The following is a 42,858-nucleotide window of genomic DNA, read 5'->3' on the forward strand; positions in this document are numbered from 1 at the left end:
ACGGACCCGTCCTCGGCGCGGTACCAGGACGAACAGCCGCTCCACACCCCGCTCGCCAGCCGCTCGCGCATCTCCGCGTCGAACTCGTCGGCGACCTCGGGCGCCACCTCCACGGCCTCACCGGTCTCGGCGAGGCGGCGCACCGCGGCCACGACGTAGCGGCACTGCGCCTCGATCATCGTGACGATCGAGCTGCCGCCGAGGTTCGTGTTGGGGCCGTAGACGAGGAAGAAGCCGGGGAAGCCGGGCACGGTCAGGCCCAGGTGGGCGCGCGGCCGGCCGCCCCACACCTCGGCGAGGTCGCGGCCGTGCCTGCCGGTGACGCGCATCGGCAGCCGGAAGTCGGCGACCTCGAACCCGGTGCCCCAGATCAGGACGTCCGCGGGGTGCTCGCGGCCGTCGGCCGTGCGCAGGCCGTGCGCGGTGACCTCGGTGATCCGCTCGGTGACCACGGCGGCGTTCGGCGCCGAGAGCGCCGGGTACCAGTCGTTGCTGAACAGGACGCGCTTGCACCCCACCTCGGTCCGCGGCGTGACGAGGTCGCGCAGCCGCCGGTCGCGCACCCGCACCCGCCGGTGCGCCGCGGCGAGACCCGCGACCAGCCCGCGGGAGAACCGCCCGGACGTGAGCAGCCAGGTGAACGCCTCGCAGGCCAGCCACACCCCGCGCCGCGCCGCCTTGGAGGTCCACGGGCGGGCGCGTCCGCGCAGTCGCGCGTCGGGTTTCGGCAGGACGTGCGGCGCCGACCGCTGGAACACGGTGAGGTGCTCGGCCAGCGGCTGGATCCTCGGCACGAACTGGGCCGCACTCGCCCCCGTGCCCACCACCGCGACCCGTTTGCCGCGCAGGTCGACGTCGTGCCGCCACCGCGCGCTGTGGAACACCGGACCGGCGAACGCGTCGAGTCCGGGCAGGACGGGAGCGGCGGGCCGGTTCAGCTGGCCGACCGCCGACACCAGCACGTCCGCCTCGACGACGCCGCCGTCGGCCAGCTCGACCCGCCACCGGCCGCCGGTGAACGCCGCCGCGACGACCTCGGCGCCGAACCGGATCCGGTCGCGCACCGCGTCGGCGTTGCGCCGCAGGTAGGCGAGGATGTCGGGCTGGGCGGCGTAGCGGCGCGGCCAGGAGAGGTTGGGGGAGAAGGAGTACGAGTAGAGCGACGACGGCACGTCGCACGCCGCGCCCGGATAGGTGTTGTCCCGCCACACCCCGCCGACGTCGTCCGCGCGTTCGAGCACGGTGAACCGCTCGAAACCGGCCCTGCGCAACGACAGGGCGACTCCGAGACCGCCGAAACCGGCGCCGACGACCACTACTTCGGGGTTCGCTCGCACGTCTTCGAAGCTAGGAACAACCCCCGGCCGGCACTAGGACAACAACGGCCGCGTGGTTGACAATCGCGGCCATGAGGACGCTGCCCGAACCCGTGGTCCGGCACTGGGACTTCCCGCGCGGCATCGCGAGCGCGGCGCTGCTGGTGCGCTTCGGCGCCGCGCACGGCCTGGGACGCGACGTCCTGCTCGACGGCAGCGACCTCACCGCGGACCACCTCGCCGACCCGGTCGCGGAGATCGGCGCCTGCCAGGAGCTCGCGGTGGTGCGCAACCTCGCCGCGCGGCTGCCGCACTCGGGCATCGCCGCGGGCCGGCACTACCACGCCACCACGTTCGGCGTCCTCGGCCACGCGTTCCTCAGCGCCGCCACGATGCAGGACGCCCTCGGCATGGCGCTGCGCTACCTCGACCTCAGCTTCTCCTTCACCGCGCCCACCGCCGAGCTGGCGGGCGACCGGCTCGTCATCACGCTGCACCCCGGCGCGCTGCCGGACGACGTGCGGCCGTTCCTCGTCGAACGCGACCTGGCCGCCATCCACACGGTGATCGGCGAGCTGGTGCCCGGCGAGGTGCCGGTCCTGTCCGTCGACCTGGCCCACGCCGCGCCCGCCGACACCCGCCCCCACGAGGAGGTCTTCGGCGTCCGCCCCCGGTTCGCGGCCGGTCTCGACCGGTCCGTCGTGGACGCGTCGGTGCTCGCCCGCGCGCTGCCGCTGGCCAGTCCGGAGGCCACGGCGCTGTGCGAACGGCAGTGCGAGGACCTGGCCGCCCGCCGCCGGAGGAGGCCGGGCGTGGCGGGCGAGGTCCGCCGGGTGCTGGAGCTCTCGGCGCGGTTCGAGGAGAGCATGCCGGTGGTCGCCCGCGCGCTGGGCCTGAGCCCGCGCACGTTGCGGCGTCGCCTGACCGAGGCCGGCACCAGCTACCAGGCGCTGCTCGACGAGGTCAGGGCCGAACGCGCCGCCGTCCTGCTGTCCGGCGCGTCGGTCGAGCAGGTCGCCGCGCAGCTCGGGTTCGCCGAGGCCGCGAGCTTCATCCACGCGTTCCGGCGCTGGTACGGCACCACGCCGAGCAACTACGCCCGCACGCGCGGGACCTCAGGCGGCTGACCTCCTGGGCGCCCAGGCGAGGAGGTTCACGCCGATCCCGCCGAGCAGCACGACGCCCAGCATGCCGCCGAGCACCCAGAACACCTGGTCGTTGTCGGCCAGCGCGGAGTCGACGACCGTGCCGCCCTCCAGGTCGTAGCGGACCGCCACCCGTTCGCCGGGCTCGCGCTCCGGGCCGTTCTCCGACAGCACCTCCACCCGCTTCGAGCCGTCCGGCAGCGCGTACTCCACCCTCACCGAGGCGCTCTTCCCGGACTTCAGCCGCTCCAGAACGGTCCCCTCGGCGCTCGCCCACGAGCGCTGCTCCGCCGCCGACCGGAGCAGGACCACCAGCCCCACGACCGTCGCCGCCAGCACGAGCCCCGCCAGCACGCGGCCCCTGCGCGACCTCAACGAACTCGCCACCACACCCTCCTCGCGGAGGACATCGCTCCACCGCCGCCCGATGTGACGGCGGACGGCCGATCTTGATGATCACGCGGTGTGTCCTTGCGGTTTCGCAGTGTTACCGCTAGGCTAAATGACCTGGGAGCGCTCCCATTCCGCCGCTGCTGCTCGTTCAACGGAGAATGGAGGCACATTCATGCGCACACGCAACACCTTCGGGTCGAGGACCAGACGGCGGGGCGTGATCGCGGCGATCATCACCGTGCTCGCCTGCACGTTCCTGTGGGTCCCCACGGCCTCGGCGCACGGCACGATCGTCGGCCCGGCCACCCGCGCCTACCAGTGCTGGCAGACGTGGGGCAGCCAGCACACGAATCCGGCCATGCAGCAGCAGGACCCCATGTGCTACCAGGCGTTCCAGGCCAACTCCGACACCATGTGGAACTGGATGAGCGCGCTGCGGGACGGCCTCGGCAGCAACTGGCAGGCCGCCACTCCGGACGGGCAGCTGTGCAGCAACGCCCTGTCGCGCAACAACTCGCTGAACACGCCCGGCAAGTGGAAGACCACGAACCTGGGCGCGAACTTCTCGATGCACCTGTACGACCAGGCGAGCCACGGCGCGGACTACCTCCGGGTGTACGTCAGCAAGAACGGGTTCGACCCCACCACGCAGAGGCTGGGCTGGGGCAACCTCGACTTCATCACCCAGACCGGCAGGTACGCCCCGGCGAAGGACATCAACTTCACCGTCTCGACGAACGGGTCCTACCGCGGCCACCACATCGTGTTCACCATGTGGAAGGCCTCGCACGCCGACCAGATCTACATGTGGTGCAGTGACGTGAACTTCGGCTGATCCACGGTCCTGTGCGGACGGTGCGCGGGGTGCGGCTCGGTCGCATCCCGTGCACCGCTGCGCCGTCTCGCGAGCACCTTGCCTACAGTCCATAGGCGATCGCCTATGTGCTGTAGGCTGGGTGCATGCGCCCCTCTCTCACCGCGGCCACCGTGGTCGCCGACGCCGCCGCCCTCGCGGACGAGGCGGGGTTCGGGATGGTCACCCTGTCCGCGGTCGCGCGCCGCCTCGGCGTGCAGGCGCCCAGCCTGTACTCGCACGTCCGCGACCTGGAGGCCTTGCGGGACGGCATCACGGCCCTCGCGCTCGGCGAGCTGGCGGAGAGGGTCGGCGGGGCCATCGCCGGTCGTTCCGGGCTGGAGGCGTTGCGGGCGTACGCCGCGGCCACCCGCGCGTACGCGCTCGGGTCGCCGGGGCGGTGGCAGTCGTTGCAGCGGCGGGCCGGCGAGGAGGTCGTGCGGTCCGAGGCCGCCAGGAACATGGCGGCGCAGGCCGGATCCGTCCTCCGGGGCTACGAGGTGCCGCCGGGCGAGCACGTGCACGCCGTGCGGCTCATCGGCAGCACCCTCAACGGGTTCCTCGCCCTCGAACGCTCCGGCAGCTTCGACCACAGCGCCCCCGCGCCCGAGGAGTCCTGGGACAGGACCGTCGTGGCGCTGGACTCGCTCCTGCGGGCCTGGCCCGCCTGACCGACCGACACGGAAGAACGATGATCACCACACCGCTGACCGGCGAGCTCGTGCGCGGCGTCGCCGAGCTGGAGAAGACCGACCGGGGAGTGCTGCCGCACCGCCTGCCCGAGTGGGTGCGCACCCGGTTCCCCGACCCGCAGCTGATGGGCGCGGAGAGCAGGCCCTCCGGCGTGCGGATCGTGCTGGACACGGCGGCGACCGCCGTCGAGCTGGTCCTGCACCCGACGTACGCCTCCTACCGCGGCACCACCCGTCCGCGCGGCGCCGTCGACCTCGTCGTCGACGGCGAGGACTTCGCGAGCGAGCAGCTCAGCGGGGGCGACCACGTCGAGACCGACCTGACCACCGGAACCGTCGAGGTCCACCAGGGCGAGGCGTGCACGCTGCGGTTCGCCGGCCTTCCCGGCCGGGACAAGCTCGTCGAGATCTGGTTGCCGCACAACGAGACCGTGCACCTGGTCGAGCTGCGCACGGACGCTCCCGTCCGTCCGGCCGGGTCCACCGGGCGGATCTGGCTGCACCACGGCAGCTCGATCAGCCACGGCTCCAACGCCACCAGGCCGACCGGGATCTGGCCCGCCGTCGCGGCCCGCCGGGGCGGCGTCGAGCTGCACAGCCTCGGGTTCGGCGGCAGCGCGATGGTCGACCCGTTCACGGCGCGCGTCATGCGGGACCGGCCGGCGGACCTGGTCAGCGTGAAGCTCGGCATCAACGTCGCCAACTTCGACCTGATGCGGCTGCGGGCGTTCGTGCCGGCGGTGCACGGGTTCCTCGACACGATCCGCGACGGCCACCCGCACGCGCCGCTGGTGCTGATGTCGCCGATCTTCTGCGGCATCTACGAGGACACGCCCGGTCCAGGCGGCATGGACATGGCCGCGTTGGCCGAGGGCAGGGTCGTGTTCACCGCGACCGGACCGCACGGGCCGTTGCCGCAGCTGACCCTGCGGATCATCCGCGACGCCCTGGAGTCCGTGGTGGCCCAGCGGGCCGACGACCCGAACCTGCACTACCTGGACGGCACGCGGTTGTACGGCGAGCAGGACGCGGCAGAGCACCCGCTGCCCGACGCGCTGCACCCGGACGCGGTCTCGCACGAGCTGATGGGCCGGCGTTTCGCCGAGTACGCGTTCGGGCCCGGCGGTCCGTTCAGCCTTCCCGCAACGCCTGCGTGAAGGCGTCGGCGGCGGGGGAGCGGTGCTCGTCGGTGACGACGAGGGTCCGCCGCCGTTCGACCAGGCCGGGGTCGCGCACGGGCACCCACGTGACGCCGCGGGGCACGATGTCGGCGGCGAGTCCCGGCAGGACGGACACGCCGAGCCCGGCGGCGACCATGCCGAGCCGCGTCTGCCAGGTGCGGGCCTCGTGGCCGATCGTGGGCTCGGTCAGGGTCGGCCACGCCCCGAACTGCGGGTCGCCCTCCCTGCCCGTGCCCACGATCCACACCTGATCGGCGAGGTCGCGCACGTCGACGGACTCCTGGCTCGCGAACGGGTGCCCGTTCGCGACGGCGATGCCGAACCCGCGGCCCGCCGGCACGGGCTCGGCGCGCAACCCGGCCAGGTCGTAGTCGGGCAGGCCGTCGCCGACCGCGATCACCGCGACCTCGATCCGTCCCGCCCGCAGCCGCCGCAGCAGCACCGGGCTGCCCGCCTCGTCGAGCCGGACGGCCAGTGCCGGGTGGGCGGCCTTGAGGCGGGCGACCGCCCGCGGGACGAAGCTCGCGGCCGCGGTCGGGTAGGCGCCCGCGGCGAGCCGTCCCGCGATCTTGTCGCGCAGCCCGGCGATCTCCAGCTCCGCGGCCTCCAGGTGCGCGACGACCTTCCGGGCGTGCCCGAGCAGCGCCTCGCCCGCGGGGGTGGGGCGGACGCCGCGGGCCCACCGCTCGAACAGCGGGCTGCCCACGGCGGTCTCCACGGAGTTCACCTGGCGGGAGACGGCGGACTGCGTGTAGCCGAGCGCGTCGGCGGCCGCGGTGAACGACCCGCGCCGCGCGACCTCCACGACGACGCGCAGCCCGACCAAGGTCATCCCCGACATGCGGGCCAGTATCCCGGTCAGGCCGGGTGCTCCGCGTCCGCGGCGCGCGCCGAGTCCCGCTGGGCCTCGAAGCCCGCGAGCCGTTCCCGCACCGCGCCCGTGACCAGCTCGTAGGCGTCGGAGTTGAGCAGCAGCCGCAGCGGGGGCGCGTCGGACAGCGCCGCCTCGACGATCGCGTGCGCCACGCCGGACTGGCTGCCGGGCATGTCCTCGACCGGCATCGGCGAGGTGTCGGCGGGGCCGCCCCGGTAGGGCTCGCTGACCGGCACGCGCTGCGCGGCGTCGTAGAAGCCGGTGCGGACCATGCCCGGCTCGACCAGCACCGTCCTGATCCCGAACGGGGCGACCTCGGCGGCGAGCGTCTCGAAGTAGCCCTCCACGCCCCACTTGGTGGCGTGGTAGATCGCGAAACCGGGAAACGTGATGTGCCCGCCCATGCTGGAGAGCTGCACGAACACCCCGCCGCCCTGGGCCCGCAGCAACGGCACGGCCCTGCGCGCGACCTGGATCGACGCGGTCAGGTTCGTGGCGATGGCGGACTCCACCTGCTCGTCGCTGAGGTCCTCCGCCGCGCCGAACACGCCGCTGCCCGCGTTGGACACGACGACGTCGATCCGGTCGTGCTCCGCGAACGCCTCGCCCAGCACGCGCCCGACCTGTGCCGTGTCGGTCACGTCGAGAGCGCGCCGCCACAGCCGGTCGCCGTACCGCTCGGCGAGGTCGTCCAGCCTGCGCGGGTCGCGCACGGTCGCGGCCACGCGGTCTCCGCGCGCCAGGACCTGCTCCACGAGCTCGCGTCCGATTCCCCTCGATGCTCCTGTGATGAACCACGTTGCCATGCGGTCCACGCTAGGCACGCCCTGGCATGAGCACCAGCGATGGTTTTTCAGTCCAGCCATGCGAAACGCGCATGGGAATATCGAGACCCGCCGCGACGTATAGTTGAAATGTGAAGAAGATTGGCTTCCTGTCGTTCGGGCACTGGTCGGACAGCCCGCACTCGCAGACGCGGACGGCGGCGGACGTGCTGCTCCAGTCGATCGACCTGGCCGTGGCGGCCGAGGAGCTGGGCGCGGACGGCGCCTACTTCCGGGTGCACCACTTCGCCCGGCAGCTCGCTTCGCCGTTCCCGCTGCTCGCCGCGGTCGGCGCGAAGACCGAGCGCATCGAGATCGGCACCGGTGTCATCGACATGCGGTACGAGAACCCGATGTACATGGTCGAGGACGCCGGGTCGGCGGACCTCATCTCGGGCGGCAGGCTCCAGCTCGGCATCTCCCGGGGATCGCCCGAGCAGGTCGTCGACGGGTGGCGCCACTTCGGCTACCAGCCCGCCGAGGGCGAGACCGACGCCGACATGGCGCGGATGCACACCGAGCTGTTCCTGAAGGTGCTGGAGGGCGGCGGTTTCGCACAGCCCGCCCCGCGCCCGATGTTCCCCAACCCGCCGGGGCTGCTGCGCGTCGAGCCGCACGCGCCCGGCCTGCGCGACCGCATCTGGTGGGGCGCGGCGTCCAACGCCACCGCCGTGTGGGCCGCGCGGCAGGGCATGAACCTGATGAGCTCCACCCTCAAGTACGACGAGGGCGGCGCGCCGTTCCACGTCCAGCAGGCCGACCAGATCCGCGAGTTCCGCAAGGCCTGGACCGAGGCCGGCTGGGAGCACGAGCCGCGGACGTCGGTGTCGCGCAGCATCTTCGCGATCACCACCGACCTCGACGACATGTACTTCGGCGGTGACGGCGAGAGCCGCGACCACGTCGGGTTCATCGACGGCCCGAACCAGGCGATCTTCGGCCGGTCCTACGCCGCCGAGCCCGACGTGCTGGTCAAGCAGCTCGCCGAGGACGAGGCGATCGCCGAGGCCGACACGCTGCTGCTGACCGTGCCGAACCAGCTCGGCGTCGAGTACAACGCGCACGTGCTGGAGAACATCCTCGTGCACGTCGCGCCGGCGCTCGGCTGGCGCTGACCTCAGGACCGGTGCCGGTCCGGGCTCGGACCGGCACCGTCAGCCCGTCAGCCTCGCCAGGCGCACGACCAGCTCCTCGATCGCGGTGTGCAAGGGCGGCAACGGGAACACGCCCTGCATCTCGCGCAACCCCGTGATCGCGGCCAGCGTCAGCGCCGTGTCCAGCCGGGTGTCGGTGCTGTGCGACAGGCCGGCGGCGACGCACCGGTCGAGCACCTCCACGAGCGTGTCGAGGGCGGCCGCCGCGTTCGGGTCCACCGCGTTCGCGGGCGTGAGCACGAGCTTGCGCCGCGCGGGGTGGGCCTGCCCCAGGTCCACGTACACCCGGTACCGGGTGATGAGCTCGGTGCGCGGGTCGGTGATGCCCGCGACGGCCGCGTCGGTCTGCTCGGCGATGTGCGCGAACGCGATCTCGCGCAGCCGGGCGTGCAGGTCGGGCAGGCCGGGGAAGTGCGGGTAGATCGCCGGGCCGGTGATGCCCGCCGCGCGTGCCACGCCGCGCAGCGTCAGCGCCTCGGGGGAGCCCACCTCGTCCAGCAGCTTCCACGCCGCCTGCTCGATCTCGATGCGCAGCAGGCCGCCCTGGCCCTTGCGGTTCTGCTGGCGGCGAGGGGGTTCTCCGCGCGTCATGCCGATGATCGTACCCAGCTCGAAGCACACCGAATTCGCTAGTGACCGGCATCACTATGCAAGTGTTTAGCGATTCGGGCATGCTGATCGCCATGACCACTGTTGACCGACCCGCCTACTTCGACGGGTTCATGGCGCCGGTGCCGGACGAGATCGACGCCGTCGAGCTCGAGGTGACCGGCACGCTGCCGCCCGAGCTGACCGGGCGCTACTTCCGCAACGGCGCGAACCCGTTGCCCGGCACCGATCCCGGCCACAACTTCGCCGGCGTCGGCATGCTGCACGGCGTCCGGCTCGAGAACGGCCGGGCCGGCTGGTACCGCAACCGGTGGGTGCGCACACCGATGCTGGACGGCGTGCCGCCGGACAGGGAGAACCCCACCGCGCCGGACGGCGTGCTGCGCAACAACACCTCCAACACGAGCGTGCTGCACCACAACGGGCGCATCTTCTCGTTGGTGGAGAACGGGTTCCCGATCGAGATGACCGACGGGCTCGACACCGTCGGGCCGTTCGACTTCGGCGGCCGGCTCAAGACCGCGATGACCGCGCACCCCAAGGTCGACCCGAAGACCGGCGAGCTGCACTTCTTCGGCTACGGCCTGAGGCCGCCGTTCGTGACCTACTACGTGGCCACGGCGGACAGCGAGATCGTGCACAGCGCCGAGATCGAGGTGCCCGCGCCGACGATGATGCACGACTTCGCGATCACCGAGCACCACGTCGTGTGGCTGGACCTGCCCGTCGTGTTCGACATGGAGCTCACCCGCGAGCCCGGCCTGCCGTACCGCTGGAGCGACCGGTACCGCCCCCGCATCGGCGTCATGCCGCGCCACGGGCGCAACGCCGACGTGCGGTGGTTCGACGTCGATCCCGGCTACGCCTTCCACGTCGGCAACGCCTTCGAGGACGAGCAGGGCCGCGTCGTGATCGACGCGGTGACCTACGACGAGGAGGGCTTCGGCCTGGTCTGGTCCGGGCTCGGCGGGTACGCGGACCTGTCGAACGCGCTCGCGCACACGCCCACCCTCGGCGGCAGCCTCTACCGCTGGACCCTCGACCTGCGCGACGGGTCCGTCCGCGAAGGTGCGCTCGACGACCTGCCCGTGGAGTTCCCGACCGTCAACGACGACCACGCCGGCCTCGGCCACCGGTACGTCTACGCGGTCAGCACGCCGTTGCTGGTCGACTCCATCGAGCCCTCGATCATCAAGTACGACACCACGACCGGCGAGCGGCAGCAGCACGTGCTGGCCGGCCACTGGAACCCCGGCGAGGCCGAGTTCGTGCCCGCCGCGGACGACGCCGGCGAGGACAGCGGCTGGCTGCTGTCCATCGTGAGCAGCGAGAACGCCGCCGAACTGCTCGTGCTCGACGCCTCCGACGTGACGGCCGGTCCCGTCGCCTCCGTGACGTTGCCGCGCCAGGTCCCGGCGGGCTTCCACGGCGCGTGGATCGCCGACTAGGTCAGGGCGAGCAGCCCCGGGCCTGCTTCGGGAGTGACGTCGTGGGCGGAGATCCGGGTCCCGCAGGAGTCGCACTCCAGTGACGCGTGCGCCTCGCCGTCGCAGCCGGTGTGCCGGTAGTGGACCGGCGGGCCGTCCGGGGCCATGTACGCGTCGCCCCACTCCCTGATCGCCATCAGCACCGGGTAGAGGTCGTGCCCCTTGCGGGTGAGGCGGTACTCCGGGTGCTCACCGCCGTCGGCCTGCTGCCGCGCGAGGACGCCGTGCTCGACCAGGCGCGTGAGGCGGTCCTGCAGGCGGCTGCGCGGGATGCCGAGGTTGGCGCGGAACGCGTTGAACCTGCGGACGCCCGCGAAGGACTCCTTGAGGATCAGCAACGTCCAGCGGTCGCCGAGCAGCACGAGCGGGCGCGTGATCGAGCACGGGATGTCGGCGAGCTCTTCGTACCGCATGGGCCCACTCTAACCGGACGGTCCCTTTTCGAGACCAGTGCTGCTAGCGTCTGGTCTCGAAAAGAGACCGGAGGTCCCGTGAGCACTCTCGCCGAAGGCACCACCTACGACGCGCTCCGCACGTTGCTGGCCGACCGCTGGACGTGCCGCCAGTTCCGGCCCGACCCGGTGCCCCGGGACGTCCTGCGCACGCTGCTGGACCTCGCCCAGCGCACGCCGTCCTGGTGCAACACCCAGCCGTGGCAGGTGGAGCTGACCGAGGGCGCGGGCACCGACCGGCTGCGGTCACGGCTGCTGGCGCACGTCCGCGAGAACGGCGGCACGCCCGACTTCGCGTTCCCCGCGCAGTACACGGGCGTCTACCGGGACCGGCGGCGCGAGTGCGGCGTGCAGCTGTACCGGAGCGTCGGCGTCGAGAAGGGGGACCACGAGGGCACGCTGCGCCAGGCGGTGCGCAACTTCGAGCTGTTCGACGCCCCGCACGTCGCGATCATCACGACCGAGGCCGACCTGGGCGTCTACGGCGCGATCGACTGCGGTCTCTACCTGAACAGCTTCCTGCTCGCGGCGCAGAGCCTCGGCCTCGGCGCCGCACCGCAGGCCGCGCTCGCCGCGTACCCGGACTTCTTCCGCGACCACTTCGGACTCCCGGCGAACCGGCTGGTCGTCGCGGGCGTGTCGCTCGGGTACGCCGACACCTCGCACCCGGTCAACTCGTTCCGCACCAGCCGGGGCGACGCGGCCGTCACCTGGCACACGGACTAGGAGTTCGCCCAGCGCACCACGTCGGCCACGGCCGCGTTCCCGCCGCACAGCACGAGTCCGAGCCGTGCGCCGGGTCCGACGCGGTCCAGGACCGTGCGCGCCGCCGGCACCAGGCAGCCGGCGGCGGGCTCGGCCCACACCTTCTGCGTCTCGGCCAGCGCGAGAGACCCTCGGGCGGCCTCGGCGTCAGACACCAGCAGGACGTCCTCCAGCAGTGCGACGGCGTGGTCGTAGGTCAGTTGCGACACGTGCGGCGCCGCGAGAGTGGAGACCACCGACGTCGGTGTGAAGTCCACGGGACCGCCCGCGGCCATCGCCCGACGCATCGCATCGGCACCCACGACTTCCACACCCCACACGCGAACGCCGGGCACCAACGCGTGGAACGCCGTCGCGACGCCCGCCGCGAACCCTCCGCCGCCGACGCTCACCAGCACGTCGGTGAGGTCCGGCGCGGCCTCGGCGAACTCCAGGCCGACGGTGCCCTGCCCGGCGACCACCACCGGGTCGTCGTAGGGGTGTACGAGGGTCGCACCCGCCTCGACCAGGTCGTTCATCAGCGCGAACGCCGCCGCGAGACCGTCGGTGAGCCGCACGTCCGCACCGGAGGCGCGGGCCAGCTCGACCGAGCGGGCGGGCGCGGTCGACGGCATCACGACGGTGGCGGCCACCCCGAGCTCGCTCGCGGCGTCGGCCAGCGCGATGCCGTGGTTGCCGCCGCTCACCCCGACCACGCCCGCCGCCCGCGCCTCGTCGGACAGCGAGAGGATCTTCGCGAACGCGCCCCGCGTCTTGAAGGAACCGCTGCGCTGCAGCAGTTCCAGCTTCACCGTCGTCGGGACGCCCAGCAGCGCGGACAGGCCGGGGGAGGGCAGGGCGGGCGTGTGCAGCACCCATCCGTCGATCACCCCGGCCGCGGCCCGCACGTCGTCGATGGTCAGCAGCTCCGCCATGCCGTCACCCTATGTGTCACCAGGGGACGACGCCGCCGTCGTCGAAGAAGCCGCCGCGTGGACCGTCGTCGGGCAGGGTGGCGAGCTTGAGCGCGATCGCGGCGCCCTCGTCCGGTGTGCGCGGCGAGGCGAAGCCGGTGAAGTCCGTGGCGACGTAGCCGGGGCAGGCGGCGTTGACGATGATGTCCGTCCCGGCCAGCTCGCGGGCGTACTGCGCGGTGATGCTGTTGAGCAACGACTTCGACGGGGCGTAGGCGGCGAGCTGCGGGCCGGTCTGCAGTGCGAGCGAGCCCATGTTGCTGGAGATGTTGACGATGCGAGGCGACTCGGCGCGGCGCAGCAGCGGGAGCACCGCGTTCGTCACCCGGATGACGCCGAACACGTTGGTGTCCAGCACGGTCCGCAGCACATCGAGGTCCACAGTGGACGGGATCTGCGCGCCGCCGTCCGTCCGGCCGGAGATGCCCGCGTTGTTCACGAGCACGTCGAGGCGGCCCGCGGTCTGCTCGATGGTCTTGGCCGCCATCGCGACACTGTCGTCGGAAGTCACGTCGAGGGCGACCCCGAACGCGTCGATGCCGTCGGCGCGCAGGCGTTCCACGGCCTCTTCGCGCCGCGTGGCGTCGCGGGCGCCCACGGCCACCGCGAAGCCGGCCGTGCCGAGGGCGTGGGCGATGGCGAAACCGATTCCCTTGTTCGCGCCGGTGACCAGCGCGGTCTTCTTGTCGTTCACGTCGTCCATGGTCAGCCGGGTGCGCGCCGGTCGTCCAAGATCGTCTCGGTACCCCGTGATACCCGAGGGGTATTAGGCTCGCGGGCGTGGACCTCGAGACGCGGGAGCTCCGCTACTTCGTCGCCGTCGCGGAGGAGCTCCACTTCGGACGCGCCGCCGACCGGCTCGGCATCGCCCAGCCGCCGCTGTCGCGCGCGATCCGGCAGCTGGAGCACCGGCTCGGCGTGCGGCTGCTCGACCGCGACCGGCGGGGCGTGGCGCTGACCGAGGCGGGCCGGGTGCTGCTGCGCGAGGCACGACTGGCCCTCGACGCCGTCACCGCCGCGGCCAGGCGGACCCGGCGGGCGGGGGACAGCCGGCGGCCGCTCGTGCTCGTCACCAAGGCCGGAGCGTCCCACGAGCTGCTGCGACGCCTGCTCGACGCGGTCGCGAACGCCCCGGACGCGGTGCCCGTCGAGGTCCTGCTGTGCGAGGTCGGCGAGCAGGCGGGCCTGCTGCGGGACGGGACCGCGGACGTGGCGATCATGCACCGGCCGTACGACGACCTGGCCGGGTTCGACACCGAGGACCTCTTCGTCGAGGGCCAGGTCGCGATCCTGCCCAGGACGCACCCGCTCGCGGAACGCGAGAAGCTCGTGCTCGCCGACGTCCAGGACGTGCCGGACCTGCCGATCGCGCGGTGGCCGCGGCTCGACGGGTCCTATCCGGACGGACCGGGTCCCGAGGTGCGCACGCAGTCGAAGCTCGCCCAGCTCGTGGCGCTCGGCAGGACGCTGCTCGTCATCCCGGCGTCGAGCCGCGCGTGGCAGTGGCCGGAGCACGTGGCGGTGCCGGTGGTCGACGCCCCCGACGTCACCACGGTGCTCGCGTGGCAGCCGTCCACCACATCTCTCGCCGTCGCCTCGCTCGTGCGCACGGCGGCCGGGTTGCGGGAAGGGACCTGATGCGGAAGACGGCCGGAAGCGCGCTCCACGCGTCGTTCGAGTTCGGTGGCCTGACGGTCGTCGCGCTGCTGGACGGCCACCTCGACCTGCCGCCGTCGCGGCTGCGGCCGCCGGACGGTCTCACCGTCGACCCGGTGCTGGTCGACGGGCAGCTCCGCCTGTCCGTCAACGCCTTCCTGGTCGACGACGGCCGGCAGCGCGTCCTGGTGGACACGGGCGCGTCGACCAGCTGGGAGCCGACGCTGGGCAGGCTGCTGGACAGCCTCGCCGCGGCCGGTCTCGACCGGGGTTCCATCACGGACGTCGCGATCACGCACGCGCACCTGGACCACCTGAACGGGCTCATCGCGCCGGACGGCTCGGACGCTTTTCCTGCTCTGCAACGGGTTTTCCTCGGCAAAGGCGACGAGGGACGGCTCTCGGGCGACTTCGCCCGGTTCCGGGACCGGGCGGTCCTCGTCGCGGAACCGCTGCCGGTGACGCCGTGGATGACCGCGCTGCCCGCTCGCGGACACACGCCCGGACACACCGTCTACGACGTGCGGACCGACGCCGGCCACCTGCTCGTCTGGGGCGACACGATCCACGTGCCGTCCGTGCAGTTCGCGCACCCCGAGGTGGCGTGGGAGCTGGACCACGACCAAGAGCTCGCGCGCGCCGAACGGGCCGCTCTCCTCGCGAGGCTCGCCACGCCGGGGCACTTCGTCGCGGGCGCCCACCTGGACTGGCCGGGAATCGGCGGGGTCGTGCCGGCCGGCGACGGGTACGCGCTGGTCACCGACCTGGGCTGACGCCCCTCACCGCCACCGCGAGCAGGCGTTCCGCCGCGGCCGCCGGGGCGCGGTGCTGTTCGGTCGCCATCGCGATGCCCACGACCAACGTCACCAGCTCGACCGCGGTGACGTCCTCCGCGACCGCCCCGGCCTCGATCGCCTGGCGCAGCAACGGTTCCACGGCCTCGCCGATGACGTTGGCGCACGAGTTGCCGTTCACGGGATCGGCCTCGTAGGACAGCGCGGTCGCGAGCCCGCGCGCCGTGACGCAGTAGTCCATCAGGCCGGCCAGCCACGTGAGCAGCGCGTCCCTGCTGTCGCTCGCGCCGGTCAGCTCGCGGGCACGGGCGGACAGCGCCTCGATCCGTTGATGGGACACGGCTTCCAGCAGCGCTTGGCGCGTGGGGAAGTGGCGGCGCACGGTCGCCGACCCGACCCCGGCGACGCGGGCGATCTGCTCGAGAGACGCCCCCGCGCCGTGCTCGGCCACCTCCCGCTCGGCCACGGCGAGGATCCGCCCGTGGTTGCGCCGGGCGTCGGCGCGCTGGCTCTCGGTCATGGCACCCTCGTGGTTGATAAACGGCGGGGTCCGCCATATCGTAGCGGACACAGAAACGGCGGACCCCGCCGTTTTGCTGCGAGCCCCACCTGAGGAGAGCCATGTCCGTGCTCGTCACCGGAGCCACCGGCAAGCAGGGCGGCGCCGCCGTCCGTGCACTGGTCGCGGCGGGTGTGCCCGTGCGCGCGCTGGTCCGCGACCCCGAGTCCGAGCGCGCCAGGGCGTTGGGCGTTGAACTCGTCGCGGGCGACCTGAACGACCGCGAGTCGCTGACCGCCGCGACCAAGGGCGTCCAGGCGGTGTACTCGGTGCAGATCGCGCCGTTCACCGCCGACGGCTTCGACTTCGCCGCCGAGCTGGCCCAGGCCGGCAACCTCGTCGACGCCGCGCGGGAGTCCGGCGTGCGGCAGTTCATCCAGACCACCGTCGACGGCGCGGGCCGGCGCGTCCGCGACGAGCGCTTCCCGATCCTGGAGGCGTCGATGAACACCAAGGCCGCCATCCAGGACCGGGTCCGCGAGGCGGGCTTCGAGCGGTGGACGCTGTTCAAGCCGGGCTTCTTCATGGAGAACTTCCTGCCGTCGTCGGCGTTCCTGTTCCCGCGCGGCGTCGAGGGCGGCCTGGTCACCATGCTCAAGCCGGCGACGGAGCTGGCCCTGTTCGCCGTGGACGACATGGGCCCGGCGGTGGCCGCCGCGGTCGCGGACCCCGACCGGTTCCACGGCGTGGAGCTGGAGTTCGCGAGCGACCGCCTGTCGATGGCCGAGATCGCCGAGGTGCTGTCCCGCGCCCTCGGCACCGACCTGGTCGCGCCGGACCTGACGCTGGACGAGGCCCGCGCCGCCGGGATGCCCGAGATGGGCGCGGGCCACGACCGGCTGAACGAGACCGGCATGGCGGGCCGTCCCGAGTACGCACGGGAACTGGGCCTGCCGCTCACCGGCTTCGAGACGTGGGCGCGGCAGCACCTGGCCTGACGCCTCAGGGACAGGGCCAGACGACCTCGACGTCCCCGAGGTAGCGGGCCCGTTCCTCCGCGGACAGACCGCCGGTGACGACGGGGCACAGGGTGCGCACCCAGGCGGCGGGATCGGCCTCCCACACCGCCAGCGCGCCGTCCGGCCCGGCGGTCAGCAGCCCGCCGTCCCCGGTCGAGGCCAGCCCGGCGACGGGCCCGGGACGGCTCCAGGTGCCGACCTGGCTGCCGTCCCCGGCGTTCCAGAGCAGGAGGTCACCGGTGTCGGGGTGGACCTGGGCGACCAGTCCGGGAGCGAACGCCACCAGCGTCGCGGGGTCCTCGAAACCCACCCCGAACACCACCGACCGCCGCCCGTCGTCGAGGAGCACCCGCCCGTCGACGTCCACCGCGGCCACCTGCTCGCCGTCGTCGCTGACCGCGAAACCCCGGACGTCACCGGGGAAGCGGGCCTCGCGGACCTCGTCGAGCTCGTCGCCGTCCCACCGCCACAACCCGATGGAGGAGTCCCCGGCCCCGGTCTCGCGGACGACGGCCACCGCACCACCGCGCGAGCTCCCGGCGATCTCCTGGTGGTCCGCGGCCGGACTCTGCACGGCAGCAGCGGCTTCGTGCACGACCGGCTTCCCGCCGGCGCCGGCCGTGACCAGGTGCTGACCGTCGCCGACGAACACTCCCGCTCCGGAAACCCTTTGCCCGTCAGGACTGATCTGCACCCGCGGCCCGACCGCCGCGCCGCGGGACTTCTCCGCCAACGTCCGCACGTCCCGCACCACCACACCGTCGCGCCCGGCGACGGCGGCGGTCCCGCTCGCGCTGACCGCCACCCCGGTGACCCCGGCGGCACCGCGCCCCTGCACACGCACCCGGTTGTCCTGGTCGGGCGAGGACACCACGACAGTCCCGTTCTCCGACATGGACACGACGAACCGGCCGTCCTCGCTCATCCGGAGATCGAGAATCCGCGTGGGGTGCCGGAAGAGCTGAGCCCGCTGCACAAGCTCTTGGTCGAACAACGACACGGCACCCTGCTCGGTCCCCACGACGATCCGCGCACCGTCCCCGGACATGCTGACGCAGCAGGAATCTTCGCCCACCTCGACCGCCCGGACCCGCGCCCGCGTCTTGAGGTCCCACAGCTCGAGCGCGGACCCGTTCAGCAGGACCATCGCCGACTCGCCGACCGCGAACCCGCGCGGCCACACCTTCGCCGCCCCGACCTCCGACCACCTCCCGCTCGCCGGCTCGAAGGTGACGATCTTCGACCCGGCGGCCCGCCCTTCCGCCGTGTACAAGAGGTCCCCGCGAAACTCCAACGGCCCCCCGGCCGAGTCACGTCCTTCGTCGACGACCGCCGCAGCCCCGGTCCGCACGTCCCACACGCCCAGCGCCGGCTCGGCACCACCGCTCCGGTCCCCGGACGCCGCCACCCACCGCCCATCACCGGACAGCGCCACCCGTTCCACGGCGGAGGTGAACGGAATCTCCTGCACCAGCGACCCGTCCGCGACGTTCCACACCTTCACCGCCACCCCGTCGGAGCTGGCCAGCACCCGCCCGTCCCGGCTCAGCGCCAAGGCGGAAGAGGCATCCGGCAACGAGATCCCACTGGCCCGGCGGGACTTCCCGTCCCACAGCGCAACCCGCCCGTCCCCGTGCGCATGGGCAACCACAGCCCCGTCACCACTGACCGCGACGTTGGCCCGAGTCCTCACACTCGCCGGCCTGGTACGACTGATCGTGTCCGTACCGGCCGACACCACCGACACCACGTACCGCGCGCGATCCAGCATCCCCATCAACGCGGACTGCGCCTGCACCGAACGATCAGCACCCCACGAGGCCAACGCGAGCCGAACCGCCAGCTGCGGATCGGCGGACACCATCCGCGACGCCTCCCCGGCCAACGCCCGCGACAACGCGAGCCGAGCCTGAGCAGTGGCCCGATCCCTCTCGGCGACAGCAACCCGCTGCTGCCACACGGCAACCCCACCGGCCACCAACGCGAGGGCCAGCAACCCGGCCAACACCCCCACCAGCCGCCGCTGCTGCCGCGAGTCCTCACTGATCAACTCGTCCTTGGCCACCCCGTGCACAGCGGCGGCCAACGTGGCGACGGCCCCCCGGAACTCCCCACCACTCATCGCCTCGGGCGCCCGAAGATCCACCCACAACGGCTCGGCGGAAAACCACCCGGCCAACGACCGGGGCAACGCGGTGGTCAACTCCCAGTCGAAGTCACCGGCGTCGTCGTCCCACACCAGCTCCCCACCGGTGAGCACGATGAGGAAGGTGTCCCGCGACTTCCGCTCCCGCCACAACGACACCTCCCGCTCGACCCACACAGACGCGGCAGACTCGGGACAGGCCAGCAGGGTGAACGTCCGAGACGCCAGCAGAGCAGTCCGGATCGACGACCACAGATCAGGACTGGCAGCCAAACTCACGTCGTCCCGGAACACCCGCAACGCCCGAGGCCGATACCAGGCCCGCCCGAGCCGATGCAGACTCCGCTGCACCTTCTTGGCCAACGGCCGATCAGCCGCATGACTGTAGGAGATAAACCCGTCGTACAAGCGCGCCCCCTCACGGCAGGACAAATCCTACGAGCAAGACACCAAGCCGTCAGGCAATCGGGCAATGCCGAAGGCGAGCCACGCGAAGGCGAAGCCGAGCCGCCTTGTCTTGAAACGAAGGTTCCGGTGGGGTCCCGTCACGAGTCGTGCCTGATGCTCTTGCCGCGCCCGAGGGGTCAGGTCAAGTCGACACGCTTTTCGTCGACTTGACCTGACCCCTCGGGTGTGGCTGCCTCACGCGCGGCTCGTGACGGGACCCCACCCGAACCGCACCACCCACGCAACGCGCAGCCGCCCAACGCAACAGGCGTGCCATCAACCCGCCGGGGGCGCGGTACCCCCGATCAGATTGGCGGGGGTCTGGGGGCAGCGCCCCCAGGGGGAAGCCCGCAACCGCAACCCGACGCACGCAACCCGACGCACGCAACAGGCGAATCGCAACAGGCGAACCGCGACACCGCAGCAGCCCAAACCCCACCCCGGACCAGCCATATCCCCCAAAAAGGTGAACCCAGCAAATTCTCCGAAAACCAGCGCAACGATCACCGAAGTCGTACGTCTATGTGGGTGTCGCAAGCAGCACAGCCACGGACGTTCGGGCGTTCCAAGGCAGGAGAACGCAGCAGGCGACCAAGGGGAGCGAAGGGACGGCGGGGGCCAAACTTCGCGGCGATGTGCGGCCGGACCGAACGGGAGAGCGGTCCGGCCGCACAGTTTCTCGGCTCAACGACCGCAAGGCACAGGCCCGGCATACGCCCGGCAGGGTGCCAGCCCAACCACGCCGCCGAGCGAAGCGAAGGCCACCCAGGCCTGCCGAGCGAAGCGAAGGCCTCAGCGCCAAAAATTGTCAGACCCCCCGAGCACAATCATCCGCATGAGGTCGTCGACCAAGCGGGAGTGCTCGAGATGGATCACGTGCTGGCGAACCTGCTCCACGAACGCGTGTTCGCAATCCTCAACCAGCTGGAATCCCCGGAGACCGAACGTCTCACGGCAGCCTGGCGCACCCTGTTGCACCACCACGGCCAAACCGAGAGCGGGGCCTGCAGGGCGTGCGGCCCGAGATGGCGCAAACACATGTGCTCGGTCTGGCGGGTGGCCGCGACGCACTTCCTCCGCGGGCTTCCTCCACCGGCCGCGTAACGGATCCGCTCTCGATCCCGACTCAACTGCCACTGGACCACCGCGGAATAAACCAGAACCCGACAGCGGTTGGACGGCATGAGAGCCCCGTGAGGCCGCGAAAGCCTCCGACCCCGGACGCGGAGGTGGGTCAGCACCACCGCAGCCGTCAGAACGCTGCTGAGCCGTAGTTCAGGAATTCGCGAACCTGGACGAGGCGTTCAGCCACCCACGACGGCACCACGGACACCGAAAAGGCACTACGGGTACTGGGAACTACGGGTACTGGGAAGAGCGACACCGCACGGACTTCCGAACGGCCAGGGGGATGGCCGCGCAGGAGATCAGACGGTCACACCGCGAGCGTTGAGCCAGGGCAGCGGGTTGATCTTCTGGCCGTCCGGGTTCCACACCTCGAAGTGCAGGTGCGGGCCGGTGGAGAAGCCGCGGTTGCCCATGCGGGCGATCTGCTGGCCGGCCTTGACCTGCTGGCCCTCGCGGACCGAGTAGGTGTCGACGTGGCCGTAGACGGTGATCGTGCCGTCGGCGTGCTGGACGCGGACCCAGAGGCCGAAGCCGGACGCGGGACCCGCCTCGAGGATGACGCCGTCACCGGCGGCGAGGATCGGGGTGCCGATCGGGCCGGCGATGTCGATGCCGAGGTGCATGGTGCCCCAGCGGCCGCCGTAGCCGGAGGTGAACTCGCCAGCGGCGGGGCGGACGAACTTCGGGCGCTTCTTCTCGGCCTCGACGGCCTCGCGCTCGGTGGTGAGCTGCTGGCTGCGCAGGAGCTTGGCGGCTTCCGCGGAGCCCTCTGACGTGGTCTTGGAGACCGCGAGGATCTGGGGGGCGGGGGCGGTGTCGCCACCCACGCCGTCGAACGTGGCCGCGCCGCCGGAGTGGTTCGCGAGCTGGACGTCCGTGGTGTCGTCGGCACCTGCCTGGAGGGCCTGACCTGCGCCGGCTGCGGCGAAGGCACCTACTGCGACGGCGGCGACGACGATGCGTCCGCGAAGCGCCGACGGTGGCGGGGGGAGCCGGTGCGAGCTGACCGTGCGCGTGGTGGCGCGGTCGACTGCCTCTTCAAGCGCAGCACTGCGTTCATGGCCGCCGGGGGAGCGGTGGTGACTCAAAGCTTGCCCTTCCGCCTTCGGGGAGCCTGATCAACCGACGCCGGGCGGGGGATTCCCGGTGAGTCAGGATTCGGGGTTCTGACTCGGTGTCCTTCTGTGATCAGACCGTGACAACGGACCGGGGGACAGTAACGGCGGGAAGCCTCAGAGGGCAAACCCCAGTTTGTTATGTCCACCGAACAGGCGGCGACCAGGGGGTTTCATCTGTTAACTGTGACGGTCGGTCATACCGGGCGGGCGACATGCCTCGCCGCCAGCGGCGATGGGGTGAGTTGACGCGTCATCCGATCGGGTGATGGCTGTCACAACTACGTGAAGCGTCCTCGTGTCAACCGGCAAAGACAGGTGACCTGAATCACGTATCTGGTGCTCTTCGACCACCAACGAGGGGTGCTCCAGCCGGGCGTTGCGCTGCGGGACGATGACCTGGTCCATCTCCGACCAGACGGCGACGAAGCGCGTGCGGCACGGCCGGCACGGCTCGGCGAGCTCCTCCATGAGCTCGGAGCCCGGACGGAGCTGCTTCGTGAGCGGCGTCGGCAGCAGATAAGCGGTGAGGGTGCCGCGGTGGGGCGTCCCCAGGGTCACGAGCGTGCGAACGCGTGAGTCGCCGTGCAGCCGTTGCACGTAGTACCTGGCGATGAGCCCGCCCAGCGAATGGCCGACGACGTGCACCTGATCGGAGCCGGTCTGCTCGCAGATCCGCTCGATGTGCGCGCCCAGCAGCGCGGCGGACCGGCGGACGTCCCCCGTCAGCGCCGTCAGCACGCTGTAGTTGATGGCGTGGACGACTCCGAAGCCCCGCCTCCGCAGCGCCCCCGACAGCACCGCGAAGGCGGAACGGTTGTCCCCGATGCCGTGCACCAGCACGATCGGGGTGCCCGCCGCGTCCATGGCCGAAACCACCAGGCCGCGCTGCCGGGGCGGCAGTCCGTCGGTGCGGTAGTGCCGGAAGTGGCCCTCCGGGCGCAGCTGCTCGGTGACCGCGCCCCACGGGTAGAGCACGGCGTGAGCGGTCAGCCAGGCCGCCTCCATCGCGACGCCGCGCAGGCCGCCGGGCGAGGCCATGGCCCGCAGCGCGACCTTCACCTCTTCGGCCACGTCGCGTGCCGTGTGCACTCCCCAGCCCGCACGATCGAGGACCGCGTCAGTCAGACGCGTCATCCACGACCGGCCGGTGTCGCTCATGTCAGCGACGGTAAGTGATGGACTCACCGACCAGGAGTACCCACAAGTCGGTTTTCCACATGCGAACGAAGCTCGCCTTCCCGCGTGGCCGACGTCCACACGAGATCCGGCAGCGGTGTTGCTAGGTTCGCCCGCGATGACTCGAACCGAGCTCGAGAACCAGACCCCGGCGGCCACCCGGCTGCGCACCTCGTGGGGCCTCGCCGCGGCGGGTGCCCTCCTCCTCGCGGCGGGCCCGCTGCTCGGCGTCGTCGACGGCGCGGAACCCGCGTTCACGTCGTGGCCGCTGCTCGCCCTGCTGGCGCTGTTGCCGCCGGTCGTGGCGGGGGCACTGCTCTTCCGCGGCCGGCCGTTCGTCGCGGCGGGACTGCTCGCCGCCGCCGGTGTCCTGGCCGTCGGCCGGCTGCTGAGCGACCTCCAGGTCGCCGTCGCCCCGATGGCGGTCGCGCGCCCCGAGCTCTTCCGCCCCGCCACCCTGGTCGCCGTCACCCCCGCCGCCGGCGTGTGGCTGCTCGTCGCCGGGCACGTCCTGGTCATCGCGGGTGGCGTGCTGTCGGCCGGACGGGCCGGCATGCCCGCGGACGAGTCGGAGCCACCGACCCTCGTCGCCCTCCCGGTGATCATCGCGGCCGTGGCGGCGATCGGGCTGCTCGGCAAGCCGTTCCTCTCCACCGACCCGTTCCAGCTCGACAGGGGGCCGTGGGACCTGCCGGTCCTCGGCCTGACCGGCGGGCTGCTGCTCGCCGTCGCCGCGCCGCTCGCCACCGCGCTCGCGGCCAGCTCGCCCGACCCGGACACCCGCCAGGGCGGACTGCTCGGCGTCACGCTCGTGCTGCTGGCCGTCGTCCTGCCGCCGCTGGCCTCCGGCACCGTCGCGGCTGGTCTCACCATCAGCGCGGGACCGGTGCTCGCGCTGGTCGCCGCCCTGCTGCTGCCCGCGGTGCCCCTGCTCGGCCGCCTGGTGCGCCTCCTGCGCGGTGAGCGGGACGAGGACCGCGACCTCGCGCTGCCGTCGATCCGGCGCATGCACGTGGCCGCCGGTGTCCTCACCCTCCTCGCCGCCGCCGCGATGCTCGGCGGCGCGCTGCTGCCCCAGCTCGTCCTCACCACGGGTGGCGCGGCGCCGGGGCTGGCGTCCGCGAACCTCCTGTGGGTGGCCGCGCCCGTGTTCGGCGTCCTGGGCCTGCTGCTGCTCGTGCCGTCGGCCGCCGCCGCGGTGCGCCCGGCGCTGTACCTCTCCTACTGCGGCATGCAGCTCGCCGCGGCGGGCGCGACCGACCCGGTGCTCGACGCGTCCCGGCTCGGCATCGCGCAACCGGGAGCGGGGTTCTGGCTGATGGTCGCGGAGCTCCCGCTCGGCCTGCTGGCGCTGGTCTGCGCGAGCCTCGCCGGCGCCGTCGAACGCGAGAACGAGGACGTGGGCGAGCGGGAGCAGATGCCGCTGACCGAGCTGGGCGCCGCGCTGCTGGCCGGCTTCTTCGCGCTGGGCGCCTTCGCGCTGCCCACGCTGCGCGGGGACAAGTACGAGGGAGCGACGCTCGTCCCCGACGGCGACCCGGCGTTGTCGTGGTCTCTCCTGGTCTCGCTCGTCGTGCTGGTCGTCGCCCTCGTGGTCGCGCTGCGCTCGCGGCCCGCCCGCGGAGCCGCAGTGCTGGTGGGCGTGGCCGTCCTGGTCGGCGTCCGCGCGCTGGAGCTGCCGCTGACGGGCGACCGGGTGGAAGGCGCGGTGGCGGCCGCCGGCACGTGGCTCGCGCTGGCGTCGATCGCGGCGTCGCTGGTGGCGGCGGGCCTGATGGGCGCTCGCGCGACCCGGTGACGATCCCCGGCGAAAGACGCCGGGAAAGAGGTCGTGGGCATGCGTTTTCCCGATGGCAGGCGCATTCGTGATCGACCTCACCGTCGTTGAGACCGACCTCACCGGTGGTGACGTGCGAGCGGTACCCGCAGGTCGATAGTGTCTGGGCCCAGCCGCGTCAAGTGGGTTCGCACGGCCCCTTGAGGACCACCCAGGCGCGGTGTTCCGACACCGACGTCGCAGGAGACCCGAGTGGACCTGTACGAGTACCAGGCGAAGGACCTCTTCGCCGCCCACGGCGTCCCGGTACTGCCGGGCGATGTGGCCACCACCCCCGCCGACGCCAAGGCCATCGCCGCGCAGTTCGGCCAGGCAGTCGTCGTCAAGGCCCAGGTCAAGACCGGCGGCCGCGGCAAGGCCGGCGGTGTGAAGCTCGCTTCCACCGCCGAGGAGACCGAGGAGAAGGCCAAGGCCATCCTCGGCCTCGACATCAAGGGGCACATCGTTCACCGCGTGCTGGTGACGCCCGCCTCCGACATCGCGGAGGAGTACTACTTCTCCTTCCTCCTCGACCGCGCCAACCGCACCTTCCTCGCCATGGCGAGCGTCGAGGGCGGCATGGACATCGAGGAGGTCGCGGCCACCAAGCCCGAGGCCCTCGCGAAGATCCACATCGACGCCATCAAGGGCGTCGACCACGCCAAGGCCACCGAGATCGCGGACGCCGCGAACTTCCCGGCCGAGGTCAAGGACCAGGTCGTCGACACCATCGTGAAGCTCTGGGAGACCTTCGTCTCCGAGGACGCCACGCTCGTCGAGGTCAACCCGCTGGTCCGCGACCCCGAGGGCAAGATCATCGCCCTCGACGGCAAGGTCACGCTGGACGAGAACGCGGGCTTCCGCCACCCGGCCCACGCCGAGCTGGTCGACAAGCAGGCCGAGAACCCCCTCGAGGCGAAGGCCAAGGAGAAGGGCCTCAACTACGTCAAGCTCGACGGCGAGGTCGGCATCATCGGCAACGGCGCCGGTCTCGTGATGTCCACCCTGGACGTCGTGGCGTACGCCGGTGAGCAGTACGGCGTGAAGCCGGCCAACTTCCTCGACATCGGCGGCGGCGCGTCCGCCGAGGTCATGGCCAACGGCCTGGACGTCATCCTCGGCGACGAGGCCGTCCGCTCCGTCTTCGTCAACGTCTTCGGCGGCATCACCGCGTGCGACGCCGTGGCCAACGGCATCGTGAAGGCGCTGGAGATCCTCGGCGACTCGGCCACCAAGCCGCTCGTCGTCCGCCTGGACGGCAACAACGTGGAGGAGGGCCGCGCGATCCTCGCCGAGGCCAACCACCCGCTGGTGACCGTTGTCGACACGATGGACAACGCGGCCGCCAAGGCCGCCGAGCTCGCGGCTGCGGGGGTCTGAGTCAGATGGCTATCTTCCTCAACGAGAACAGCAAGGTCATCGTCCAGGGCATGACCGGTGCCGAGGGCACCAAGCACACCAAGCGCATGCTCGCGTCCGGCACGAACATCGTCGGTGGCGTGAACCCGCGCAAGGCGGGCGAGAAGGTCGACTTCGACGGCACCGTCCTCCCGGTCTTCGGCACCGTCAAGGAGGCCATGGAGGCCACCGGCGCCAACGTGACCGTGATCTTCGTCCCGCCGGCCTTCTCGAAGGCCGCCGTGGTCGAGGCCATCGACGCCGAGATCGAGCTGGCCGTCGTCATCACCGAGGGCATCCCGGTGCACGACACCGCCTACTTCTGGGCGCACGCCGTCGCGACGGGCAACAAGACCCGCATCATCGGCCCGAACTGCCCCGGCATCATCAGCCCCGGCAAGTCGAACGCCGGCATCATCCCCGCGAACATCGCGGGCAGCGGCAAGATCGGCCTCGTGTCGAAGTCGGGCACGCTGACCTACCAGATGATGCACGAGCTGCGGGACTTCGGTTTCTCCACCGCGATCGGCATCGGTGGCGACCCGATCATCGGCACCACGCACATCGACGCCCTGGAGGCCTTCGAGGCCGACGAGGAGACCGTCGCGATCGTGATGATCGGTGAGATCGGCGGCGACGCCGAGGAGCGCGCGGCCGCGTACATCAAGGAGAACGTGACCAAGCCGGTCGTCGGCTACGTCGCGGGCTTCACCGCGCCCGAGGGCAAGACCATGGGCCACGCCGGCGCCATCGTCTCCGGCTCGGCGGGCACCGCGCAGGCGAAGAAGGAGGCCCTCGAGGCCGCCGGCGTCAAGGTCGGCAAGACGCCGTCCGAGACCGCCGAGCTCATGCGCGAGATCATGAAGAGCCTGTAGCACCGCAGTTCGAGCTACTCCAGGGCCGGATTCCGAGTACTTTCGGAGTCCGGCCCTCGCTCGTACGGCGGAACCGACTTGATCGGCTCAGCGTCTGAGTAGCGGTAGCCGGACTCGCCGCGCTTGCGCATGCGCGACGGCGAACACTGCTAGCGTTTTGAGAATCACTCGGTTGGAGGAGGAGACCTCGACATGTCCGTGCCTTACGGCGCACCCCAACAGCAGCCGCCGGGTCCGGCACAGCACCAGGCACCTCATCAGGCCCCTGGCGCCCCCGGCGCCAACAGCATCAACCTGAGCCTGATCCTCCCGCTGGTCGCCGCTGGTCTCGGCCTCGTCGCGTACCTCGTCGCGTTCGCGGACGACGTCAACGGCAACGTCACCTACCTGCTCGCGGCGGGCATGCTCGCCGGGCTCTCGGTGCTGCCGAACGTCCCGAGGGGCTTCGTGCCGGTCGCCGCGATCCTCGCGGCCGTGCAGACCCTGCTCCAGCTGCAGGGCATCATCAAGGTGTCGACCGTGCAGGGCCTCGACATCGTGCTGCTCATCGTGGCGCTGCTGGAGACGGCGGCGATCGTGCTGGCGTTCCTGCTGGCCGAGGGCATCGTGAAGTTCGAGCCGAAGCCCGCGAACCCGTACGCGGGCCAGCAGCAGCAGGGGCAGCCCGGTGGCTGGAACCCGCAGAGCGGCGCGTTCCCGCAGCAGCAGGCCCCGCAGCAGCAGCACCCGCAGTCCGGTGCGTTCCCGGCTCAGCCGCAGGCACCGCAGCAGCAGTCCTTCGGCCAGCAGTCGTTCGGTCAGCAGCCGCAGCAGCCCCAGCAGCAGCCGGGTCAGCCGCCGCAGCAGACCAGCTTCATGCCGCAGCCCGGCCAGTTCGGCTCGCCGGGCACGCCGCCCGGTGGCTTCGGCGGACCGCAGCAGTAGGTCCGCAACACCGTTCGACCTCAGGGGTGGTGCCGGTCTCGTCCGGCACCACCCCTGTCGTATGACCCGGCGAGCCTGACCCGGATGGCCCAGCCGGCCTGACACAGTGGAGAAGTGCCCGTGCTGCAACGCGATGTGACCCGCGAGGTCACCACCGTGCGTCCGCCGGAGTTCTCGCGGTCCGAGCGCGTGCGAGTGCTCGTCGCGGCCGCTGTCGGGTCGGTGGTCGTCGGGTACGCGGCGGTGGCCGCCGTCCTCGCCCTGGTCTCCGCGACGGCGACGTACGCCGAGTTCTCCACCTCCGGCGTGCTCAGCGCCGCCGCGCCCGCGTGGCTGGCCGCGCACCACGTCCCGTTGCGCTTCGACGCGGGCCAGCTCGGCGTGCTGCCGCTGCTGCCGACCGCGTTGCTGATGCTGCTGGTCGGCCGCACCGCCGCCGGTACCGCCGACCGCCTCGGTCTCTACGAACCGCTGCAGGCCCGCGGTGTCGTGCTGAGCATCGCCGGCGCGCACGCGGTCGTCGGCGGCGCGATCGCGCTGATCATGGGCGACGGTGTCGTGCGCGCCACGCCGGCCGTCGCGTTCTTCGGCTGCGCCGCCGTGTCCGGACTGGCCGCCACGATCGGCGTCGCCCGTCGCTGCGGCCTGGTCGAGGTGGTGTTCGACAAGCTCGACCCGGTGGCGCTGCACGGGCTGCGCGCCGGGATCATGGCGTTGTCCGGCCTGATCAGCCTGGGTGCGCTGGCCGTCGGCGCCGGGCTCGCGGTCTCGTGGCCCACCACGAGCGGGCTCTTCGCGGAGGCCGGTCCGTCGCTCGGCGTCGGGCTCGGCGTGTTCCTGCTGTGCGTCGGCTACCTGCCCAACGCGATCATCGCCGGGTTCTCCTACGTCGTGGGCGCCGGGTTCTCGCTGGGCGGGGTCGAGATCTCGCCGACGCGGTTCGTCGGCGGCCCGGTGCCGCCGGTGCCGCTGCTGGCCTCGATGCCCGAGAGCAAGGCTGTGTGGAGCCCTGTCGTGTTCCTGGGCGCCGCGGCGATCGGCGTGCTGGTCGGCTGGACGTGCCGCAAGGTGTCCGACCGGCCGACCTCGCGGGTGCGGGCGGTGCTGGTCGCCGCCGTGACCGCCGCCGTGGCCAGCCTCGTGCTCGCCGCCACGGCCGGGGGACGGCTCGCGTCCGGCGCGTTCGACCCCGTGACGGTGCCGGCGGGGCTGCTGGCGCTGCTCGTGGCGTTCTGGGTGCTCGTGCCGGGCGCGCTGGTGGCCTGGCTGGCGGGCAACCGCGGGAAGGCCGCGGTGGCGGCCGGCGCGTCCGAGTTCGTCGCGCCCGACCTGGACGAGGAGACCGCCGACCCGGACGTCGTGTTCGAGGACGACGAGCTCACCGACCAGTTCGAGCAGCTGGAGGTCGTCGACGGCGACGAGTTCGAGGTCGAGGAGGACCTCGAGGACGACGACTACTACGACGAGGACGAGTACGAGGAAGTCATCGAGGACGCCGACGACCTCGTGGACGAGGACGAGCTCCTCGACGAGGAAGAGCAGGAGGACGTCCTCGAGGAGGACGAGGACGGCGACGTCGATCCCGGCGACCCCGACGGCGATCCCGAGGACGACACCGGCGAGGAACCCGACGAGGACTTCGACGCCGAGTTCGACGAGATGCTCGGCATGGAGCCCGAGGAGGACCTGGACGGCAAGCCGGAACGGTGACGTCATAGGCTGCCCCTGAGCTGCTGCAACACCGCCGCACAGACCAGGCCACGCCCAGGAGTAGACGCTGAGCACCGAACTTCGGCTTCCCACACCGGCGCGCGTCGTCGTACTCGTCTCCGGTTCCGGAACCCTCATGCAGGCCCTGCTGGACGCCGACCTCCCGATCGAGGTGGTGGCCGTCGGCGCCGACCGCGAGAACATCGAGGGCCTCAAGCGCGCCGAACGCGCCGGGGTGCCGCACTTCGCCGTGAAGCTGCGCGACCACGCCGACCGCGCCGCGTGGGACGCCGCACTGACCGAGGCCGTCGCCTCGTACGAGCCGGACCTGGTCGTGTCCGCCGGCTTCATGAAGATCATCGGCGAGCGGTTCCTCGCCCGCTTCGGCGGCCGGATGATCAACACCCACCCCGCGCTGCTGCCCGCCTTCCCCGGCGCGCACGGGGTGCGCGACGCGCTGGACTACGGCGTGCGCGTCACCGGGTCGACCGTGCACCTGGTGGACGCGGGTGTCGACACCGGGCCGATCCTCGCGCAGGAGGCCGTCGCCGTCGAACCCGGCGACACCGAGGAGACCCTGCACGAACGCATCAAGGTCGTCGAACGCCGGCTGCTCGTCGAGACGGTCGGCCGGCTGGCCCGTGAGGGCTGCACCGTGAACGGACGAAAGGTGAGCATTCCGTGACCACTCCCGCCGAGAGGCGACCGGTCCGCCGGGCCCTGATCGGGGTCTCCGACAAGGCCGGCCTGCTGGAACTGGCCACCGGCCTGCACGCGGCCGGAGTCGAGGTCGTGTCCACCGGCGGCACCGCGAAGGTGCTGGCCGACGCGGGCGTCCCCGTGACGCCGGTCGAGGAGGTCACCGGGTTCCCCGAGTGCCTCGACGGCCGCGTGAAGACGCTGCACCCGCGCGTGCACGCCGGCCTGCTGGCCGACCTGCGCAAGGACTCGCACGCGCAGCAGCTGCGCGAGATGGACATCGCGCCGTTCGACCTGCTGGTCGTGAACCTGTACCCGTTCACGCAGACCGTCGCGTCGGGCGCGTCCCAGGACGACTGCGTCGAGCAGATCGACATCGGCGGCCCCGCGATGGTCCGCGCGTCGGCGAAGAACCACGCGAACGTCGCGGTCGTCGTCGACCCGGCGCGCTACGACTGGGTGCTGGAGAACGTCCGCGAGGGCGGCTTCACGCTCGCCGACCGGCAGCACCTGGCCGCGGACGCGTTCCGCCACACCGCCTCCTACGACGTGGCCGTGGCCTCGTGGATGGGCAACGTCCTCGCGCCGGACGACGAGGGCAGCGGCTTCCCCGGCTGGGTCGGCGCGACCTGGAACCGGTCGAACGTGCTGCGCTACGGCGAGAACCCGCACCAGCACGCCGCGATCTACACGCAGGGCGACGGCCGCGTGGGCCTGGCGTCGGCGAAGCAGTTGCACGGCAAGGAGATGTCGTACAACAACTACCTCGACGGCGACGCCGCGTGGCGTGCCGCGTGGGACCACGAGCGCCCGTGCGTCGCGATCATCAAGCACGCGAACCCGTGCGGCATCGCGGTGTCGGACGTGAGCATCGCGGACGCGCACCGCAAGGCGCACGAGTGCGACCCGGTCAGCGCGTTCGGCGGCATCATCGCGGCCAACCGCGAGGTCACCGTGGAGATGGCCGAGTTCGTCTCGGAGATCTTCACCGAGGTGATCATCGCTCCGTCCTACGCGGACGGTGCGGTGGAGGTGTTGCAGCGCAAGAAGAACGTGCGCATCCTCGTGGCAGAGGCGCCCCAGCGCGGTGGTGCGGAGATGCGTCCGGTGTCCGGCGGTCTGCTGCTCCAGCAGCGCGACGCCATCGACGCCGACGGCGACTCGCCGGCGAACTGGACGCTGGCGTGCGGCAAGCCCGCGGACGAGAAGACGCTGGCGGACCTGGAGTTCGCGTGGCGCGCCATCCGCGCGGTGAAGTCCAACGCGATCCTGCTGGCGGACGACGGCGCGACCGTCGGCGTCGGCATGGGCCAGGTCAACCGGGTCGACTCGTCGCACCTCGCGGTGAAGCGCGCGGGCGCGCGGGCCCAGGGCGCAGTGGCCGCGTCGGACGCGTTCTTCCCGTTCCCGGACGGACTCGAGGTGCTGCTGGAGGCCGGCGTGCGCGCGGTCGTGCAGCCCGGCGGGTCGGTGCGCGACCCCGAGGTGATCGCCAAGGCAGAACTGGCGGGCGTGACGCTGTACCTCACGGGCACGCGCCACTTCGCGCACTGAGATCGCTCGTCGTCGGGGCCGTCTTCCTCCGGGGAGGCGGCCCCGTTCGCGTCGCTAGAGCTTCGCGACCATCTCCGCCGCCATGCCCTTCGCGGCCTCTTCGAGCTCCTCGGCGTCGGGCTCGGTGGCGCCGAACAGGCCCGCGTCCCACCCGGTGAGGTCGACCTCGACCACCGCGGCGCCCTTGCGCACGACTACCGACATCCGCGTGTAGGCCGACTCCGTCTCCGCGAGCACCGCCACGGCCTCGTCGCCCAGGCCGCTGAGCTGCTTCTGCAGAGAGCGTCCCTGCGGGTTCTCCCCCTTCCGCGTGACGCTCCGGTCGTAGCCGGTCTCCGCGTCCTCCTGGCCGAGGGCGACGGTGACGTTGGTGGAGCGCTGGCCGGACCCGTCCTCGCCCTTGGTCTGGTTCCACGAGCAGAACACCCGCGTGCCGGTGGACAGCTTCGACTCGCGCGAGGCGGCGCCGTTCGGGTTCGTCGTGCGCGCCCTGGCGAGAGCGGTCTCGGAGATGTTGCCGCAGACGCCCGGCAGCACGTCGGAGCGCTTGCTCGTGCCGCTGTCGGCGTGGGTGAAGAGGTAGAGCACGCCCACCGCGGCGGCGATGCCGAGCACCAGGACGCCGGCGATGATCCCGACCACCTTCGGGGTGTTGCTCTTCCTGGGTGGTTGCGGTGGGTAGGGCTGCCAACCAGGAGGCGGTGGGCCGCCGTACGGCTGCTGCTGCCAGTTCTGCGGTGGTTGGTTCATGGTTTCCCCAGTTCCCGGTGCTGCTGAGGGCACGGTAGATGACCTTCTGGGCACACGTCGTCATATCCACCAAAAGGGTGACGTTCCGGGATTGACACAGAGGTGCGCTCACGCGCTACGATCATGTCGTTCGTTCGAACAGGAGTTCGAATAAGCAAGTCGCCGTACTTCCCACGGCGGCCGTGCACAGGGGTGCGCACGGTCTTCCGAGGGAGGTGGGTGGAGTGTCCAGGTCGGCAACGGCGTCGTTGGCCGCGCTCGGGGTGAACCCGGCCAGCGAGCTGACCAGCACCACCACCGACCACACCACGGGGCGGGTTCTGCCGGTTCGCGGGGAACTGGCGGGCCTGCTGCCGTGGGGCGGCTTGCGGCGGGGCAGCACGGTGTCGGTGGGCGGATCGACATCGTTGCTGCTCGCCCTGCTGGCGGGTGCGACCGCGGACGGCTGCTGGGCCGCCGTGGTGGGTCTGCCCCAGGTCGGAGTGCTGGCCGCGGCCGAGCTCGGGGTCTCGGTGCAGCGGCTGGCACTCGTCCCGCGTCCCGGCTCCGACCCCGGCCCGGTCATCGCGGCCCTGCTGGACGGCATCGACCTGGTGGCCGTCGCCTGCCCGCTGCCTCCCGCGCTGGCCCGCCGCCTCACCGCACGGGCCCGGCAACGTCGCGCCGTGCTCATCGCCTTCGGCTCCTGGCCCTCGGCCGACGTGGAGCTGACGGCCGAGTCCGTGCGCTGGAACCGGCTGGACGACGGCGCGGACACGTTGCGGCGTCAGCAGATCAGCGTGCGCACCGGCGGCCGCGGCGCGGCGGGCCGCGCGAAGCAGGTGGTGCTGACGTTCGGTCAGGAAGAGGAAATCGAGCTCCCGCTGGTGGCCGGCGACCCGGCCCGTTCCGACGAGCCGGCTGATGCCGGTCCGGAGCGGGTCGACGAACTGGCCGCCAAGCGGGCTACAACCCGGGGCCTGCCCGCGTGAAGGACACCCGCCTCCTCGCCCTCTGGTGCCCCGACTGGCCCGTCGTCGCCGCCTGCGCCGCCACCGGCACTCCCCAGCACGTCCCGGTGGCGGTCGTCGACGGCAACGAGATCGTGTCCACGTCCGCCGTGGCTCGCGCCGAGGGCGTCCGCACGGCCCTGCGCAAGCGCATGGCCGAGTCGATGTGCCCCGAGCTGGTCACCTTCGACCACGACCCGCAGCGCGACGCCCGGTTCTTCGAGCCGGTGGCCGAGGCCGTCGAGGAGCTCGCGCCCGGCATCGAGGTCGTCCACCCCGGCCTGGTCGCGGTGCCGGCGCAGGGGCCCGTCGGGTACTTCGGCTCCGCGGAGCGGGCGGCCGAACGCCTCGTCGACCACGTCGCGGCCCGAGCGAACGTCGAGGCCCAGGTCGGCGTGGCCGACAGCCTGTTCGCCGCCGCGAAGGCCGCGCAGCGCAACGTGGTCGTGCCGCCGGGCCGGACTGCGGAGTTCCTCAGGCCGTTGGGCGTCCACGAACTGGACGCGCCCGAGCTCGTCGACCTGCTCAGAAGACTCGGCCTGAAGACGCTCGGCGCGTTCGCGGACGTCCCGGAGAACGCCGTGACGTCGAGGTTCGGCGGCCCCGCGACGAGACAGCACCGCCTGGCCCGCGGACTGCCCGAACGCCCGCTCGACAAGCGCAAACCGGCTCCCGAGCTCGCGGTGCGGGAGACGTTCGACGACCCGGTCGACCGCATCGACGCCGCCGCGTTCGCCGCGAAGCTCCTGTCCGAGCGGCTGCACGAGAACCTGGCGGCGAGAAGCCTCGCCTGCACCCGCCTCGGCATCCACGCCCGCACCGAGAACGGCGAAGAGCTGCACCGGGTGTGGCGGGCCGCGGAACCGTTGACACCGCGGGGGATCGCCGACCGCGTGCGCTGGCAGCTCGACGGCTGGCTCACCCGCGAACGCCTCACCTCCGGCATCAGGACGCTCACCCTCGAACCGGTCGAGGTCGTCGACGGCACGGCGTTGCAGCTCGGTCTGTGGGGCCACGACGACGAACGCGCGGTGCGGGCGCTCCTGCACGTCCAGGGCCTGCTCGGTCCGGACGGCGTGCTCACGCCCGTGCTCGACGGCGGCAGGGGCCCGCGGGAGCAGGTCAAGCTCGTGCCGTGGGGCGACGAACGAACGCCCGGCCGCGACCCGGACCACCCGTGGCCGGGCCGGCTCGGCAGAGCACCCGCGACGCTCGCCGACGACCCGGCCGAGCTCAGGGGCGCGAGCGGCGACGACGTCGGCGTGACCGGCCGCTTCGAGCTCACCGCGCAGCCGAAGAAGCTGACTGTCAAAGGAAGAACGCGCGAAGTCAGCGCGTGGGCCGGTCCGTGGCCGGTCGACGAGCGGTGGTGGGCGCCGGACCCGCACCGGGCGGCGCGCATCCAGGTGCAGACGGACGACCAGGCGTTCCTGCTGATCCGCAGGAACGGGAAGTGGTTTCTGGAAGGGGTGTACGACTGATGCGAGACGACTACTGGGACCTGCTCGAAGCGCTGATCCCGTTGCCGCGCAAGGAACCCGATGGGGTGGAATAACCCGCCGGTCCGCTGGAGGGAGCTGGAGCGCGCTCTTTCCGGCAAGCCCGTCGAGCAGAAGCCCGACGGCGGCGACAGCCCGGCGTGGTCGCACCACCGCGACCGCTACACCGCCCCGCCGGGCTTCGAGCTGCGCGTGGACGAGACCGCCGTCACCCGCAGACGCGTGCCGTACGCGGAGCTGCACTGCCACTCCAACTTCAGCTGGCTGGACGGCGCGAGCCACCCGGAGGAGCTGGTCGAGGAGGCGCAACGGCTCAAGCTCGACGCCATCGCGATCACCGACCACGACGGCATGTACGGCGTGGTCCGGTTCGCCGAGGCCGCCAAGGAGCTCGGCATGCACACGGTGTTCGGCGCCGAGCTCAGCATCGGGCTGAGCAGACCGGCCAACGGTGAACCCGACCCCGAGGGCGACCACCTGCTGTTGTTGGCGCGCAAGCAGGACGGCTACCACGCGTTGTGCCGCACGCTGACCACCGGCCACCTCGACGAAGGCGCGGAGAAGGGCAAACCCGTCTACGACGTCGACCAGATCGTGGAGGACACCAGGGGCGAGGTCGTGGTGCTGACCGGTTGCCGCAAGGGAACCGTCCGCAGGGCGCTGGCCAGGGAAGGCCCGGAGGCGGCGTTCCGGGAGATCGTCAGGCTCACCGACATGTTCGGCAAGGGCCGCGTCCACGTCGAGCTGACCGACCACGGCCTGCCGGAGGACAGCAGGCGCAACGACGTCCTGAACGCGATGGCGCAGCAGCTCAAACTCCCCGTCGTGGCAACGAACGCGGTGCACTACGCGACGGCGAGCCGGGGCAGGCTCGCCGCCGCGATGGCCGCCGTCCGCGCGCGGAGCAGCCTGGACGAGATGGCCGGCTGGCTGCCGCCGGCGCCCGCCGCGTTCCTGCGCAGCGGCGAGGAGATGTTCCACCGGTTCCGCCGCTTCCCCGGCGCCGTGCACAACGCGGCGCTGCTCGGCATGCAGCTGGCGTTCGACCTGCGGCTGGTGGCGCCGAAGCTGCCGCCGTTCGACGTGCCGCCCGGCCACACCGAGATCACCTGGCTGCGCGAGCTCACCTGGGAGGGCGCGCGCCGGCGGTACTCCGGCCTGGAGCACGAGGACAGGGCGTTCCGGCAGATCGAGCACGAGCTGAGGATCATCGAACAGCTCGGCTTTCCCGGCTACTTCCTGGTCGTGCACGACATCGTGGGCTTCTGCAAGCGCAACGACATCCTCTGCCAGGGCAGGGGCAGCGCCGCCAACTCCGCGGTGTGCTTCGCGCTCGGCATCACCAACGTCGACGCGGTCCGCTTCGACCTGCTCTTCGAACGCTTCCTCGCCCCCGCCCGCGACGGCCCGCCCGACATCGACGTCGACATCGAGTCCGACCGGCGCGAGGAGGTGATCCAGCACGTCTACGGCAAGTACGGCCGCCGGCACGCGGCGCAGGTCGCGAACGTCATCACCTACCGGGCCCGTTCCGCGGTGCGCGACATGGCGAGGGCGCTCGGCCACTCGCCGGGCCAGCAGGACGCGTGGAGCAAGCAGATAGACAGGTGGGGCCCGCTCAGCGTCACCACCGACGACTGCGACATCCCCGAGAACGTCCTGCGGCTGTCCGCGCAACTGGAGAACTTCCCGCGCCACCTGGGCATCCACTCCGGCGGCATGGTGATCTGCGACCGCGCCGTCAGCGAGGTGTGCCCGGTGGAGAAGGCGCGCATGGACAAGCGCACCGTCCTGCAGTGGGACAAGGACGACTGCGCGTCCATCGGCCTGGTGAAGTTCGACCTGCTGGGCCTCGGCATGCTCTCCGCGCTGCACTACGCCATCGACCTGGTGCGCGACCACGAAGGCGTTCTCGTGGACATGGGTGCCATCGATCTCGCCGACTCCGCCGTCTACGACATGCTGCAGAAAGCCGACTCCGTGGGCGTGTTCCAAGTCGAGAGCCGCGCCCAGATGGCCACCCTCCCGCGCCTCAAGCCGCGCGAGTTCTACGACCTGGTGGTCGAGGTGGCGCTGATCAGGCCGGGCCCGATCCAGGGCGGCTCCGTGCACCCGTACATCAGGCGCCGCAACGAGACCGAGAAGTGGGACTACGACCACCCGTTGCTGGAGAACGCCCTCCACAAGACCTACGGCGTCCCCCTGTTCCAGGAACAACTGATGCAGATCGCCGTGGACGTGGCGGGCTTCACCGCCGCCGAAGCGGACGAACTGCGCCGCGCGATGGGCGCCAAACGCTCGACCGCCCGCATGGAACGCCTGCGCGACCGCTTCTACGAGGGCTGCGCCGAGCGGGGCATCGACCAGGACCTGGCCGGCCGCATCTACACGAAACTGCTGGCGTTCGCGAACTTCGGCTTCCCCGAGTCCCACGCCCTGTCGTTCGCGCACCTGGTCTTCGTGAGCGCCTGGTTCAAGCTCTACCACCCGGCGGCCTTCTGCGCCGCCCTGCTGCGCGCCCAGCCGATGGGCTTCTACTCCCCGCAGTCCCTGGTGATCGACGCCCGCCGCCACGGCGTGACGGTCCACGGTCCGTGCGTGAACAGGTCCCTCCCCTGGGCAGGCCTGGAACCGTTGAACGGCGCGCAGGCCGTCCGCATCGGCCTGTCCGCGGTCCGCGGCATAGGTGACGCGGACGCGTCCCGGATCGTGGCCGCCCAACCGTTCCGCGACATGGAGGACTTCGGCACCCGAGTGCAACTGACCACGGCGCAGGTGGAAGCCCTGGCCACAGCGGGCGCCTTCGCCTGCTTCGGCCTGGACCGCCGCCAGGCCCTGTGGGCGGCGGGCGCGGTGGCCGCCATCCGCCCGGACCGCCTGCCGGGAACCGTTCTCGGCGTGGACGCACCCGCGTTGCCGGGCATGGACGACGTGGAGCTGGCGGTGGCCGACGTCTGGGCCACGGGCCTGTCCCCGGACAGCTTCCCGACCCAGTTCGTACGGTCCACTTTGGACTCGATGGGCGTCCTCCCGGTGACCTCACTGCCTTCGGTCAAACCGGGAACACGCGTCCTCATCGGCGGCGCCGTGACCCACCGCCAACGCCCCGCCACCGCGGGCGGCGTCACGTTCCTCAACATCGAGGACGAGACGGGCATGGTGAACGTCGTGTGCTCACCCGGCCTGTGGGCCCGCTACCGCAAGGTGGCGCGCAGCAGCGGCGCCATGCTCGTGCGGGGCGTGGTGGAGTCGGCGGAGGGCGTGATCAGCGTGCTGGCGGACCGCCTGCAACACCTGGACCTGCGCATCCCGTCGAAGTCCCGCGACTTCCGCTGACCGCCTACGGCGACTGCCCGTTGCGGGGCGGCCGGAGCAGGCGCACCCAGGCCTGGGTGGCGGTCTCCTTGTTCACCACCTCCACCGGCCGGTACGCCCTGGACTGGCTCAGTTCGCTGTGCCGGATGACCTCGTCGAAGAACCAGGCAGACCCGATCACCGCCAAGACAGCCGCCGAACCGGTCAGCGCGTTCCTCAGGACATCGGCATCCAGGAGCCGGCAAGTGTGGTTGATCGCGTACCCGGTCACGCCGTGCGCGTCGTAGTTGACCTCACCGGCGTGCAACGCCAGCCGCAACCGAATCCGCTCGCGTGGCGGGTGACTCTGGTTGTGCCGCAACAACTCCTCGAGAAGCGCGTTCGGCAGGTGATCCGCCAGCAGCCGCTTGGGCACCTCTGCGGGCACGAAGACGAGGACTCCGTCTCCTCTGTCGTCGTGCTGGCACGAAAGCCAGGGGATGCCGGCGGCGTCGAACGCGGCTTGCATCGCCTTGTACATGCCGTGCCGGAGCCGGACCTGGTTGGTGTTGTTCCGGTCGCGCTGCCCGAAACCCACGATGTCCACGGCCACGATCGTGCAGTGCGCCGTGGTCAGCGTGAGGTGCTCTTCTCCGGCTCTGACGAGCAGGAGCTGCCCGTTCCCGGCAAGGTGAACCGGCTCGGCCGGGGCCCGCATATCGGGGCTGCGCGGCTCGGGCAAGGGACTGCTCATCATCGTTCCTCCACCTACGGCGCTCGGGCGTCATGGCGTTGCGTCATGTGTCGACTGACAACCCGGTGGCGCACGGTTCGCTCGAACAGGCGGAGATGGGTCACTTCGAGGTGCCATCGCGGTTGACTTGCGAGTCACCTACGACGGTAAGGCGATGCGTTGCCTCGGCGCTACGGGAACCGCGTTATTCCATGGTTACGGTAACCAGTTGGTCTAACCTTGTGGTATACCTATGCGTTTACCGGTGCCGGAACCGTGTGGGGGGAGCGTCGTGTCCTCGTCGACGTCACCTGTCGTCGCAGCGTGGGAGCTTGCGCTCCGGCTGCGGCAGCGTCGCGTCGAGATGGGCGTCGAGGTCAAGACGATCACCCAGCGACTCGACTTCTCCCGCAACTACTGGTCCGCCGTGGAGAACGAGCGCAAGATCCTCTCGGAAGAGAACTTGATCAAGCTTTTCGGGCTGTTCGAGTACGACTCGGAGGAGCAGCAGGAGTTGCTCGAGCTCCGCGAGGCGGCCAAGGGACGCGGCTGGTGGATGAGGTTCGGCGGGTTGCTGGACAGCGAGCTCCAGCGGTTGATCGGCTTGGAAGCCGGCGCCGAGAGCGTTCGGTACTACGAGAGCCTGCTCATTCCGGGGCTTCTGCAGACTGCGGACTACGCCCGAGCGCTGATGATTCCGTCGGTCACCGAGCGCCGGGTCGAGGTCGATCACCGCGTGGAAGTTCGCCTGCTGAGGCAGCAACGCATCACGGGCGACGATCCCATGAACATGACGGCCATCATCAGTGAAGCTGCACTGCGACAGGAAATCGGCGGTCCACTGGTTCATCGGGGGCAGCTCGCCCACCTCGCGCGAACGATCGAGGAGTACTCGAACGTCGAGGTGAGGGTTGTTCCTTTCGCGGCAACCGCATGTGGTCTGTTCGGTGCCGCCACAACCCACCTCCTGAACTTCTCGAACCCGCAGCTGCCGACCGTCGCTTGGCAGGAAAGTGTGACGAACTGGGGGATAATCGATGAATCGGCTCAGGTGAGAGATCTAGTTGTCACCTATCGCGATGCGCTCACACGCACATTGGGTGTCCAGGACTCCCTGGATTTGATTTACCAGCGCATCGAGGAGCTCGATTGATCGACAAGAAGTTCTCCGCGTCCCACGGCGAGTGCGGAGAATGGTTTACCAGTAGCTACAGCAACTCCGGGGGGAGCTGCGTCGAGGTCCGGCTTGTCGCTGACACCGCCATGGTTCGAGACAGCAAGGACCGGAGCGCGCATCGGCCCGTGCTGCACATCTCACGAGAGGGATGGGGTGCCTTCTTGAACGTTGTGGGCCGCCTCTGACCTTCACCTGAGCGGTCTAGCACACCTGGAAACGAATACTTGGTGTCGCCGGCTGCGAAGGTTCAGCTTTGTCGTTGTGAGTAGCGGTGTGCCAGGGCGTCAGCCCTTCCGCAACCGCGCGCGGTTGAGCCATCATGGTGTTGCCTGCTCCTGTCGGGTTCGGCGTGAGGGGACAACACCATGACTTCTTCGGGCATCGAACCGGACGTCGAATCGAGCCTGCTCGACATCGAACGTGTTCCGTTCGCCGAATTGCGCGCGGTGGACGACGAAATCCTGCGCAACGCACTGCACCATGTGGTGGAACGTGCTCGCCTCGTCCGTGCTCCCTACCGGAGCAGCAACGCCACAGGTGGTGAGCGGATCGATTGATCGTGTTGGTCGATCCCGTGTTCCACAGCATGCCCTGGACTGACTTCGACGCGTTCGCACGGCTGGAGGGTGACGCGTCGATGGTGCGCAACCTCGGTCGGGCCGAGCGCAGCAGACGAAAGCTGCTGCTGCTCGCTCTGCTGGAGAACTCTGCGAAGACGCCCGAGTTGTACGGACCGATGCCGCCGATCGACGAGGTGCTGGAGTTGCTCGATCGCGTGGAGGGCACAAGCCCGGAAGCGTTCGAGCAGTTGCTCACGCATCCCTACACCGGAAGCTGGACGGGCTACACGACCCGCCTGCTCCGCGACGGCATCGACGGTGTCTGCCCACTGTGGATGCACCTCGGTCATGTGCATGCCATCGCAGCGGCCGCGGCGGTCAGAGCCGGTCTGCGCTTCGAGATCGGGGTACCCGCGTGGGACGGCAACGTGTCCCTGCCTTCACTGGGCACGGCTTCACTGCCTTCATCGGAGTTGTTCTCCGTGGCGACCGTGCGCGGCGGCCACAGGAAGTACACGGTCATGAACGGGCATGCCGAGGTGCTGCTGCCGCACCCCGTCAGCGTGGACGGGCCTGGTTGGCGGCCACTTCGCGTGCGTCGATGCGGCCCCGAGCCGAAGAGTTTCACACTCCACCTCGACGACGCCGACCCGTATCGCGGCCTGTACGAACCACTGCTTCCGCAGCGGTTGGACGACGACGAGCTCGGCGACTGGGGCCGACTGATCGATGAGGCTTGGAGCCTCGTGGTTTCCGTCATGCCGGACTTCGCCAGCGTGCTTTCCGCGGGCTTGAGCTCGCTGGTTCCGAAGCCTCGGGTGCCTTTCCAGAACCCGAGCGCGTCGACCGGCGAAGCCTTCGGCAGCGCCGTCGTGGGGCGACCCGAGGACGGCGAAGGTTTGGCCGCGACCCTGGTCCACGAGCTCCAGCACATCGTGCTCGGCGGGATCCTGCATCTGGTCAAGCTGTACGAGAGCGACCCGCGAGAGCGGATCTACGTGCCGTGGAGGGACGATCCCCGTCCGCTCAGCGGCGTTCTCCAAGGTGTTTACGCGTTCTACGGTGTCGCCGCGTTCTGGCGGGCACTCGCCTGGTCCGGGGACAGCGCAGTTGCTCGACGGGCGTGGTTCGAGTTCGCGTTCTGGCGTGGGCAGGTGTGGCGAACGCTGATGGTGATACGCGAAGACATGACGCTCACCGATGCCGGTAGGCGGTTTCTGGACGGCATCGAGCAGGTGCTCGGTCCCTGGCAGCAAGAACCCGTGCGCGAGGACATCTCGAAGTTGGCTGCCGTCGTGGTCGCAGATCATCGAGCCGGATGGCGACTGCGGCATCTGCGTCCGGATCCCGAGGCGGTTGCCGAGATCGTGGGCGCTTGGCGCGCGGGCACGCACATGCCGCCAGTCGGGTCGATCCAGTCCGCCGTGTCCCTGACACCGGTACCGGACGGCTCATGGCCACGCAGCCGCGCCGCCCTGATCCGACAGGGGCTGGGTGGCGACGGGCGAGCAAGGCTGGCTGCTGTCTGGTCGACGGTGCCCGAAGCCACATCAGCCGATTTCGCCTTCGCGTCCGGCCGGTTCGAGGACGCGGTCAGGGGCTATCGAGCTGAGCTCCGGGCAGCTCCGGACCGGCCGGCGTCCCTGATCGGGCTGGGACTCGCACTGGACGCGGCGGGACGCGACCCTGCTTCGCGTGCCTTGCTGCATCGTCCGGAGCTGGTGCGGGCCGTGCACCGCGAGTTGCGTTGCACGGCCACCGAAACATCGACTCCGGAGGACGTGGCGGCGTGGATCGGCCAGCTCGTCTTCGGTTGAGGCGGGGCTACATCAGCATCGGGTCGATGTCGCAGTCCGCCCGGGCGCCCTTGATGGCGGCGATGGTGCCGGGGTGAGCTTCGCCCAGAACCTTGCGGTACCTGTCCAGAACCGGGTTGCGGTAGGGCTCTGCTTCTTCCGTGCGCCCCAACGCCCGCAGGTCGAGACCGAGGTTGATGGCGGCGGCCAAGGTCGTGGGGTGGTCGGCGCCCAGCACTCGCTCCGCACGGCTGACAGCGTCCCTACCCAGTTCCACCGCCATCTCGACCTCGCCGGTGGCTGCCAGGTCGCTGGCGAGGTTGATGGTCGCGATGATCGCGTAGGGGTGGTTCGGGCCGATGCCTGACCTGTAGTGCTCAAGTGCGCGTTCGTCCAGTTGACG

39 protein-coding genes (1 of these 39 running past the window's edge) are annotated in these 42,858 nt (G+C 71.2%); 24 read left to right on the forward strand and 15 right to left on the reverse strand.

From position 1 onward, the window contains the following. A protein-coding gene (locus VF330_RS09310; RefSeq protein WP_330851107.1) for an NAD(P)/FAD-dependent oxidoreductase crosses the window boundary here: on the reverse strand, positions 1-1,337 show its 5' portion. Its footprint begins 70 nt before the window's first position; only the first 1,337 of its 1,407 coding nucleotides appear in the window; the start codon lies at positions 1,335-1,337; its stop codon lies off the left edge, out of view. Between the two features lie 71 nt (positions 1,338-1,408). Here VF330_RS09310 and VF330_RS09315 point away from each other — a divergent pair, with 71 nt between their 5' ends. Then, on the forward strand, positions 1,409-2,443 hold the full coding sequence (locus VF330_RS09315) for an AraC family transcriptional regulator (protein ID WP_330851108.1): 1,035 nt from the start codon (positions 1,409-1,411) through the stop codon (positions 2,441-2,443). Here VF330_RS09315 and VF330_RS09320 read toward each other — a convergent pair. Then, positions 2,432-2,848, reverse strand: coding sequence for a DUF3592 domain-containing protein (locus VF330_RS09320; RefSeq protein ID WP_330851109.1), 417 nt, complete (start codon positions 2,846-2,848; stop codon positions 2,432-2,434). The genes VF330_RS09315 and VF330_RS09320 overlap by 12 nt on opposite strands. Before the next feature lie 178 nt (positions 2,849-3,026). On the opposite strand from VF330_RS09320, the gene VF330_RS09325 reads away from it, so the two are divergent. The 3 genes from VF330_RS09325 (at position 3,027) to VF330_RS09335 (ending at position 5,556) form a co-directional block, all read left to right on the forward strand. Beyond that, positions 3,027-3,689 carry a lytic polysaccharide monooxygenase gene (locus VF330_RS09325; RefSeq protein ID WP_330851110.1) on the forward strand — a complete coding sequence of 221 codons (663 nt, stop codon included), beginning with the start codon at positions 3,027-3,029 and terminating at the stop codon, positions 3,687-3,689. Between the two features lie 125 nt (positions 3,690-3,814). Further along, entirely contained in the window at positions 3,815-4,378 is a 564-nt protein-coding gene (locus VF330_RS09330; protein WP_330851111.1) for a TetR-like C-terminal domain-containing protein, read from the forward strand. Positions 4,379-4,398: 20 nt separating this feature from the next. Beyond that, the gene (locus VF330_RS09335; RefSeq protein ID WP_330851112.1) at positions 4,399-5,556 is read left to right on the forward strand and encodes a GDSL-type esterase/lipase family protein; all 1,158 of its coding nucleotides are present in this window, start codon (positions 4,399-4,401) and stop codon (positions 5,554-5,556) included. On the opposite strand, the gene VF330_RS09340 is transcribed toward VF330_RS09335, so the two are convergent. Further along, the gene (locus tag VF330_RS09340) at positions 5,531-6,421 is read right to left on the reverse strand and encodes a LysR family transcriptional regulator (RefSeq protein WP_330851113.1); all 891 of its coding nucleotides are present in this window, start codon (positions 6,419-6,421) and stop codon (positions 5,531-5,533) included. The two genes, VF330_RS09335 and VF330_RS09340, sit on opposite strands and share 26 nt — an antisense overlap. A gap of 17 nt (positions 6,422-6,438) precedes the next feature. Further along, on the reverse strand, positions 6,439-7,260 hold the full coding sequence (locus tag VF330_RS09345) for an SDR family oxidoreductase (protein ID WP_330851114.1): 822 nt from the start codon (positions 7,258-7,260) through the stop codon (positions 6,439-6,441). A gap of 110 nt (positions 7,261-7,370) precedes the next feature. On the opposite strand from VF330_RS09345, the gene VF330_RS09350 reads away from it, so the two are divergent. Then, the gene (locus VF330_RS09350; RefSeq protein ID WP_330851115.1) at positions 7,371-8,393 is read left to right on the forward strand and encodes an LLM class flavin-dependent oxidoreductase; all 1,023 of its coding nucleotides are present in this window, start codon (positions 7,371-7,373) and stop codon (positions 8,391-8,393) included. 39 nt (positions 8,394-8,432) lie between these two features. Here the strand turns inward: VF330_RS09350 and VF330_RS09355 are convergent, their stop codons facing one another. Further along, positions 8,433-9,023 carry a TetR/AcrR family transcriptional regulator gene (locus tag VF330_RS09355; protein ID WP_330851116.1) on the reverse strand — a complete coding sequence of 197 codons (591 nt, stop codon included), beginning with the start codon at positions 9,021-9,023 and terminating at the stop codon, positions 8,433-8,435. Positions 9,024-9,115: 92 nt separating this feature from the next. Between VF330_RS09355 and VF330_RS09360 the strand changes: the two genes are divergently transcribed. After that, complete coding sequence (locus VF330_RS09360; RefSeq protein WP_330851117.1) at positions 9,116-10,489, forward strand: carotenoid oxygenase family protein; 1,374 nt, start codon at positions 9,116-9,118, stop codon at positions 10,487-10,489. On the opposite strand, the gene VF330_RS09365 is transcribed toward VF330_RS09360, so the two are convergent. Further along, on the reverse strand, positions 10,486-10,941 hold the full coding sequence (locus VF330_RS09365; protein WP_330851118.1) for a helix-turn-helix domain-containing protein: 456 nt from the start codon (positions 10,939-10,941) through the stop codon (positions 10,486-10,488). The genes VF330_RS09360 and VF330_RS09365 overlap by 4 nt on opposite strands. Before the next feature lie 78 nt (positions 10,942-11,019). Between VF330_RS09365 and VF330_RS09370 the strand changes: the two genes are divergently transcribed. Continuing rightward, positions 11,020-11,706, forward strand: a complete 687-nt coding sequence (locus VF330_RS09370) for a nitroreductase (protein ID WP_330851119.1) — start codon at positions 11,020-11,022, stop codon at positions 11,704-11,706. On the opposite strand, the gene VF330_RS09375 is transcribed toward VF330_RS09370, so the two are convergent. Together VF330_RS09375 and VF330_RS09380 are read right to left on the reverse strand one after the other, a co-directional pair. Then, entirely contained in the window at positions 11,703-12,659 is a 957-nt protein-coding gene (locus VF330_RS09375; RefSeq protein ID WP_330851120.1) for a pyridoxal-phosphate dependent enzyme, read from the reverse strand. The genes VF330_RS09370 and VF330_RS09375 overlap by 4 nt on opposite strands. Positions 12,660-12,675: 16 nt before the next feature. Then, positions 12,676-13,401: an SDR family oxidoreductase gene (locus tag VF330_RS09380; protein WP_330851121.1), complete on the reverse strand. Its 726-nt coding sequence runs from the start codon at positions 13,399-13,401 to the stop codon at positions 12,676-12,678. Positions 13,402-13,478: 77 nt separating this feature from the next. Between VF330_RS09380 and VF330_RS09385 the strand changes: the two genes are divergently transcribed. Both VF330_RS09385 and VF330_RS09390 read left to right on the forward strand, forming a co-directional pair. Further along, entirely contained in the window at positions 13,479-14,336 is an 858-nt protein-coding gene (locus VF330_RS09385) for a LysR family transcriptional regulator (RefSeq protein WP_330851122.1), read from the forward strand. Then, positions 14,336-15,127: an MBL fold metallo-hydrolase gene (locus VF330_RS09390; RefSeq protein ID WP_330851123.1), complete on the forward strand. Its 792-nt coding sequence runs from the start codon at positions 14,336-14,338 to the stop codon at positions 15,125-15,127. Before VF330_RS09385 ends, VF330_RS09390 begins: the two co-directional genes overlap by 1 nt. Here VF330_RS09390 and VF330_RS09395 read toward each other — a convergent pair. Beyond that, positions 15,111-15,668, reverse strand: a complete 558-nt coding sequence (locus VF330_RS09395; RefSeq protein WP_330851124.1) for a helix-turn-helix domain-containing protein — start codon at positions 15,666-15,668, stop codon at positions 15,111-15,113. The two genes, VF330_RS09390 and VF330_RS09395, sit on opposite strands and share 17 nt — an antisense overlap. A gap of 101 nt (positions 15,669-15,769) precedes the next feature. Between VF330_RS09395 and VF330_RS09400 the strand changes: the two genes are divergently transcribed. Continuing rightward, on the forward strand, positions 15,770-16,645 hold the full coding sequence (locus VF330_RS09400; protein ID WP_330851125.1) for an NmrA family NAD(P)-binding protein: 876 nt from the start codon (positions 15,770-15,772) through the stop codon (positions 16,643-16,645). A 4-nt stretch (positions 16,646-16,649) separates the two neighbouring features. Here the strand turns inward: VF330_RS09400 and VF330_RS09405 are convergent, their stop codons facing one another. The 3 genes from VF330_RS09405 to VF330_RS09415 form a co-directional block, all read right to left on the reverse strand. Beyond that, on the reverse strand, positions 16,650-19,244 hold the full coding sequence (locus tag VF330_RS09405) for a TIR domain-containing protein (RefSeq protein WP_330851126.1): 2,595 nt from the start codon (positions 19,242-19,244) through the stop codon (positions 16,650-16,652). 1,442 nt (positions 19,245-20,686) lie between these two features. Beyond that, positions 20,687-21,475, reverse strand: a complete 789-nt coding sequence (locus tag VF330_RS09410) for a M23 family metallopeptidase (protein WP_330851127.1) — start codon at positions 21,473-21,475, stop codon at positions 20,687-20,689. A 207-nt stretch (positions 21,476-21,682) separates the two neighbouring features. Further along, entirely contained in the window at positions 21,683-22,663 is a 981-nt protein-coding gene (locus VF330_RS09415; protein WP_330851128.1) for an esterase/lipase family protein, read from the reverse strand. A gap of 136 nt (positions 22,664-22,799) precedes the next feature. Between VF330_RS09415 and VF330_RS09420 the strand changes: the two genes are divergently transcribed. The 7 genes from VF330_RS09420 (at position 22,800) to purH (ending at position 31,657) form a co-directional block, all read left to right on the forward strand. Further along, positions 22,800-24,479 carry a hypothetical protein gene (locus VF330_RS09420; protein WP_330851129.1) on the forward strand — a complete coding sequence of 560 codons (1,680 nt, stop codon included), beginning with the start codon at positions 22,800-22,802 and terminating at the stop codon, positions 24,477-24,479. Positions 24,480-24,710: 231 nt separating this feature from the next. Continuing rightward, positions 24,711-25,877 carry an ADP-forming succinate--CoA ligase subunit beta gene (sucC, locus tag VF330_RS09425; protein ID WP_330851130.1) on the forward strand — a complete coding sequence of 389 codons (1,167 nt, stop codon included), beginning with the start codon at positions 24,711-24,713 and terminating at the stop codon, positions 25,875-25,877. Between the two features lie 5 nt (positions 25,878-25,882). Continuing rightward, entirely contained in the window at positions 25,883-26,770 is an 888-nt protein-coding gene (gene sucD, locus VF330_RS09430; RefSeq protein ID WP_330851131.1) for a succinate--CoA ligase subunit alpha, read from the forward strand. A gap of 192 nt (positions 26,771-26,962) precedes the next feature. Then, the gene (locus VF330_RS09435; RefSeq protein WP_330851132.1) at positions 26,963-27,694 is read left to right on the forward strand and encodes a DUF5336 domain-containing protein; all 732 of its coding nucleotides are present in this window, start codon (positions 26,963-26,965) and stop codon (positions 27,692-27,694) included. A 120-nt stretch (positions 27,695-27,814) separates the two neighbouring features. Beyond that, complete coding sequence (locus VF330_RS09440) at positions 27,815-29,404, forward strand: DUF6350 family protein (RefSeq protein ID WP_330851133.1); 1,590 nt, start codon at positions 27,815-27,817, stop codon at positions 29,402-29,404. Positions 29,405-29,471: 67 nt separating this feature from the next. Next, positions 29,472-30,089: a phosphoribosylglycinamide formyltransferase gene (gene purN, locus VF330_RS09445; protein WP_330851146.1), complete on the forward strand. Its 618-nt coding sequence runs from the start codon at positions 29,472-29,474 to the stop codon at positions 30,087-30,089. Continuing rightward, a complete protein-coding gene (gene purH / locus VF330_RS09450) occupies positions 30,086-31,657 on the forward strand; it encodes a bifunctional phosphoribosylaminoimidazolecarboxamide formyltransferase/IMP cyclohydrolase (RefSeq protein ID WP_330851134.1) in 1,572 nt (523 codons plus the stop codon). Before purN ends, purH begins: the two co-directional genes overlap by 4 nt. Before the next feature lie 54 nt (positions 31,658-31,711). Here the strand turns inward: purH and VF330_RS09455 are convergent, their stop codons facing one another. Then, positions 31,712-32,407: a hypothetical protein gene (locus tag VF330_RS09455; RefSeq protein ID WP_330851135.1), complete on the reverse strand. Its 696-nt coding sequence runs from the start codon at positions 32,405-32,407 to the stop codon at positions 31,712-31,714. Between the two features lie 224 nt (positions 32,408-32,631). Between VF330_RS09455 and VF330_RS09460 the strand changes: the two genes are divergently transcribed. Genes VF330_RS09460 through VF330_RS09470 form a run of 3 tightly spaced genes read left to right on the forward strand, consistent with a single transcriptional unit; the run spans position 32,632 to position 38,231 of the window. After that, entirely contained in the window at positions 32,632-33,378 is a 747-nt protein-coding gene (locus VF330_RS09460; protein WP_330851136.1) for a hypothetical protein, read from the forward strand. Further along, entirely contained in the window at positions 33,375-34,877 is a 1,503-nt protein-coding gene (locus VF330_RS09465) for a DNA polymerase Y family protein (RefSeq protein WP_330851137.1), read from the forward strand. Before VF330_RS09460 ends, VF330_RS09465 begins: the two co-directional genes overlap by 4 nt. Before the next feature lie 60 nt (positions 34,878-34,937). Continuing rightward, a complete protein-coding gene (locus tag VF330_RS09470) occupies positions 34,938-38,231 on the forward strand; it encodes an error-prone DNA polymerase (RefSeq protein ID WP_330851138.1) in 3,294 nt (1,097 codons plus the stop codon). 4 nt (positions 38,232-38,235) lie between these two features. Here the strand turns inward: VF330_RS09470 and VF330_RS09475 are convergent, their stop codons facing one another. Further along, a complete protein-coding gene (locus VF330_RS09475) occupies positions 38,236-38,943 on the reverse strand; it encodes a hypothetical protein (RefSeq protein WP_330851139.1) in 708 nt (235 codons plus the stop codon). A 271-nt stretch (positions 38,944-39,214) separates the two neighbouring features. Between VF330_RS09475 and VF330_RS09480 the strand changes: the two genes are divergently transcribed. From VF330_RS09480 to VF330_RS09495, 4 genes are all read left to right on the forward strand, one after another. After that, positions 39,215-40,075: a Scr1 family TA system antitoxin-like transcriptional regulator gene (locus VF330_RS09480; RefSeq protein ID WP_330851140.1), complete on the forward strand. Its 861-nt coding sequence runs from the start codon at positions 39,215-39,217 to the stop codon at positions 40,073-40,075. Continuing rightward, positions 40,072-40,284, forward strand: coding sequence for a DUF397 domain-containing protein (locus VF330_RS09485; RefSeq protein WP_330851141.1), 213 nt, complete (start codon positions 40,072-40,074; stop codon positions 40,282-40,284). The genes VF330_RS09480 and VF330_RS09485 overlap by 4 nt, the downstream gene beginning before the upstream one ends. 180 nt (positions 40,285-40,464) lie before the next feature. Beyond that, positions 40,465-40,656 carry a hypothetical protein gene (locus VF330_RS09490; RefSeq protein ID WP_330851142.1) on the forward strand — a complete coding sequence of 64 codons (192 nt, stop codon included), beginning with the start codon at positions 40,465-40,467 and terminating at the stop codon, positions 40,654-40,656. A 2-nt stretch (positions 40,657-40,658) separates the two neighbouring features. Then, positions 40,659-42,476, forward strand: a complete 1,818-nt coding sequence (locus VF330_RS09495) for an HEXXH motif domain-containing protein (RefSeq protein WP_330851147.1) — start codon at positions 40,659-40,661, stop codon at positions 42,474-42,476. Positions 42,477-42,483: 7 nt separating this feature from the next. Here the strand turns inward: VF330_RS09495 and VF330_RS09500 are convergent. Then, a partial coding sequence (locus VF330_RS09500) for a tetratricopeptide repeat protein (protein WP_330851143.1) occupies positions 42,484-42,858 on the reverse strand: 375 nt, incomplete at its 5' end.

It is taken from the genome of Lentzea sp. (genome assembly GCF_036380075.1).
Taxonomy (GTDB): Bacteria; Actinomycetota; Actinomycetes; order Mycobacteriales; family Pseudonocardiaceae; genus Lentzea.

Bases quoted from the DNA above. Each gene is read 5' to 3' on its own strand.
- VF330_RS09395 (WP_330851124.1), bottom strand. From the start codon at position 15,668: ATGACCGAGAGCCAGCGCGCCGACGCCCGGCGCAACCACGGGCGGATC.
- VF330_RS09380 (WP_330851121.1), bottom strand. From the start codon at position 13,401: ATGGACGACGTGAACGACAAGAAGACCGCGCTGGTCACCGGCGCGAAC.
- VF330_RS09345 (WP_330851114.1), bottom strand. From the start codon at position 7,260: ATGGCAACGTGGTTCATCACAGGAGCATCGAGGGGAATCGGACGCGAG.
- VF330_RS09365 (WP_330851118.1), bottom strand. From the start codon at position 10,941: ATGCGGTACGAAGAGCTCGCCGACATCCCGTGCTCGATCACGCGCCCG.
- VF330_RS09325 (WP_330851110.1), top strand. From the start codon at position 3,027: ATGCGCACACGCAACACCTTCGGGTCGAGGACCAGACGGCGGGGCGTG.
- VF330_RS09335 (WP_330851112.1), top strand. From the start codon at position 4,399: ATGATCACCACACCGCTGACCGGCGAGCTCGTGCGCGGCGTCGCCGAG.
- VF330_RS09390 (WP_330851123.1), top strand. From the start codon at position 14,336: ATGCGGAAGACGGCCGGAAGCGCGCTCCACGCGTCGTTCGAGTTCGGT.
- VF330_RS09490 (WP_330851142.1), top strand. From the start codon at position 40,465: ATGACTTCTTCGGGCATCGAACCGGACGTCGAATCGAGCCTGCTCGAC.
- VF330_RS09420 (WP_330851129.1), top strand. From the start codon at position 22,800: ATGACTCGAACCGAGCTCGAGAACCAGACCCCGGCGGCCACCCGGCTG.
- VF330_RS09330 (WP_330851111.1), top strand. From the start codon at position 3,815: ATGCGCCCCTCTCTCACCGCGGCCACCGTGGTCGCCGACGCCGCCGCC.
- VF330_RS09340 (WP_330851113.1), bottom strand. From the start codon at position 6,421: ATGTCGGGGATGACCTTGGTCGGGCTGCGCGTCGTCGTGGAGGTCGCG.
- VF330_RS09375 (WP_330851120.1), bottom strand. From the start codon at position 12,659: ATGGCGGAGCTGCTGACCATCGACGACGTGCGGGCCGCGGCCGGGGTG.
- VF330_RS09470 (WP_330851138.1), top strand. From the start codon at position 34,938: ATGGGGTGGAATAACCCGCCGGTCCGCTGGAGGGAGCTGGAGCGCGCT.
- sucD (WP_330851131.1), top strand. From the start codon at position 25,883: ATGGCTATCTTCCTCAACGAGAACAGCAAGGTCATCGTCCAGGGCATG.
- VF330_RS09315 (WP_330851108.1), top strand. From the start codon at position 1,409: ATGAGGACGCTGCCCGAACCCGTGGTCCGGCACTGGGACTTCCCGCGC.
- VF330_RS09435 (WP_330851132.1), top strand. From the start codon at position 26,963: ATGTCCGTGCCTTACGGCGCACCCCAACAGCAGCCGCCGGGTCCGGCA.
- VF330_RS09475 (WP_330851139.1), bottom strand. From the start codon at position 38,943: ATGAGCAGTCCCTTGCCCGAGCCGCGCAGCCCCGATATGCGGGCCCCG.
- VF330_RS09415 (WP_330851128.1), bottom strand. From the start codon at position 22,663: ATGAGCGACACCGGCCGGTCGTGGATGACGCGTCTGACTGACGCGGTC.
- VF330_RS09360 (WP_330851117.1), top strand. From the start codon at position 9,116: ATGACCACTGTTGACCGACCCGCCTACTTCGACGGGTTCATGGCGCCG.
- VF330_RS09355 (WP_330851116.1), bottom strand. From the start codon at position 9,023: ATGACGCGCGGAGAACCCCCTCGCCGCCAGCAGAACCGCAAGGGCCAG.
- VF330_RS09400 (WP_330851125.1), top strand. From the start codon at position 15,770: ATGTCCGTGCTCGTCACCGGAGCCACCGGCAAGCAGGGCGGCGCCGCC.
- VF330_RS09455 (WP_330851135.1), bottom strand. From the start codon at position 32,407: ATGAACCAACCACCGCAGAACTGGCAGCAGCAGCCGTACGGCGGCCCA.